At 39.5% G+C, this 57,671-nt stretch carries 49 protein-coding genes and 1 riboswitch (2 of these 50 cut by a window edge); of the genes, 10 read left to right on the top strand and 39 right to left on the bottom strand.

Going from position 1 to position 57,671, the window contains the following annotated elements:
* On the top strand, positions 1 to 64 hold the 3' portion of the coding sequence (locus LI954_RS05935; protein ID WP_229443951.1) for a hypothetical protein. It extends 524 nt beyond the left edge of the window; 64 of the gene's 588 nt are visible here — the last part of the coding sequence; its start codon lies off the left edge, out of view; the stop codon is at positions 62 to 64.
* Between the two features lie 115 nt (positions 65 to 179).
* Here LI954_RS05935 and metG read toward each other — a convergent pair whose 3' ends face one another.
* The 10 genes from metG to LI954_RS05885 all read right to left on the bottom strand — a co-directional run bounded on the left by metG (position 180) and on the right by LI954_RS05885 (position 10,788).
* On the bottom strand, positions 180 to 2,189 hold the full coding sequence (gene metG, locus LI954_RS05930) for a methionine--tRNA ligase (RefSeq protein WP_202064129.1): 2,010 nt from the start codon (positions 2,187 to 2,189) through the stop codon (positions 180 to 182).
* Positions 2,190 to 2,382: 193 nt separating this feature from the next.
* Entirely contained in the window at positions 2,383 to 3,771 is a 1,389-nt protein-coding gene (locus LI954_RS05925) for an amino acid permease (RefSeq protein ID WP_229441849.1), read from the bottom strand.
* A 22-nt stretch (positions 3,772 to 3,793) separates the two neighbouring features.
* Positions 3,794 to 4,657 carry a GRP family sugar transporter gene (locus tag LI954_RS05920; protein ID WP_229443950.1) on the bottom strand — a complete coding sequence of 288 codons (864 nt, stop codon included), beginning with the start codon at positions 4,655 to 4,657 and terminating at the stop codon, positions 3,794 to 3,796.
* A gap of 276 nt (positions 4,658 to 4,933) precedes the next feature.
* The gene (sapS, locus tag LI954_RS05915) at positions 4,934 to 5,959 is read right to left on the bottom strand and encodes a two-component system sensor histidine kinase SapS (protein WP_229443949.1); all 1,026 of its coding nucleotides are present in this window, start codon (positions 5,957 to 5,959) and stop codon (positions 4,934 to 4,936) included.
* An 18-nt stretch (positions 5,960 to 5,977) separates the two neighbouring features.
* Positions 5,978 to 6,652: a two-component system response regulator SapR gene (gene sapR, locus LI954_RS05910; RefSeq protein ID WP_202064120.1), complete on the bottom strand. Its 675-nt coding sequence runs from the start codon at positions 6,650 to 6,652 to the stop codon at positions 5,978 to 5,980.
* A gap of 217 nt (positions 6,653 to 6,869) precedes the next feature.
* Positions 6,870 to 7,352 carry a TrmO family methyltransferase domain-containing protein gene (locus tag LI954_RS05905; RefSeq protein ID WP_229443948.1) on the bottom strand — a complete coding sequence of 161 codons (483 nt, stop codon included), beginning with the start codon at positions 7,350 to 7,352 and terminating at the stop codon, positions 6,870 to 6,872.
* Between the two features lie 48 nt (positions 7,353 to 7,400).
* A complete protein-coding gene (locus LI954_RS05900; RefSeq protein ID WP_229443947.1) occupies positions 7,401 to 8,228 on the bottom strand; it encodes a MerR family transcriptional regulator in 828 nt (275 codons plus the stop codon).
* Between the two features lie 40 nt (positions 8,229 to 8,268).
* The gene (locus tag LI954_RS05895) at positions 8,269 to 8,460 is read right to left on the bottom strand and encodes a hypothetical protein (protein WP_229443946.1); all 192 of its coding nucleotides are present in this window, start codon (positions 8,458 to 8,460) and stop codon (positions 8,269 to 8,271) included.
* A gap of 165 nt (positions 8,461 to 8,625) precedes the next feature.
* The gene (locus LI954_RS05890; RefSeq protein WP_229441854.1) at positions 8,626 to 9,738 is read right to left on the bottom strand and encodes a 3D domain-containing protein; all 1,113 of its coding nucleotides are present in this window, start codon (positions 9,736 to 9,738) and stop codon (positions 8,626 to 8,628) included.
* Between the two features lie 210 nt (positions 9,739 to 9,948).
* Entirely contained in the window at positions 9,949 to 10,788 is an 840-nt protein-coding gene (locus LI954_RS05885; RefSeq protein ID WP_229443945.1) for a putative ABC transporter permease, read from the bottom strand.
* A 208-nt stretch (positions 10,789 to 10,996) separates the two neighbouring features.
* Here LI954_RS05885 and LI954_RS05880 point away from each other — a divergent pair, with 208 nt between their 5' ends.
* Entirely contained in the window at positions 10,997 to 12,733 is a 1,737-nt protein-coding gene (locus tag LI954_RS05880; RefSeq protein ID WP_229443944.1) for an ABC transporter ATP-binding protein, read from the top strand.
* Positions 12,723 to 14,489: an ABC transporter ATP-binding protein gene (locus LI954_RS05875; protein ID WP_202064109.1), complete on the top strand. Its 1,767-nt coding sequence runs from the start codon at positions 12,723 to 12,725 to the stop codon at positions 14,487 to 14,489. Before LI954_RS05880 ends, LI954_RS05875 begins: the two co-directional genes overlap by 11 nt.
* A 40-nt stretch (positions 14,490 to 14,529) precedes the next feature.
* Here LI954_RS05875 and LI954_RS05870 read toward each other — a convergent pair whose 3' ends face one another.
* From LI954_RS05870 to LI954_RS05845, 6 genes are all read right to left on the bottom strand, one after another.
* Positions 14,530 to 15,078, bottom strand: coding sequence for a folate family ECF transporter S component (locus tag LI954_RS05870; protein ID WP_202064107.1), 549 nt, complete (start codon positions 15,076 to 15,078; stop codon positions 14,530 to 14,532).
* 25 nt (positions 15,079 to 15,103) lie between these two features.
* A riboswitch (THF riboswitch) is annotated at positions 15,104 to 15,207 on the bottom strand.
* A gap of 468 nt (positions 15,208 to 15,675) precedes the next feature.
* Positions 15,676 to 16,098 (bottom strand): methylglyoxal synthase, encoded by a 423-nt coding sequence (gene mgsA, locus LI954_RS05865; protein ID WP_202064105.1) that lies wholly within the window; start codon positions 16,096 to 16,098, stop codon positions 15,676 to 15,678.
* 92 nt (positions 16,099 to 16,190) lie between these two features.
* Positions 16,191 to 16,919 carry an epoxyqueuosine reductase QueH gene (locus tag LI954_RS05860; RefSeq protein WP_229443943.1) on the bottom strand — a complete coding sequence of 243 codons (729 nt, stop codon included), beginning with the start codon at positions 16,917 to 16,919 and terminating at the stop codon, positions 16,191 to 16,193.
* A 2-nt stretch (positions 16,920 to 16,921) separates the two neighbouring features.
* On the bottom strand, positions 16,922 to 17,713 hold the full coding sequence (locus LI954_RS05855; protein ID WP_229441858.1) for a M15 family metallopeptidase: 792 nt from the start codon (positions 17,711 to 17,713) through the stop codon (positions 16,922 to 16,924).
* Positions 17,714 to 17,944: 231 nt separating this feature from the next.
* Positions 17,945 to 19,903 (bottom strand): KUP/HAK/KT family potassium transporter, encoded by a 1,959-nt coding sequence (locus LI954_RS05850; protein WP_229444004.1) that lies wholly within the window; start codon positions 19,901 to 19,903, stop codon positions 17,945 to 17,947.
* Positions 19,904 to 20,417: 514 nt separating this feature from the next.
* On the bottom strand, positions 20,418 to 23,057 hold the full coding sequence (locus LI954_RS05845; RefSeq protein ID WP_229441859.1) for a calcium-translocating P-type ATPase, PMCA-type: 2,640 nt from the start codon (positions 23,055 to 23,057) through the stop codon (positions 20,418 to 20,420).
* A gap of 765 nt (positions 23,058 to 23,822) precedes the next feature.
* Between LI954_RS05845 and LI954_RS05840 the strand changes: the two genes are divergently transcribed.
* A complete protein-coding gene (locus LI954_RS05840; RefSeq protein ID WP_202064099.1) occupies positions 23,823 to 24,065 on the top strand; it encodes a helix-turn-helix transcriptional regulator in 243 nt (80 codons plus the stop codon).
* Positions 24,066 to 24,383: 318 nt separating this feature from the next.
* Here the strand turns inward: LI954_RS05840 and queA are convergent, their stop codons facing one another.
* Positions 24,384 to 25,415 (bottom strand): tRNA preQ1(34) S-adenosylmethionine ribosyltransferase-isomerase QueA, encoded by a 1,032-nt coding sequence (queA, locus tag LI954_RS05835; protein WP_202064097.1) that lies wholly within the window; start codon positions 25,413 to 25,415, stop codon positions 24,384 to 24,386.
* A gap of 155 nt (positions 25,416 to 25,570) precedes the next feature.
* Between queA and LI954_RS05830 the strand changes: the two genes are divergently transcribed.
* From LI954_RS05830 to LI954_RS05810, 5 genes are all read left to right on the top strand, one after another.
* On the top strand, positions 25,571 to 26,461 hold the full coding sequence (locus tag LI954_RS05830; RefSeq protein WP_202064089.1) for a VOC family protein: 891 nt from the start codon (positions 25,571 to 25,573) through the stop codon (positions 26,459 to 26,461).
* Positions 26,462 to 26,977: 516 nt separating this feature from the next.
* The gene (locus LI954_RS05825; RefSeq protein ID WP_202064085.1) at positions 26,978 to 28,171 is read left to right on the top strand and encodes a betaine/proline/choline family ABC transporter ATP-binding protein; all 1,194 of its coding nucleotides are present in this window, start codon (positions 26,978 to 26,980) and stop codon (positions 28,169 to 28,171) included.
* Between the two features lie 4 nt (positions 28,172 to 28,175).
* Entirely contained in the window at positions 28,176 to 28,814 is a 639-nt protein-coding gene (locus LI954_RS05820) for an ABC transporter permease (protein WP_202064084.1), read from the top strand.
* Complete coding sequence (locus LI954_RS05815) at positions 28,811 to 29,749, top strand: osmoprotectant ABC transporter substrate-binding protein (RefSeq protein WP_229443942.1); 939 nt, start codon at positions 28,811 to 28,813, stop codon at positions 29,747 to 29,749. The genes LI954_RS05820 and LI954_RS05815 overlap by 4 nt, the downstream gene beginning before the upstream one ends.
* Entirely contained in the window at positions 29,749 to 30,423 is a 675-nt protein-coding gene (locus LI954_RS05810) for an ABC transporter permease (RefSeq protein WP_324254749.1), read from the top strand. Before LI954_RS05815 ends, LI954_RS05810 begins: the two co-directional genes overlap by 1 nt.
* A 150-nt stretch (positions 30,424 to 30,573) precedes the next feature.
* Here LI954_RS05810 and LI954_RS05805 read toward each other — a convergent pair whose 3' ends face one another.
* The 5 genes from LI954_RS05805 to LI954_RS05785 all read right to left on the bottom strand — a co-directional run bounded on the left by LI954_RS05805 (position 30,574) and on the right by LI954_RS05785 (position 38,863).
* On the bottom strand, positions 30,574 to 30,972 hold the full coding sequence (locus tag LI954_RS05805; RefSeq protein ID WP_202064081.1) for a hypothetical protein: 399 nt from the start codon (positions 30,970 to 30,972) through the stop codon (positions 30,574 to 30,576).
* Positions 30,973 to 31,077: 105 nt separating this feature from the next.
* Complete coding sequence (locus LI954_RS05800) at positions 31,078 to 32,241, bottom strand: cation diffusion facilitator family transporter (RefSeq protein WP_229443941.1); 1,164 nt, start codon at positions 32,239 to 32,241, stop codon at positions 31,078 to 31,080.
* A gap of 1,128 nt (positions 32,242 to 33,369) precedes the next feature.
* Entirely contained in the window at positions 33,370 to 36,069 is a 2,700-nt protein-coding gene (locus tag LI954_RS05795) for a YhgE/Pip domain-containing protein (RefSeq protein WP_229443940.1), read from the bottom strand.
* Positions 36,070 to 36,167: 98 nt separating this feature from the next.
* Positions 36,168 to 36,350, bottom strand: a complete 183-nt coding sequence (locus LI954_RS05790) for a hypothetical protein (protein ID WP_229443939.1) — start codon at positions 36,348 to 36,350, stop codon at positions 36,168 to 36,170.
* 1,169 nt (positions 36,351 to 37,519) lie between these two features.
* A complete protein-coding gene (locus LI954_RS05785) occupies positions 37,520 to 38,863 on the bottom strand; it encodes an FAD-dependent oxidoreductase (RefSeq protein WP_229443938.1) in 1,344 nt (447 codons plus the stop codon).
* 189 nt (positions 38,864 to 39,052) lie between these two features.
* Between LI954_RS05785 and LI954_RS05780 the strand changes: the two genes are divergently transcribed.
* A complete protein-coding gene (locus tag LI954_RS05780; protein ID WP_229443937.1) occupies positions 39,053 to 40,531 on the top strand; it encodes a helix-turn-helix domain-containing protein in 1,479 nt (492 codons plus the stop codon).
* A gap of 258 nt (positions 40,532 to 40,789) precedes the next feature.
* On the opposite strand, the gene lepB is transcribed toward LI954_RS05780, so the two are convergent.
* The 17 genes from lepB to LI954_RS05695 all read right to left on the bottom strand — a co-directional run.
* Positions 40,790 to 41,668 carry a signal peptidase I gene (lepB, locus tag LI954_RS05775; protein ID WP_229443936.1) on the bottom strand — a complete coding sequence of 293 codons (879 nt, stop codon included), beginning with the start codon at positions 41,666 to 41,668 and terminating at the stop codon, positions 40,790 to 40,792.
* Positions 41,669 to 41,789: 121 nt separating this feature from the next.
* Positions 41,790 to 42,203 carry a LysM peptidoglycan-binding domain-containing protein gene (locus tag LI954_RS05770; protein WP_229441868.1) on the bottom strand — a complete coding sequence of 138 codons (414 nt, stop codon included), beginning with the start codon at positions 42,201 to 42,203 and terminating at the stop codon, positions 41,790 to 41,792.
* Between the two features lie 22 nt (positions 42,204 to 42,225).
* Positions 42,226 to 43,572, bottom strand: a complete 1,347-nt coding sequence (locus LI954_RS05765) for a hypothetical protein (RefSeq protein WP_202064073.1) — start codon at positions 43,570 to 43,572, stop codon at positions 42,226 to 42,228.
* Between the two features lie 26 nt (positions 43,573 to 43,598).
* On the bottom strand, positions 43,599 to 44,303 hold the full coding sequence (locus LI954_RS05760; RefSeq protein ID WP_229443935.1) for a hypothetical protein: 705 nt from the start codon (positions 44,301 to 44,303) through the stop codon (positions 43,599 to 43,601).
* A 255-nt stretch (positions 44,304 to 44,558) separates the two neighbouring features.
* A complete protein-coding gene (locus LI954_RS05755) occupies positions 44,559 to 44,939 on the bottom strand; it encodes a type II toxin-antitoxin system PemK/MazF family toxin (RefSeq protein ID WP_202064072.1) in 381 nt (126 codons plus the stop codon).
* A gap of 10 nt (positions 44,940 to 44,949) precedes the next feature.
* The gene (gene alr / locus LI954_RS05750; protein WP_229444003.1) at positions 44,950 to 46,068 is read right to left on the bottom strand and encodes an alanine racemase; all 1,119 of its coding nucleotides are present in this window, start codon (positions 46,066 to 46,068) and stop codon (positions 44,950 to 44,952) included.
* 35 nt (positions 46,069 to 46,103) lie between these two features.
* The gene (gene acpS / locus LI954_RS05745; protein WP_202064071.1) at positions 46,104 to 46,454 is read right to left on the bottom strand and encodes a holo-ACP synthase; all 351 of its coding nucleotides are present in this window, start codon (positions 46,452 to 46,454) and stop codon (positions 46,104 to 46,106) included.
* A 167-nt stretch (positions 46,455 to 46,621) separates the two neighbouring features.
* Entirely contained in the window at positions 46,622 to 48,166 is a 1,545-nt protein-coding gene (gene cshA, locus LI954_RS05740; protein WP_229443934.1) for a degradosome RNA helicase CshA, read from the bottom strand.
* A gap of 362 nt (positions 48,167 to 48,528) precedes the next feature.
* The gene (locus tag LI954_RS05735; RefSeq protein WP_202064069.1) at positions 48,529 to 49,905 is read right to left on the bottom strand and encodes a UDP-N-acetylmuramoyl-tripeptide--D-alanyl-D-alanine ligase; all 1,377 of its coding nucleotides are present in this window, start codon (positions 49,903 to 49,905) and stop codon (positions 48,529 to 48,531) included.
* Positions 49,906 to 50,430: 525 nt separating this feature from the next.
* Positions 50,431 to 51,507, bottom strand: a complete 1,077-nt coding sequence (locus LI954_RS05730; protein ID WP_202064068.1) for a D-alanine--D-alanine ligase — start codon at positions 51,505 to 51,507, stop codon at positions 50,431 to 50,433.
* Positions 51,508 to 51,655: 148 nt separating this feature from the next.
* Entirely contained in the window at positions 51,656 to 52,108 is a 453-nt protein-coding gene (locus tag LI954_RS05725; protein ID WP_229443933.1) for a YaiI/YqxD family protein, read from the bottom strand.
* A gap of 33 nt (positions 52,109 to 52,141) precedes the next feature.
* Positions 52,142 to 53,149, bottom strand: a complete 1,008-nt coding sequence (locus tag LI954_RS05720; protein ID WP_202064065.1) for a hypothetical protein — start codon at positions 53,147 to 53,149, stop codon at positions 52,142 to 52,144.
* A gap of 111 nt (positions 53,150 to 53,260) precedes the next feature.
* Positions 53,261 to 54,271 carry a sugar kinase gene (locus LI954_RS05715; protein WP_229443932.1) on the bottom strand — a complete coding sequence of 337 codons (1,011 nt, stop codon included), beginning with the start codon at positions 54,269 to 54,271 and terminating at the stop codon, positions 53,261 to 53,263.
* Between the two features lie 44 nt (positions 54,272 to 54,315).
* Positions 54,316 to 55,056: a 2-dehydro-3-deoxy-phosphogluconate aldolase gene (gene dagF / locus LI954_RS05710; RefSeq protein ID WP_202064063.1), complete on the bottom strand. Its 741-nt coding sequence runs from the start codon at positions 55,054 to 55,056 to the stop codon at positions 54,316 to 54,318.
* 66 nt (positions 55,057 to 55,122) lie between these two features.
* Positions 55,123 to 56,217: a DgaE family pyridoxal phosphate-dependent ammonia lyase gene (locus tag LI954_RS05705; RefSeq protein WP_202064062.1), complete on the bottom strand. Its 1,095-nt coding sequence runs from the start codon at positions 56,215 to 56,217 to the stop codon at positions 55,123 to 55,125.
* Positions 56,201 to 57,316, bottom strand: a complete 1,116-nt coding sequence (locus tag LI954_RS05700; RefSeq protein ID WP_202064061.1) for an amidohydrolase/deacetylase family metallohydrolase — start codon at positions 57,314 to 57,316, stop codon at positions 56,201 to 56,203. Before LI954_RS05700 ends, LI954_RS05705 begins: the two co-directional genes overlap by 17 nt.
* Positions 57,317 to 57,325: 9 nt before the next feature.
* Positions 57,326 to 57,671: the 3' end of a DUF871 domain-containing protein gene (locus LI954_RS05695; protein ID WP_202064060.1), read on the bottom strand. Its footprint extends 743 nt past the window's final position; 346 of the gene's 1,089 nt are visible here — the last part of the coding sequence; its start codon lies off the right edge, out of view — the gene reads right to left on this strand; it ends in the stop codon at positions 57,326 to 57,328.

Raw genomic sequence — 57,671 nt, 5'->3', positions numbered from 1 at the left:
CTTTGTTCTCTTCCTTCCAAGCAAAATCCCTGGTTTGAAGAAAACAAGGAAAACAAACTATTAATACACTGCTGTTCGTACGATCAAATCGTAAATGAGTAATTTCATTACGGTTTGATCCTTTTTGTATGTTATGAAAATAGGACAACCATCAAAACAGATGATTGTCCCAGTCTACTTTATGCAATAATTGACCCATTCGGCATATCTTTTGGTGCTTCAATCACTTGAAGCTTACCATCTTTATCTTCAGCAGAAAGAATCATTCCCTGACTGATCTGACCTCTCATTTTTCTGGGTTTCAGGTTGGCAATAACAGCGACCTTAGTCCCAATTAAAACACTTGGATCAGGATAGAACTCAGCGATGCCTGAAAGAATCTGACGATCCTGTTCATCTCCGGCAGCCAGACGAAACTGCAGCAGCTTGTCAGCACCTTTTACTTTTTTGCAGTCAATAACCTCTGCCACTTTTATTTCTATTTTATCGAAATCTTCGTATTTAATTTCCTTCTCTTTCGTAGAAACCAGTGTTGTCTCTTCTGGATCCCATTTAATCTCTTCTTCTTGGTTTGGTGCTTTTCGAGACATTTTCTTTTGAATATACGTTACTTCAGTCTCCAAGTCCAGACGAGGAAAAATAGGTGTTCCCTTTGTGACAACTTTTGCACCTTCAGGAAACTCGCCAAAATGAATGGCTTCCATGCTCATTTTTTCAGAATCAAGTCCCAGCTGATCAAAAACTTTCTTCGGTGTTTCAGTTAAAAACGGCTGTAAAAGAATGGCAACGATTCTCAATGACTCAGCCAGATGAATCATCACGCTGTTCAATTCATTTTTCTTCTCTTCATCTTTAGCCAGAATCCACGGCTGTGTTTCATCAATATATTTGTTGGCACGTGAAATGAGTGCCCAAAGCTCTGCAATAGCTGTATTGAACTCCATCTTTTCCATTGCTTCGTGATATTTGCCGATCACATTTGCAGCTGTAGTGGAAAGCTCACTGTCAAACGGTGTTACTTTAGATGCATATTCTGGAACATATCCGTCACAGTATTTATTAATCATTGCAATTGTACGATTCAACAGGTTCCCTAAATCATTGGCAAGATCATAGTTCATACGTGAAACAAAATCTTCCGGCGTGAATACACCGTCACTGCCAAAAGGAATCGAACGCAGAAGGTAGTAGCGCAACGCATCCAAGCCATAGCGATCAACCAGCATATCCGGATAGACAACATTTCCTTTTGATTTGGACATTTTGCCGTCCTTCATCAACAGCCAGCCATGGCCAAAAATCTTTTTAGGCAAAGGCAAATCCAGAGCCATCAGCATAATCGGCCAGTAAATGGTATGGAATCGAACAATCTCTTTTCCAACCATATGCACATCTGCAGGCCAGTATTTTTGGAACAGACTGTCATCATCAGAGCCATAACCCAAGGCAGTTATATAATTGGATAATGCATCAATCCACACATAAACTACATGCTTTGGATCATTTTTCAATGGAATTCCCCAAGAGAATGTTGCTCTGGAAACTGCTAAATCTTCCAAACCGGGTTTGATAAAGTTATTGATCATTTCGTTTTTACGTGATTCAGGCTGAATAAACTCGGGATGCTCGTTATAATACTCAAGAAGACGATCCGCATATTTACTCATACGGAAGAAATAAGATTCTTCTTTTACAAGCTCTACTTCATGACCGCTTGGCGCTTTCCCGCCAATAACATTTCCTTCTTCGTCACGGTACACTTCAGCCAGTTGAGTTTCAGTGAAATATTCTTCATCAGAAATTGAATACCAGCCTTCATATTCGCCTAAATAAATATCGCCCTGTTGCAGCAGCTGATTGAATATTTGCTGAACAGCCTTCACGTGGTAGCTGTCAGTAGTACGAATAAACTTGTCGTAACTGATATCCAGTGTCTTCCATAGCTTCTGGACATCTGCGGCCATTTTATCAACATACTCTTTGGGCGTTACACCAAGTTCGTTTGTTTTTTGTTCAATCTTCTGTCCATGTTCATCCACACCTGTTAAATAAAAAACGTCAAACCCCATTAAACGTTTATAGCGAGCTAAAGCATCACAGGCGATTGTTGTATAAGAATTACCGATATGTAATTGTCCGCTTGGATAGTATATAGGTGTTGTAATATAAAATGTTTCTTTTTGCGTCATTTAGAAACATCCTCCTTTTTTAGTTTTCAGAAGTACCTTCTTTTTACTCCTAAACAGTATAACATAATTCGTTGAATTTTCACTATAAATACTGGTTTTTCTCAAGCCTTTTCATTATAGAAACAAACAGATTTTGTCCTTGAAAAGGAACAGAGAGAGAGAAAGCATTGCTGCTTTCTCCCACTTAATTTCTCTATATTTTCTTATTATGAAGATTACTGTGCTTATACCCATAGGCAAAATAAATCACAATTCCCAGAACCAGCGCTACAGCAAAAACCTTCCACGTAGCTGCCTGCAGCTGAAGCATCAGTCCGCCGCTCACAATGATTAATACGATTGGAATAACGGGAACAAATGGAATGCGGAACTCGTCTTCTTTCGGCTCTCCCATCATACTTCTCAAGCGAATGATACCAAATCCCATAACAATAAGGTACATTAGCGTAACAATATTTGTCAGCTCAGCCAGCAGGTTTAAAGGAAAGATTCCTGCAAAAATCATCGTTGCAGCTCCGGCAACATAGGTTGCATTTTTCGGTGTATGTCTTTTCTCATCAATTTTTCCCAAGAATTTTGGCAGCAGCCCATCTTTACTAATTGCATAAATGATCCGGGCAAGGCTGTACATCATGGCAATCGTTACTGTCAGCAGAGTCAAAATAGCACCCACAGAAATAATCCCTGCAACTGCATCCATTTCAACAAAACGCATGGCAAATGCCACCGGATCTTTTACCCCCAAAGAAGTGTAGGGTACAATACCAGTCAAAATCAGTGTAACAACGATATATAAAACAGTCGTAATAATGATGGAGCCAATAATCCCTTTTGGAATATCCTTTTGAGGATTTTCAACTTCTTCAGCTGCCATACTGACTGCATCAAAGCCAAGGAAAGCAAAGAAAACGACTGCTGCTCCGCTCAATACACCGGAAAAACCAAACGGCATAAACGGCTGCCAATTATCAGGCTTCACATAAAAAATACCCACTAGAACAAATAGCGCAATAATGCCGAATTTTACAAAAACCATCAGATTATTTAGACGCAACGCAGTTTTCGCTTCTAGAGAAACCCAAAACGTTACAAAAATCAACACAACTACAGCAATTAGGTCAACATAACTTCCCTCAGCTGCGTTATAGGCACCGCTCAAAGCCTGCGGCAATTCAATTCCCATACTGCTTAAAAAGCCCTGTACATATCCTGACCAGCCAGAAGCAACAGAAGAGACTGCCAAAAAGAATTCACAGATAACCAGCCACCCGGTCATCCATGCAACAACCTCACCAAAAACAACATACATGTATGCATAAGGTCCGCCAAGTACCGGTATTCTGGACGCAAATTCTGCATAACACAACCCGGAAAGAATAATTGCTACTGCAGCAACTAAAAAGGACAGAACCAGAGCAGGTCCTGCATTTTCTTTTGCGGCAACACCGGTCACGACGAAAATACCTGTACCAACAATTGCTCCAATCCCCAGCATAATCAAATCGATCGTTTTTAAATTTCTTTTCATTCCATTGCTTTCTGCTGAAGGAGCAGTCAGAGCTTTTTTTCTAAAAATTGACATTGTTATCCTCCTAAAAATCAAATTAAGCTTTCATATACCCCAATAATACACCGCCTGCAATAATCAGCAGACAGCCGAAAATGACGAAGCGGATTTCTTTTTTCGTCTTTGCTTCTTTTAAAATAAAAATACCGCCAATTGTAGAGATAATAATTCCCATCTGGGAAAGAGAGAAACTGACAGCCAGACCAATTTGCTGCATGGTCAGAAGCATACAAATATTCCCCAGACCCCATAAAAGTCCGCTGACTGTATTTTTCCAGACAAACGAATCCACCTTTGTTTTCTTAAAGGCGAAAAAGCCGGCACCTGCAAGCATTCCGATACTCTGTGGAAAAATAATTGCCAAGGGGTCCAAGCCGGCAGCATTAATCATAATGGTATATGCGCAATATCCAGCTGTTGAAATAACAACTGCTCTTAAGCCCTTTCCAAAGGCAGGCAGGCCGTCAGTAACAGGTCTGTCATCAGACTGATCTCTTCTTACAGTCAGATAAGCACCGCTGATTAACATCCCTAAAGCAGTTAAGCCTAAAACGAAATCCTTATTGGTTTTCCATTCTCGAAAAAAGACAGCACCTGCAATTGTATTAACAATCAGCTGCAAGCCTGTTGATATAGGAAGACCAACTGAGACTCCAAGAAATTTCATCGCATGAAATTGCTGGTTTTGTCCAACACTCCACAATAAACCGGATAGAAGTCCCACAACAATTACCGGCAACATAATGACAGGCCGCATGAGAATAAAAATGATGACTGAAAGCACCCCTGCACCTATTGTCATACCCAGCGTCTGCTGGTTTGCATCACCGCCGATTCTCCCGCTGATCAGCCCAATACTGCCCCAAGCAAACATTGGTACAAGTGCTAATAATATATCCATCCCTTTCTCCTAACTTAAGTATTCCTCCAACAGTCTAACAAGAAAAAAGGAGCGTGTAAAATGAGAATATGGTGAAAAAAGAGAGCGCCGAAGAATGCAGAGATATTTTCCCTTCAAGTTGCTGAGAAATATGGCATTTCTGATTACCTTGTCAAACATACTTTTTAATAACTTAGAATAAAAATTACTCAACAGTAAACAAAAAAATTCCCTCTTAAAAAAGAGAAGGCGGTAATGACCTCCACTTGGACTGCATTTTCTATTTATCATTCAACCTCAGCGAATTTCATCATAATAATTGATAAAAGGAAAAAAGAGCAGCATAGTGGTTCCTTCCTGTTCAACTGATTCTGCAGATAGTTCGAGACCCAGTTTGTCTGCAAGCTGTTTGGCCAGATATAATCCCAGACCAGTAGAATGCTGTGCTGACTGTCTGCCGTTTTCTCCCGTAAACCCTTTGTCAAAAATCCTGTTGATATCTTTTGCGGGAATACCAATCCCTGAATCTTTTAATTCCAGACTAATCCCTTCCTTGTTCCGAGAAAAAACAACCGTAATTTTTCCTCTAGATGGTGTATATTTCACTGCATTGCTGATTAATTGTCTGAAAATAAACTCCAGCCACTTCCCATCTGTTAAAACCTTTTGATCCTCTCCCTCCAGAGAGAAACGTAGATTTTTCTGAATAAAAGAGTATGCCTGAGATTTTATGACAGACTGAACTACCTGTTTTAATGAGTATTCCTGAATCAGATAATCCTTTGAAAAGCTGTCAAGCCGGGAATAATAGAGGACCTGTTCCACATATTCATCCATCTTAGCCAGCTCATTCTCCGCCAAAGAATAGATGTCCTCAGAAAGATCATCCTCTGCAGAATCCAACAATAGTTTCAAAGCAGCTAACGGAACCTTAATTTCATGCACCCATGAGTCAATATATTCTTTATGCTCCTGCTGATTATCAATGATTTTCTCCATTACTTTCTGATGCTCATTCAGCAGGCTGTTCACATACTCCTGAGTCAGTATCTCCTCTGTCTTTGCTGCTCCTTTAAGATATTCCTCAAGAGGAGCCGGCTGTTTAGACAAGTCCAACTTCTGCCACCAGCGCCTTTTCAATAAAAAATCCGTGACCAGCAGTGCTATTAAACACAGCAGCTCCAGTATAATTAAATAACTGATCGTTGAAAAACTTAGCCTTGTATCAGGAGAAAGCCATACAACCAGGCAGGTCAAACCAATCAAAAAGAACCAGCCGAATAAAACGATCCGTTGATCTTTTAAATATTTCCAGAATGTCATCCTATCCTCCTGTCCGGACTATGGTACAATATAGCCCTGACCAACCTTGGTTTCAATGTATCCTTCAATACCGGCTTCTTCAATTTTTTTCCTTAAACGATTGATGTTCACTGTCAATGTGTTGTCATCTACAAACCGTTCATCTTCCCATAAAGCTCTCAGAAGCTTTTCTCTGGTCATTATTTTCCCGTGCTTCTTCATTAGTATATACAGAAGGCGATATTCATTTTTGCTTAAGTCAACAGATTCTCCGTTGATTTTCATATTGCCGTTATCCAAATTCAGCGTAATGCCATTGTGTTCCAGTACTTCGTTTCCCGGCTCAGAATAGTTGTAGGAACGTCTCAGCAGCGCGTTGATTTTTGCCACCAGTACATCTAGCTGAAAAGGTTTTGTAACAAAATCATCTGCACCCATATTCATTGCCATAATCATATCCATATTGGTATTGCGGCTGGAAATAAAGATAATTGGGAGCTTCGATACTTCCCGGATTTTCTGGCACCAGTAGTAGCCGTCATAGACAGGCAGATTGATATCCAAAAGAATCAGCTGAGGGTCTTCTCTTTCAAAATCATCAAACACTTGGTGGAAATCTGTCGTACCGAACACAGACAGCTGCCATTTTTCCAGTTCTTTCATAATCAGGCTGCGGATTGTTGCTTCATCTTCTACAATCATGATTTTAATCATCACTAATTCCTCCATCATGTTATTCACTACTATCTTACCTTATATAGAATATTTCGTCATGAATTCTGGGTCTCTCTTCTTCATTTTCATTTTTCTTCGTCATTTGTTTTTAAACTTGTGAAAAAAGAAACATTGAGTGCATCATATACACCCAATGTTTCTTCAATTTCAACTCTGCTTTTCAGCTTTTAGTTATAAACAGCAACAGACTCCAACATTAAAAATTAAATTCATTTTCCCAGTCAAAATCACCCGATGTCTCAACATTTTTAGGCCAGTGAGCACTCCATTCTGGAACCAGTGGCGTTTCGACACGATCTTCACTTGGTGTGTAAGGTTTGATATCCAACAGAGGACTATTATTTTCCGCATCAATATAATCCAGCTGAATTCTGCCGTTCTCCTTATCCAGATGAATCACACCAGAAGTAGAAACCGCCAGCGGATTGGGTCGAATCGGAGAGCGTGTTGCAAAGATTCCCAAAATATCCGGTGCCTGTTTGTACGGGCTAGCAACTTGGAAAATCTCTCTCATCTCCGGCTGATCCATCTTATCTAGCCAGTAAATTACTTTTAAATGGCTAAACCCTTCCAGTCCTTCCAACGCCTCTGTATACTTTGGCAGCAGTTGGATAAAGCTACTCTTTTCATTGTTCTCAATATGACCGATTGCCTGTACTGTAAATGCTTTTTGCTCCATATTTATCCCTCCTGTAATCACAGGATAAACCCTGCCATCATGTGAGGGTCAAGAGATTTTTTTAATTGGAATTTGAATTTCAATTAAATAATCTTCTGGCTTACTTCCCGTCTCGGGTCCCCTGTGACTTACTTGTCTGGTCGGCTTCAGCATTTCGTACTCTTCATTTTCTGAAAGCCAGTTGGCAAAATAAAAATAGGCTTCTTTAATATTCTCGTAAGGACCTAAAATAAAAATCGATGCTGCTAACGGGATTTTCTCTATCTGATAACAGGTCAATGGTTCTTTAACTTCTGCTGTCTCTTTTAGCTTCAAACAAATTTCTATCTCCACATCTTCTTCACGGTAGCCCTCATCATGAAAAATCGTAAAATTATCTGGTGCCTGCTTTTGATATTCCAGCGTTTCGCTTTCCAGAAGCTCTATAAATTCCTGCCATAAAGGACCTTCATGATAATAAGAGTGAATACGTTTTCGCAAGCTGACAATCGGTTCACTTGGCAGCTCTCGAAAAATCACATGGAAATCTTTCTCATCAGGATTTTCCATTTTTTCAAGAGTCTTCGACAAATAAAACAGACGCCGTTGTTCCTCGGCAATTTCTTGCTCAATCTGTGCGTATTTTTCCTTCAGCCTTTGCTGGAAATGTTCATCTGTCACTTCTTCAGCAATAAGTTCTTTAATCTCAGCTGTTGAAAATTTCATATTTCTTAATAAAATAATTTTTTGAACTTTTAGAAGCTGATTAACATGGTATATCCGATAGCCAGCCTCCTGATCTACTTTATGCGGATGCAACAGTCCTTGCTCATCATAATATCTCAACATTCGAATCGATACTTGAGACAGTTTTGAAAATTCCCCTATTCTAAACATAGCGGCTCCAATCTTTTTGTTTCTATACATGAAATCATTGTTACTGTACTAGCAGCGTAAAAACAATAACACTACCTGAAAACAGCAGAATCAACATATTAATACCAAAAAATATTGCCAGTTTTTCCAGTCCCTCAATCTGCGTTTTTTTCTGGAGACTTCTGTAAAGGAAATAATTTCCTCCATAAACAACCGCCATCAGCAGCCCTATGATTTCTATGCCAATTAACATAAAATAACTCCTTATCTGTCACTTCTCTTCTATTTATTGTAGTCTAAGACGGTTATTCTTAAAATCCTTTTTTACGATTTTGATATAAACAAATAGATGGGAAAGTCCACAATCAGAAAAATATAAAAAGGCTAAGCCCGCAAGCCCAACCTTTTACTTTGGTTCCTATTGTATTTCCACTCTCACATTATGACGTCGTCCCCAGCTAATACATTCAGAAACTGAGTTAAAGTGAACATCAATGATATGTCCCTTAATAGCGCCGCCTGTATCCCCGGCAACTGCATAACCGTAGCCTTGAACTATTACAAGTGATCCTAATGGAATGACACGCGGATCAACTGCAATGACATTGCTCTGTACTCGAAGGTCTATTCCCAAGGCAGTGATAAAACCTGATCCTGCTTCTGTATATGAATAAGCTGTAGATTCCATATACATGACCTGACCGCTTCCAGCACTCTCTCCAGTATTAGTATTGCCGCCTGAAACGGGCGTTTCAGTGGATGGCGATGTCTGTGATTCGTCTGATGCAGATAAATCGGAGTTTGCTGATGCAGTCTCAGCCAGTCTAGCTTCCTCTGCCGCCGCTCTCTCAGCTGCTGCCTGTTCTTCAGACAGACGATTTTGCTCAGCAATCTTCTTAGTATTAATTAATTGAATTGTTTCTTCATTACTTGCCAACTGTTCTTTTAAAGCAGCAACTTCTATGTCCATAGCATTTGCTTCTTCCTGCAGTTTTGCTTCATTTGTCTGTAATTCTTCTTGACTTACTCTCACAGTTTCCTGCAGTTCTGATAATTTTTCTTTTTCAGCGGCAAGGCTTTCGATCTTTTCTCTCTCTGCATTCTGCAAAACAGTCATTGCATACGCTCTGTTAAAAAAATCTGTTAGACTTTCAGATTCAAGAAGAACCTGCCAAGTCCGGGTTTCCCCATTTAACTGAATGGCTTTCATGCGATCCCCAATTGCAGTTTTTCGGCGATCAATATTTTGTTCTGTTACAATAATTTCTGCTTCAGAGTTTTTGATCGTCTCTTCTGCACTGGCAATATCTTCTTTAAGTTTTTCAATCTCAGCATACTTTTCATTAACATTTGTTAATGTCGTATCTATCTCTGCATTAAGAATTTGTCCCAACTCCGTTGCTTGCTGCTCCTCTTGTTCAAGGGAATCCAACGATTCCGCAGCAGCAATAACAGAAGGGAAGGCCAGATTTAATAAGATGATTGCCGATAAAAACGGCATCAGCCTTTTAATTCGCACTGAATCCAACACCTTTCCTATAATAAATCCTAACTCTATTTATTATACTAATCTTAAGAGATTATATTGTTTCAACTGTGTTACAAATTATTACATTTTAAAGATTTCTTAAGAATTTCTGTAACATTGATCTCTACCCATTAGTGTTTTTTTTTAATCAATTAGAAATAAATAAGCGGTTATTCTCTTAAAAATCACTTGTAATACACTTTTTTACATCTGTTACATTTTTTCTTTTTTGTTCTTAACAGAGCGAACCAATCCCTTCACTGTTTCAGAGTTGTTCAACGTATTCAATTTCAATTTTGGATAATTCTTAATCCAACGACGTTGACTGAAGTTCAAGCGTTTCAAACGCTGATCAATTGCTGTATTTTTTCTTAGCTCATCAAAAAATATCTGATGTTTTGTTATTTTTACAGATAATTCTTTTTCAACCGACTGCCTTAGCTCATTCAGTTCAGCAGCAAAAGCTTCTCCTCTTTCCAACATCGCTGCAGACAGTTCTTTCGCTCTCTTTTCAAGCACTTCATTCAGTTCATCTGTAATTTTCCTGAACTGCTGCATGTTCGTTACGGTATAAATCATGTCGGCGGCCAAAATTACAAGTAACACAACTGGGAGTCCCCACCGGAATCGTTCCTCTAAAAAATTTGCCAGAATCATTACTCTGGGATGAATGCTTTGCACAACCACAACACAGGCAATCCCCCAAAAAGCAGAAACAGGCAGCGCCACACGACCGTTAATGTTCAATGGTACATCTTTATAATCCCACCAGGATGCATGAAACATCTTTTCAAGAAAATAACTGGTAAGGTATTCCAACACACTGACCAGTATAGCAGAAAGGAAATATAGCAGAATAAGATTATTCTTAAATGGTTCCAGAAAATAGAGTACGCCTAAAATACCAAACCCATAAATCGGACAATATGGTCCTGCCAGGAATCCTCTGTAAACAAATCGGTCTGCTTTCAATGAGCAGTACACAGTCTCCCAAAGCCAGCCGATAAAAGAATAAATAAAGAAAAGTAAAATAAGTTCTACCCATTGATGCAATGAAATCGCTCCTCTTTTTTGCAGAAAACAGAGTTGGTTATTGATTTTCTCCTTAATCCATCAACTATCCTGTCCGTACTTGCCGGTGGACAGCTGTCGTAAAAATTACAAACCTCTCTTTATTGTAGCAAATACCTAACTGAAAAAGCGAGCACCTTTATTTGAAAGGAAAGTTAAGATACAATAAATAGACAAAGGTGGGAAAAAGATGGTTCAATTACTAACATATGCAAAAAACTATAAAAAACAAATAATTTTAGGTCCTTTCTTCAAATTTTTAGAAGCTTGTTTCGAACTGGTTCTTCCTCTCATGATGGCTCGCCTGGTAGATTCGGGAATACAGGAAAATAATTCTGCTTATGTCCTCAAAACAGCAGGCTGGATGATTTTGATGTCGGTACTTGGCCTGTTCTGTGTGATGATTTGTCAATATTACTCTTCTATTGCCTCACAGGGATTTGGAACAGAGCTCCGTAATCAGCTGATGAAGAAAATCAACACTCTTTCACATACCGAATTGAATGACTTGGGAACAGATACCCTGATCACCCGTATGACCAGCGATATCAATCAACTTCAGCTGGCTCTGGCCATGCTGATCCGCTTAGTCATACGTGCACCATTCCTAAGCATCGGCTCTGTAATTATGGCCTTCTACATTGATTGGCAGGCGGGATTGATTTTTTTGCTGCTGCTGCCTGTTTTTTGTCTTATTCTTTTTGTTATCATCAGAATAACCGTGCCATTATACAAAAAGGTACAGCAAATACTTGATCAGTTAAATCAAAGGATCAGCCAAAATCTAAGCGGTGTCCGTGTTATTCGCGCTTTCTCCCGCCAACAAACAGAGATTCAGCATGTGGATGAAACAACCGATAAACTTGCAGCTGTCTATTTGAGAGTTTCAAAAATATCTGCTTTTCTCACTCCTGCAACGACTTTGATTATGAACCTGGGTATTATCTTCCTCTTATACATCAGCGGGATTAAAGTATCTATCGGCTCACTTCAGCAAGGAGAAGTTTTGGCATTAATTAACTATATGAATCAAATGCTCCTAGCATTGATTGTCGTCTCAAATCTAGTCATCATTTTCACCCGGGCTTCTGCTTCTGCTTCGAGAGTTAATGAAGTATTGGCACTAATACCAAGTATTACTGACTCTGCTGATGCACTGGACAATAGCACTGCAAATCAGGCAGATACTGACATTGTCTTTGATTCGGTCTCTTTTCGTTACCAGCCTGCTGCCGGATTGGCCCTGACAGATATCAACATTACCATTCCGAAAGCAAGTACACTTGGAATTACCGGAGCTACCGGAAGCGGGAAAAGTACGTTTATCCAACTAATTCCGCGGTTCTACGATGTCAGTGAAGGGGCAGTTTCTGTTGATGGAATAAATGTAAAAGGCTGGTCACTAGACCGGCTGCGGCAAAAAATCGCCACTGTTCCTCAGACTTCTGTCCTTTTTACCGGAACCATTCGGGAAAATCTTCAATGGGGAAAAACAGATGCTTCAGACAAAGAGTGCTGGGATGCTTTGGCTACTGCCCAATGCAGTGAATTTGTTGAACAGCTGGATCTCGGACTGGACACGCCTATTAATGAAGGCGGCAGAAACTTTTCCGGAGGACAGCGGCAGCGGCTGGCCATTGCCAGGGCATTGATTGGCAAGCCGGAAATTCTAATTCTTGATGATTCACTGAGCGCGCTGGACTATCAAACAGATTTAAATCTGCGGACAGCACTTGCCAGTGATTTAAAAGAAACAACACTCATTGTTATTTCTCAGCGAATCAGCTCCATTCGAAATGCCGATCAGATTCTTGTATTGGCAGAAGGAAAATCAGTTGGGCTTGGCAATCATGAAGCATTAATGCATACATCCAGACACTATCAGGAAATCGTTACTTCGCAGGAGGACTCAGATCATGCTGAATAAAAAAGCTTCAACAAGGTCATTCAGAAAGTTCCTGCCCTATCTTCTTCGTTATCGATTGGAGCTTCTTCTCTCTCTGCTTCTTGGATTGGTCAGCGGGTGGGCAGCAGTGGCAATAACAGAGTATCTTGGTAAAGCTGTAGATACAATGATTGGAAAAGGAAATGTAGTTTCTTCTTCTCTCTATACAATCCTTGGTCTTTTAGCAGGTATCCTGTCTGTTACAGTGATCAGTCAGTGGCTGATTCAGCTTTTAGGAAATCGCGTATCGTACCTTTCTGTCGCTGAACTTCGTAAAGATACTTTTAGAAAATTAAATACTTTGCCTCTTAATTACTATGACCAGCATTCTCACGGAGACATCGTCAGCCGTTTTACCAACGATATGGACAATATTTCGATAGCCTCTTCCGCTGTGTTCAACCAGCTGTTTTCAGGTGCTGCAGTAGTTATTATTGCTTTTGTATACATGATACGAATGAGCGTCAGCTTAACAATGGTTGTATTGATAACAACCCCGATTATTTTTATCGTCAACTGGCTGGTCGCTGCTGCTTCACAGAAAAATTTTGCTGCACAACAGAAAATTGTAGGCTCCATTTCAGGCTTTGTTTCAGAAATGGTGGCAAATCAAAAAATTGTCAAGAGCTTTCAACAGGAATCTATAGTTCAAACCAGGTTTGAAGCACTGAATCAGGATTTATATGTACAGGGGCAAAAGGCGCAGTTCTCTTCTTCTCTGACAAATCCTTTATCCCGATTTATTGATCATCTTTCCTATATTGCGATTGGACTAGTTGGCGGATTGCTTTTGTTATCTGGAAATATGACTGTCACAGTGGGGGTTATTTCGAGTTTTACTATTTATGCCACTCAATTTTCCAAGCCTTTTATAGAGCTCTCAGGTGTAATTACCCAAATTCAGACTGCTTTAGCCGGGATTGACCGAACCTTTAATCTTTTGGAACAGCCCGCAGAGAAGTCAGACGATCTAAATGCGATCACTCTTACCAATGTTAAAGGAAATGTTCTCTTCAATCACGTCAATTTTTCATACATTCCTTCAAAGCCACTGATTGAAGACTTCACGCTTTCTGTAAGTGAAGGGGAAACCATCGCCATTGTAGGAAAAACCGGAGCTGGAAAGTCTACATTGGTAAATCTGTTAATGCGCTTCTATGATGCAGACAGCGGAACAATCACAATTGATGGTCATTCCATCTCTTCTATTACCAGAAACAGCCTGAGAAAAAGTTTTGGGATGGTTTTACAGGATACCTGGCTGTTTGACGGAACCATCCGAGACAATCTAACCTATGGAAATCCAGCTGCAACCGATCAGGAGATTACGACCGCACTGAACAAAACACACACATTGGAATTTATTCAACGACTTCCACAGGGGCTGGATACAAAAATAGGAAGCCATGGGATCAAAATCTCTGAGGGACAAAGACAGCTGTTGACCATCGCGCGAACAATGATCAGTAATCCCCCTATGCTGATTTTAGATGAAGCAACAAGCTCTGTGGATACATTGACTGAAAAGCAAATTCAAGCCGCCTTTTTGGAAATTATGAAAGGACGAACTAGTTTTGTCATTGCCCATCGTTTGTCAACGATAAAAAATGCAGATAAAATCTTAGTAATGGAGTCAGGAAAAATTGTTGAAATCGGCAGTCATGACAATCTGATTGCACGTTCTGACAGCTATTATCGTGCTCTCTATGAAGCACAATTTAATGATCAGACACAGTAATAAGAAAAGGCCTTTCCGGGGATGACGGAAAAGCCTTTTCTTATTTATATGAGGTAGTTAATTTGCTCAAAAATTGTTTATATGGAAGTTTTGTTCCTATCAGATAGGTTCCGACAACTTGAACAGGGAAAAATATACTATTTTTAATGATTCTTGGAATCCACCAGGCAATATTTGCCAGATCTACGCCATACATCAATCCCAGCCACAGCGGCGTTAGAAACAGATGAACAATGCCCGTAACCAGCAAAGTTGCTATAAAAACTCTCAGCCAAGTCAGTTCTTTCCTGTAATAGAAAAAACCATAAATCCCGCCTGTAATAATAGCATTCAGTGTAAACCCCGGGAAATACGCCCCTGTTTTAGGAAACAGAATTACACCGACTGCATCTGCAATCGCACTGCCGATTCCAGTCCATAGAGGACCAAAAAGAACCCCCATCACCGATTCAGGTATAAACGTAAAACTGATTCTCAGAAACTGATCTTCATACGACAGAAAGCGCGTAAAAACGACTACCAAAGCAATTAATAATGCCAACAGTGTCAGCTTTCTTGTTTCCAGAACTCTTTTTTTCATCCTTAGCATCTCCTCTAAGAGCTGCTACAATTAATGCAGCGAATGCGAAAATAAAACCGCGGATTTCGATTGCAATCCTTCGTCCACAGGGCGACATCCCATCCCCGCAGCACTTAACGCTTTACTTTCTACTCTGATTTATTTTAGGCCTGCGCCTAAAAGGACTATAGCATATCCCATTCACAAAGGCAATGAAATGGGACACTGTCTCCACTATAAAAGTACAAAAACACCTTTCAAGATTATATATACTTTGTCAAGATCAAGCAAAAGTTCAGAATCCGCAACAATGAATTGAGGCAGCCAACCGGAAGCACCTTGATATAGTACCGACATTCCTTCCTCAGTTCCCCTGCCTTTTCAATGGGTATCACGACTTGTCCTATCATCTGCAATCCTGTCCAACTCCTTTTTTCCGCAGCATAAGACAGATCATACTAAGAGAAGGGCATTTTTATTTATTTTTTCACTTTCTATCTTCTTCATGCTTTTGTCATGACACTGTCTGGTATGAGGAGTACAGCTCCTGTCCTCTTTTCCAGTTTCAACATGGATTTACACATATTAATCTTTTTTCTCTTATTTTAAAACAAGCTGCTCTATTATCTATAAAGAAAGCGGGCGGTTATCAGTTTCATGTACAATTTCCCGAAAATCTGCAAACCCTGCCTGAAGTCCTCTTAACAAAATTTCTGCTGTTCCAATATTGGTTGCCAGTGGAATTTCATAGACATCACTTAAACGAATCAGTGCATTAACATCCGGCTCATGGGGTTGAGAAGCCAAAGGGTCCCTCAAAAAAATAACCATATCCAGATTATCTTCAGAAATCATTGCACCAATCTGCTGATCTCCTCCAAGCGGACCGGATTTAAAGCGATGAACAGGAAGTCCTGTTGCTTCGGCAATTTTCCCGCCAGTTGTTCCTGTTGCAAACAGTTCATGTTCAGCTAAAATATTTCTGTATGCCAGGGAAAATTTAACAATTAAATCCTTTTTTCGATCGTGAGCGATCATTGCTATTTTCATTTTATTATCCTCCTTTTTTTACAAACCTGCTGCCAATGAATAGACAGTTAGTGTCAGTCCAATAAATACAGAAGTAAATTTGAAACAATTATTCAGTCCTCTGGCTGATTCTTTAGGAATTCCTGTGCGCCTTTGCTGATTTGCTTCAAGTCAACTCCTTGTTTCTGTGCTGCAAAAAGACAGCCGCAGTAACATTGCCGATAGATTTCATACTCTCTGCAAAGCTCAATTGATCGTTTATACCCGTTATTCTTTTTAAAATCACTCGGCAGATAGTTTGTTTGATAGAACTTTTGAATCTCTATTCCGATTTCATTAATCAGCTGACTGTTTTTCTTTGGTGACAAAGTTAACGCACTACCAAAGTAGTCATAATTTAGTTCCTGAGCTTTTTCAGCTGCAATATCAAGACGCAGCTGAAAACAGGAAGAACAACGTTTCCCGCCTTCCGGCTCTTCTGCAAGATGTCTCTTTTTCACCATTTGTATAAACTGGTTTGGTTCATACGGAGCAGATAAAAACCCTACCTGATTTCCGGTTTGCTTATTAAATTCCTCTACAAATTGCTGTTGAACAGCCTCTCTTCTAAGATATTCCAATCGTGGATGAATATTGGGATTCGCAAAGTAAACAGTTATATCTGCATATTGAGTTAAATACTCCAGTGCTGTTGTGCTGCAAGGCGCACAGCAGCTGTGGAGCAGTATAGTTGGTCGTGACTCTGCTGCTCTCCACTGCTTAATTAATTTCTGCAAAACGCGATCATAATTGATCTTCTGATTAGCGTTCATCTTTTCAGTTATTTCAGTTACATCAAACATGCTTATTCCCCGCTGACATAATCTCCGCCTTCAACATTTAGATATTCTTCCAGTGTAGTATTTCTTTCTTTTATCTCCTGAGCTGCTTTCTCACCGACATAACGAACATGCCATGCTTCTGCTACGTATCCGGTTATCTCTTCCTGTCCAGGTTTATAGCGAACAATAAAGCCATACAGATGTGCATTTTCATCAATCCAATCCGCTTCTTCTTCAGATCTGACCAATTCTCCGGCACTGTTGATAAAATCAAATGCCAGCCCGGTCTGATGCTCGGAATACCCTGGTCGTGACGAGTAGCGGTCTGCTTCTTCCTTTCCATCACTTTTCACATAGTTTTGATAAAGAGCCTCCTGATCTTTGTAGCTTCTGTAGCCGCTGTATTCAGAAGAAATATTCATCCCTAAATTTCTCATTTCCGCATTCATTTTATTAAAAGCTTCCAATGCCTCCTGGTTCTCCCCTGGATCATAGGATTCGGGTAATGGATAGCGCTTATTAACAATCACAATATCATTAACAATCAGCGGCTCCTTCATCGTTTGAGGTGTATGATTTATTTCTGATTCAGCTGACGATGCAGTTTTCCCGATCTCTTCTTCAGATGACTCAGTCAGTAACTCCTGATTAACTTCCACCGCAGAACTTTCAGCAGTCCCTTCCTCTGAACGAATAAGTTTATCAAATTTTTCCGTCATCTTTTTCTGGTTGTTTTCATAATAAAAAAATGAACCTATCAGCAGTACAATTGCAAGTATGCTTAATTTAAAAAAATATTTATTTCCTTTGTCCATTCATGCTCACCTGTCCAGTCTAAAAATTCACTGCCAAGAACAGTCCCTTTTTATTGTCTCTATTATACTGATAAAAAGCAAATCTGGCGAATGTAAAAATAAAAAAGCAGCCTTCTTTCAAACCAGCCCTCAAGCATTAAATTTTTAGTTTGATGGTTTGAGGGCTGATTCATTCTTCTAAGGTTGCTTTTTTTCTGTTTAGCATTCTATTCACTTCATAAATTTTAACAATTATTTAAGTTCAGTCAATCCTTGTTTCCGTTCAACCAAATGTGTTTTTCTGGTCGTCCCTATAATCAGCGGAACTGATTCATAACGTACATCACTATATTCCAAACCAAACCAGTTTTCCGGAAGAATAGTCATACGTTTAATCGCAAGCTTCATCTGCATAATCTGACGATCCCACTTCTTCAGCTCTGTTACTTTGGACAGCTCTTCCCGAATAAGAACAAATTGGAAATCGCCAACCTCCCGTCCCGGTGTGATAGTGTATTTCTGCGGCTGTTTGGCCAAACGACCTTCTTTCATCAAGTCATGGACAATCTGGTGCAGGTAAACATTTACTTCCTGAGACACCCTGAAACCAAGATAAAGCTGTACTTGTACAATATAGTCAGTTCCCATCATATCCACAGTATATTCTTTCGTGAACGGCTCATCTGTTACAGCTACATTGACAAACCAGTAGACCTTTGCACGTTTTGGACGTTTATCCAAAATAGAGTACATGATTGCCCGTCCGATTTCGTCACTGATTAAATCAGGTGTCATGAAGACAACATTTGTCTGGTACATTTCCAGACTTTTATCTTCTTTCAGCTCTGCCAGCTGATCCATATAGTCCCGGATTGGTACTGTATCTGAAGTTTTTTCTTTAATGATATTCCCCCATTCCCAAATGGTCATGACTGCCAAAATCAGCAATGCAATTCCAACAGCAACGTAACCGCCATGGAAGAATTTTACAATACTGGAAATAAAGAAAACTATTTCAATACTGCCGAAGAACAACGTAACCAAATAAACAAAGGCTGCCGGTACTCCTTTTTGTCTCAGGAAAAACATCAGCAGAATAGTAGTCATAAGCATCGTTACAGTGATAGAAAGTCCATAGGCTGCTTCCATACGAGTGGAGGTTCTGAAGAACACAACAACTGCTGAACAAGCCAGCCAAAGCAGCAGATTCAGCGATGGAATATACATTTGCCCAATCGTCGAGCCGGGATAGATGATTCTCATTCTTGGCAGCAGTTTCAATTTGATTGCTTCTGAAACTAATGTAAAGGAACCGGAAATCAGCGCCTGTGAAGCAATGATTGCAGCGATTGTTGCGAAAATAACACCAAATAAGGTCAGTGAATCTGGTATCATTTGGAAAAACGGATTTAGATTTTCAATCCTGGTAATTTTAGGATCATTCTGTGATGCTAAAATCCAGGCTGCCTGTCCAAAATAATTTAACAATAGACAAATCTTAATATACGGCCAGCTGAAGCGGATATTCTTCTTACCCACGTGTCCTAAGTCTGAATAAAGAGCTTCTGCTCCAGTGGTTGCCAGAAAGACATTACCCAAAATAAAAATACCCAGATGATTTTCAGAGCTGAATAACAATTTCACAGCATAATAAGGACTTAATGCTCTGATCACTGTCAAATCCTGAGTAAAATTGCCTAAACCAACCAGCCCTAAAAAAGTAAACCATAGAAACATAATTGGACCGAAAGCTTTTCCTACCGCATCTGTGCCAAAACGCTGAACGGAGAATAAAATCAATACAATCAACAGAGTAATAACGACGATAACATTCTGATCCATGCCAAACCGGTCAAAAAATATCGGGATTCCTCTAAGCCCTTCAATCGCTGTGGTAACTGTTACTGCCGGAGTCAAAATACCATCTGCCAACAATGCAGCCCCGCCAATCATTGCAGGAATAATCAGATATTTCCCGCTTTTTCTAACCAGCGTATATAGTGAAAAAATCCCACCTTCTCCGTGGTTGTCTGCATTCAGCGCAATCATGACATATTTCACTGTCGTCAAGATTGTCAGCGTCCAGAAAATTAAAGATACCGCACCAAGAATAAAATTTTCGGATACTTCTGTGATACCGCCGTTGTCTCCAACAATCGCCTTCATCACATACAAAGGACTTGTTCCAATATCTCCGTAAACAACACCCATCGCTACCAACACACCTGCAGCTGTCAACTTGCGATGACTGTTTGCAGTTTTCCCTTGCTTTGTCACTGTGTTCTCCTCCTACAGCATTTGCCATAATATATTTTAATAAAAAAGACCTAAATGAACAAACATAGCTGGTTTGCCCATTCAGATCCTCTCATCTGTTTTTACAGCTGATTATCTGCGGACAGATTGCCTGTCCTCTGTCCTGAACACCTTTACTACATCCACGTCTGTTTGGTCCTCAGACTGGCTACATTAAGCTATTCATTTGATAATCACTATAATACTCTTATTCAATTTTATCAACCTATATATGTGGAATGAATGAAACTTTTTTTGATTCTTCCATAAAATTCACCTGCACCTGAAAAATGCTTTTTTCAGTCAGCCGAAAAATATCCATAAAGTATCAGATAAAATGAATTTTTAAACTACCGTACAGCAGAAAAATCATTTAGCCATTTCAAAGTCTAAAGATTCAGACGTATTCTGCTGATTACACTTCTTTATCTTATATTTCCTCTTCTTCCTCAGGAGAAAAATGGAATTTAATCAACTCATTCACAAAAATCGGAACTACCGACAACGCAACAACCAATGCCCAATGTGTCAGCCCAATTGGAACCAAATTAAACAGTTCCTGAGTAAAAGGCAACAATGCAATCGTTGTTGTAATCACCACAGCCAACACTGCCATTTCAAATAATGATTTATTTGAAGACAGTCTGACTCTAAAGATGGAATTACGGCTTCTTACATTAAATACATGAATAATAGATGAATAAGCCAAAACCAGAAAAGCAACCGTCTGTCCTACTTCATGACTGGCACTTACCCAATGAGACACGCCATCTACAAACGCCCCTAAATAAAAACCAAGCAACGTCACTACCGTAAAAACAGAGGCATTAACAGCAATCTTTTTCCAGAGCCCTCTGGAAAAAATTCCTTCATCTCTCGGAATTGGCCTCTCAGTCATAATCCCATTTTCTGCGGGTTCTCTTCCTAATGCAAATCCTGGAAGTCCATCTGCCACAACATTGACAAACAGCAGCTGAACCGCAGTAAACGGTGCCCCCCAGCCTAAAAGCATGGCGATCAGCACAATGAAAATCTCAGAAATATTACAACTCAATAAGAAATTAATAGCTTTACGAATATTCTGATAAACAGTTCTCCCCTGAGCTACAGCATCAACAATCGTTGCAAAATTATCATCTGTCAGAATCATATCTGATGCACTTTGAGCAACATCAGTTCCTGTAATTCCCATTGCACAGCCGACATCACTGGCTTTTAATGCCGGCGCATCATTTACACCGTCACCGGTCATTGCCACGACGGCTCCGGTACGCTGCCAAGACTTAACAATACGAATTTTATCCTCAGGAGTTACACGTGCATAAACAGACAGCTCTTTTACTCTGGCATCTAATTCTTCGTCACTCAATTTGCGCAGCTCCGCCCCTGTCAAGGCTTCACTTTTGTTGCTTAATATGCCCAGCTCTTTTGCAATAGCCCCAGCAGTCACCACATGGTCTCCGGTGATCATAACCGTCTTAATTCCTGCTTTCCGTGCTTTTTCAATGGCACCTTTACTTTCAGGTCTCGGCGGATCAATCATTCCAACCAGTCCAAGCAGTCGCAGATTCTTCTCCAGCGCTTCTGAGGTAATATCCTGAGGCTCCTCATCGTGAATCGCATAACCGACTGCAATAACCCGTAACGCCCGTTTACCAAAACGGTCATTGACAACAGCTGCCTGATCCACATCCCCATAACGGAAACGAGTGAGCAGCACATCAAAAGCACCCTTTGTGACAGAGATATACTTTTTGCCCATTCGATGAACAGTCGTCATCATTTTTCGTTCTGAGTCAAAAGGAATCTCTCCAATTCGAGGATATTTTTCCTCAAGTTCTTCTTTTGTATGATAATTTTCTTCAACGGCGCGAACAATTGCAGCTTCTGTTGGATTCCCTTTGATAATCAAATCATCGTTTTCTTTTTCAACCGTGACATCCGTACATAGGGCTGCCATTTTCAGTACTTCCATCGCTTCACTTGTCATGGCATCTTCTGTATCGGTCACTTCATCCCCACGGGACCATACACGTCGTACCCGCATGTTGTTCTGGGTCAATGTTCCTGTCTTATCTGAACAAATTACACTGGCTGTTCCCAAAGTTTCAACAGCCGGCAGCTGACGAATAATTGCATGCTTCTTCGCCATTTTCTGAACACCGTAAGCCAATGTCAACGTCACGATTACTGTTAGTGTTTCCGGAACTGCCGCAACAGCAAGTGAAACAGCGGTCATAAACATTTCCAGCATTGGTTCTCCCTGAAGTTCTCCGATCGCAAAGACTAAAGCAGCAGCTACCAGTGCAATGATACTAATTCGTTTCCCCAATTGGTTTAACCGAATTTGAAGAGGGGTTTTCTGCCTTGTATCATTTCCTAAAAGGCCTGCAATTTTCCCCATCTCCGTATCCATTCCAGTTGCGGTAACCACGGCTCTTCCACGACCGTTCGAAACTGTACAGCCCTTAAATACCATATTAATCTGATCCCCTAACGAATCCTCTTCATCCGCTATGTACATAGGATCCTTTTCCACTGGTTCACTTTCTCCAGTTAAGGCTGACTCTTCCACCCGCATTTGAGAGGACTCTATTAAACGGGCATCCGCGGTAATCATTGAGCCGGACTCTAAAATTAGAATATCGCCGACAACTATATTTTCTGCGTTGACTGTTTCAACTTTTCCATCTCTTAATACAGTACTCGTTTGTTTGTTCATATCTTTTAAAGCATCCAGCGATTTTTCTGCATTCCCTTCTTGAACAATCGCCAACACTGAGTTGATAATAACAATTGCAATAATCAGAATTCCTTCAAAATACTCATCATGCTCTGTCACAACCGCTGTATAAAATGAAATAGCTGCAGCTACTAATAAAATAATTGTTGTAAAATCAGTTAAGCTGTGGAGAAATTTCTTTAAAATTGACTCCTTTTTAGCGTCAGCAAATTTATTCGCACCGTTTTCTTTTAAACGTTGCTCTGCTTCCTGTTGTGACAACCCTGTTTCTTCGTTTGCTTTTGTTTCTTTCAATACTTCTTCCAGCTCTTTTTGTTGAATTTCCATCCTATCCCCCATTTAGTTATTTCCTATTTAATAGTAGTACTCTACAATATACTATAACATGAATTTTTTTATGATTTCAATAAATACCTCTGATAATCGGCTCTAACCCCTGCTATATCAAGCTTTAAAAAATTTCACGAACAAACATAAAAAAAAGATTAACACATCAGAAAGAGCTTTCAAAGGAACAGATTTTAGCTGGCAGAGAGCGCTGTGTATGGTTTAATGATACACTGACGAAAATGATAGTTGCTTATATATAAATTTAATTTTCGTTAAAAAAATAAGTGCTTTTTCTTGAAAACGCTTTCTTTCCGTGGTATTATACTTATGTAGGAAGGAGGAAAATCAGTTATATTGAGGAATTTCTCGAGTTTCAATAGATTAAGTTTCAAATAAGTTAAAGTTTGTTGGAAGTAAATTATTCACCTTTAATCTGTTATATGTGTAGAGAAAATGGTTAAAGATACATCTAAAAATGTACGTTTATTTATTAAGGTAAACTTGATATTCGGAGAATTCTCGGATATCTAACTAAAAAGTTTCATTGGATCAAACAGAAATTCAAGTCGTACTTTACATGTATAAAAGTAAAACAATTCAATATAACTGATACCTTCCAGAAAAAAGGCCAGGCTATTCGAGAAGCTTGGCTTTTTGCTATACTTTTTTTGCTATATTATTTGTAACAAAAGCAAAGATATGGTATATTGACTATGCACTTTCTATTATTTAACTACAATTCAGTCATTGGAGGGATTTACATTGCCAAAAAAGAAGAACTCATCCTTTGAGAGTTCCATTCACGTCTATAGAGCTATGAAGCGTATGACCCAACAGGAATTAGCTGACAAAGTAGGCGTATCAAGACAAACCATTATTCAACTTGAGCGTAATAGATACAACCCATCTCTATTATTAGCTCATGATATCGCAGAGGTCTTCGAAGTGCCTATCGAGAAAATCTTCACTTTCAAAAGAATAGACCACTCAGAAGAAACAGACTAGTAACAGAGCAATAAAAGAGAAGACATGTATAACACCTTCTTTAAATTCTTGTTCAACATTTTATCAGTAAATCATTAGTCTGGCTAATCCGCTTTATCAATTTCACAGTGACGATATACGCTTATCTGCCGTCCAACATAATTTCTATAAGCTAGCTACTTGTAGACTGATGATTATGACTGGGTATCTGATATAATATATTTCATCGCTTCTGCTGCACGGAAGCATGATGCTCGTTGCTTTGAAAAAATAAGCTGCTAAAGAAGCGCAATGAACACATTGCGCTTCTTTTTTATTGGTTCTATATCAAATCACCGTTTACTTTATAAACATGGCATCGCCAAAGCTGAAAAATCGGTACTGTTCATTAATAGCGTGCTGATAGGCACTTAATGTTAATGTCCTGCCTGCAAAGGCGCTGACCAGCATCACCAGAGTAGACTTAGGCAAATGGAAATTCGTGGAGAACGCCTGAACGACCTTAAATTCGTAGCCAGGTGTAATAAAAATATTCGTCCAACCGCTGTCTGCTTTGATTTCTCCCCCAAATTTAGTCCCAATGGTTTCCAGTGTGCGAATAGATGTTGTCCCCACAGCAACAATTTTTCCGCCAGCTGCTCTAACCTCATTCAATACTGCTGCAGATTCCTCTGTTAGTCTGTAAAATTCGCTGTGCATTTCATGTTCTTCAATATTTTCCACCGATACCGGACGAAACGTTCCCAGACCTACATGAAGAGTCAGATAAACAAGTCGAACACCTTTTGCTTCAATTTTTTCCAGCAGTTCTTTTGTAAAATGAAGTCCTGCAGTCGGTGCTGCTGCTGATCCGCTTTCTTTAGCATAAACTGTCTGATAGCGATCGGGATCCTCTAGTCGTTCTTTTATATATGGCGGCAAAGGCATTTCTCCAAGAGATTCAATAATTTCCAAAAAGATCCCCTGATAATCGAAGCTGATTATTCTTCCTCCATGATCCAATTCTTTCACAACTGTCGCTTTCAAACGACCGTCGCCAAAGCTGATCTGTGTGCCGACTTTTGCCCGTCGAGCGGGTTTAATCAATGTTTCCCACGTATCTCCCTCAGTATTAGTCAGCAAAAGAACTTCCAAATGTCCTCCGGTTTCAGGTTTTTCACCGTATAAACGGGCCGGCAGTACTCGGGTATCATTCATCACCAACGCATCTCCGGCTTCCAGCTCATCAATAATTTCACTGAAATGTTTATCTTCAATCTCTCCAGTTTCTTTATCCAATACCAGCAGACGTGAACTAGTTCTATCTACTAGCGGAGTCTGAGCGATCAGCTCTTCCGGCAGGTCAAAATCAAAATTTTCTGTGCTAAGCATTTTTCCACCTTCATTCTCTATTCATATACCTTGGCTATTTTAACACTATTTCAAGGAAGTTGCGAGAAACGGAGTAAAACAGATTGATTGGAAATAAACTAAAAACGAGTTATACTTATTTTTAGTAAGTCCAATTAAATAGAGGAGGTCCTTTTATGATTCCATTTATTCATCATGTATCTTTACTCACTCGTAACAGCTCAGCAAATCAGTCATTTTACATTGAGTTGCTGGGATTGCGTTTTGTTAAACATACAGTAAATCAGGATAATCACAGAATGATTCACGACTACTATGGCAATTATTATGGTGCACCAGGCTCTGTTATTACGTTTTTTATTGTTCCGCTATTGGGACAGCGTTATGACAACGACCATTTTCTAAGCACTATCGGATTAAAAATTCCAAAGGACAGTCTGCCATTTTGGAAAACCAGATTAACAGAAGCACAAATTTCTTTTGAACAGCGAGAAAACAAACTGTACTTTTTTGATCCCGACCAGATAGAAATTCATCTGATTGAAACTGATCTTCCTTTTTTAGAAGAAAAATATCAGGTGGAAAACGATATTCCGGGAGACAAACAAATTCTTGGACTGCTGTCAACTGAATTTCATGTGGTAGAACCGAAAAAGACACTGGCATTTTTTAATAGACTGCTGGATTGGAATAGCTCAGACCAGCGAATTTACTTGAACGACACAGATTTTATTGATATCCTCCCTTCTGTCAGTCAGGAAAAATCAAGAATGGGCAGAGGCAGTATGGACCATGTTGCTTTTGCGGCAGCAGATGACCAGGCTCTTGATGCACTTTACGAAAAAGCTAAATCACTAGATTTAGTAATAGAAAAAATTGTTAACCGCGGTTACTTCAGAAGTCTCTATCTACGGGAACCCGGTGGCAACCGGGTAGAATTTGCCACTGTCTCACCGGGATTTACTATAGATGAGACCTTGGAAGATCTTGGAAAAAGTCTTGCTCTCCCTCCTTTTTTAGAGGAACAGAGGAAAGAAATCGAGAAAAAGATTTATCAGGAAAAATAATAAGTTAATATATACATCGATCAGCAGTTATTAGCATATTCTCTAATGGTTGTCGCTATTTTTTAACTACTGATTGGCTTCCATAATCATCTTTAATTATTCTATAAATGGGCCTTTCACTCTAAATTAGTCATTACTCTCCAACATACGCTCTGTTCAGCAGAATAATCTATACTTGTTCCGAACTCTTACTTCAAGTCAATATATATAAGCGACTTTCTCACCTTTTATGTTATGCTGTTAGTAGAGGTTGTTGCTATTTTACCTAAAATATTGGTTTTCTTCACGTATGTTTCATTTTATTTCAGCAACCAGCTACAATGAAACGGCAGCTGCTTTTCGTTCATTACTTGAGGAAGCGCAGAGTGCTCGATGAATTGTTCTTGACTAAAAATAGTCATTATATACTTCTTTTAGGAAAGCCAGTCCTTTCAGAAAAAAGGCCTTCTTATTAGTTTTCAAGAACTGTTTAAAACATACTGATATTGCAGGAATTATAAGAAAGAGGTGACTGTTTTGATTGAGTTTCAACATGTGTACAAAATTTATAAGGGTGGCAAAGTGGCTGTCGAAGATGTCAATCTGCATTTTGACAAAGGCGAGTTCATCTGTTTTATCGGAACAAGCGGAAGCGGAAAAACAACAACGATGCGTATGATTAATCGAATGACAGATCCCACCAAAGGAAAAATTTTGATTAATGGAAAAGATATTCTAACAATGAACCCTGTGGAGCTTCGCCGCAAAATCGGGTATGTAATTCAAAGTATCGGATTAATGCCGCATATGACAATTCGTGAGAATATTACGCTGGTTCCAAAACTGTTAAAAGCAGATCAGGAAGAGCGTGAAAAGATCGCTGAAAAAATGATTGATCTGGTTGAGCTGCCAAGAGAAATGCTGGATCGTTATCCCCATGAATTATCCGGCGGCCAGCAGCAGCGGATTGGGGTTGTACGGGCTCTGGCGGCAGATCAGGACATTATCCTGATGGATGAGCCTTTTGGTGCTTTGGATCCTATTACCAGAGATTCTCTTCAGGATTTGGTAAAGGACTTGCAGGAACGACTTGGGAAAACGATTATCTTTGTTACGCATGATATGGATGAAGCACTGAAGCTGGCGAATCGGATTGTTATCATGAGTGAAGGAAAAGTCATTCAATTTGATACACCTGATAATATTTTGAATGCTCCGGCGACAGAATTTGTTGAAGAGCTGATTGGGGAAGACCGCCTGATTCAGGCAAAATCAAACACAACAACTGTTGGTGAAGTTATGTCACACAACGCAATTACTATTACATCGGAAAAATCTCTGTCCGAAGCAATTAAAGTCATGAGAGAAAAACGGGTGGATACTTTACTGGTTGTAGATGGGCAGGGGATCTTAAAAGGATTTATTGATATTGAAACCCTGGACAGAAAAAGAACCAAAGCAACCAGTGTCAGTGATATCCTAAATACAGATGTCTTCTTCGTAAAAGAATCTTCTCTTCTGCGGGATACTCTTCAGAAAATTCTGAAGCGCGGGGTTAAGTATGTTCCTGTTGTTAATGAAAAACAGAAGGTTACCGGAATTCTGACAAGGGCTTCGTTAGTTGATATTGTCTATGATGTAATTTGGGGCGAGGAAGAGCTAGCCACCATCGCTTCTGAAAATTCTACGAGTGAAGATGTTGAACCACAAGCCTCTCAAACGGAGGTGTAGTCAAATGTATGAATTTTTTATGGAAAAAGGCGGAGAACTCATTACCAGAACAGGAGAGCATATCTTTATTTCAGCTGTTTCTCTTGGTTTAGGTATTCTGTTTGCTGTTCCATTAGGTATCTTGCTGACCAGAACAAAGCGTACTGCGGCAATCGTTATTGGCTTGACCAGTGCACTTCAGACGGTTCCTTCACTGGCTTTGCTGGCACTGATGATTCCTATTTTCGGTGTGGGAAGATTTCCGGCAATTGTTGCATTATTCATTTATTCGCTGCTGCCGATTTTGAGAAATACCTATATTGGGATCAAGGAGGTCAGTTCTGATTACAAAGATGCTGCTAAAGGAATGGGTATGACAAATATTCAATCTATTTTTATGGTGGAACTGCCGATAGCCACGCCAACTATTATGGCTGGGATTCGTCTGGCAGCTGTATACGTAGTCGCATGGGCGACTTTAGCTTCTTACATTGGAGCCGGCGGTCTGGGCGACTTTATCTTCAGCGGGCTGAATTTGTATCGTGCAGATTTAATTTTCGGCGGAACAATCCCTGTTGCACTTATTGCTTTAACTGCTGATTTCCTGTTGGGGTGGCTGGAAAACAAACTGACTCCGGCAGCATTACGAGGTGAATCAGAATGAGAAAACTAAAAAATATCTTATTAAGCATACTTCTTCTTTCTACTGTCGGATTTCTGGGGAGCTGTTCATTGCCGGGGCTGGCAAGCGGAAATAATAAAGATACCATCAGTATTGCCGGCGGCTCTACTTCCGAGATTCAGATACTTGCCAACATAGTTAGTGGAATGATCGAACATTACACGGATAAGAATACCGTCATTATCAATAATTTGGCAACGACAACCGTGATACATCAGTCCATGCTGAACGGGGATACCAGTATCTCGGCTGCCCGCTACACTGGAACTGATTTAACGGGAACCCTGCAACTGCCTCCTGAAAAGGAACCTGAGAAAGCCTTTGATATTGTAAAAAAAGAATTCCAGTCACGCTATCAGCAGACCTGGTTCCCTTCTTACGGATTTGCCAACACCTATGCGTTTATGGTAACTCAGGAAACTGCAGAAAAATATAACTTGAAAACAGTCAGCGACTTGAAAGCCGTTGCTGATCAATTGACAGCCGGAGCTGATACATCATGGATTGACCGTCAGGGGGATGGCTATAAAGGCTTCGTTCAGGAGTATGGATTCGACTTCAAGCGAGTTTTTCCGATGCAGATTGGGCTGGTTTATGACGCTGTAGCTGTCGGAAAAATGGACGTTGTTCTAGGATATTCTACAGATGGTCGGATTGGAAGCTACAATCTGGTTATGCTGGAAGATGACCGAAAATTTTTCCCGCCTTACGATGCAAGTATTGTGACAACGGATGCTATTTTAAAAGAAAATCCAGAGCTAAAGGATATTTTAAGCAAGCTCTCTGGAAAAATTTCCACGGAACAAATGCAGGAACTGAACTTTCAAGCTGACAATGACTTAATGGAGCCGGCCACAGTTGCAGAAAATTTTTTAAGAGACAATCACTATTTTGAAACAGATCAGGGGGAAAACTAATGGAAAATTTGCAGGATATGAATCTTTTCGAGCAGTTCTTTTATTACTTTGCCCAAAACGGCAGCTATGTATTCAGTCAAGTTGTGCGTCACTTTCTGATTTCAGTATATGGTGTATTGTTTGCAGCCATTATCGGGATTCCAATCGGGATTTTTATTTCCCGCAGAGTTAAACTGGCTGGCTGGATTATCAGTCTTGCTAATCTGATTCAGACGGTTCCATCATTGGCTATGCTTTCCATTTTAATGCTTGGACTTGGATTAGGTGTAAATACGGTTATCGTAACTGTCTTTCTTTACTCTCTGCTTCCCATTATCAAAAATACGTACACTGGCATGCGTCAGGTCGACAACAATATTCTGGATGTCGGAAAAGGAATGGGAATGACTAAAATTCAGCGCCTGTTCATGGTTGAACTGCCTCTGTCCATCTCTGTCATCATGGCAGGGATTAGAAATGCACTGGTTGTTGCCATTGGTATTACGGCTATCGGCGCCTTTGTGGGTGCCGGGGGACTGGGTGATATTATCATCCGGGGAACAAATGCCACAAATGGTACTTCAATTATTCTAGTTGGTGCACTACCGACTGCTCTGATGGCAATTCTGACAGACTGGATTCTTGGCATGATTGAACATCGGCTGGATCCGGTAAGCAAGCAGTCATCACATTAAAAAGGAGGTTATGACAGCAGCACCAAGCTTCAAGCAGTTTCTGAAGCACAACTAGCTGCCAGACCTATGACAAAATAAAAAGATCGGGACAAACACGTGAATTTCGTTGTGTTTGTCCCGATCCTTTTATAATTTTTCAAACAGCACTAACTACTGTTCTCTATTTTGATAATACTCATCTTCATATCTGGAAAATGTTCCGTTATTCAGAATGATAAATGGCTCTTCATTCAGCTCTTCTTCCAGCTCATCGCTTACCACTCGTTGTTCAATCTCAGTTCTTTCGGAAAGCTCTTCCTCCGGTTCATCTAAATAAGTCCCTTCCTGCAATTCCGGCTCATCCATTAAATGGACAATACTCTCATCCTGCATTTTCAACATATGATTCATACGGACTCTTTCCACTTTCATCTCAGATAAATCTTCCTGCAGTTGATCTTTTTCATCCAGTAATTTATACATCAGCTGTTTTTCTTTAAATAATAAAAAACCTAAAATAATAATAATGACAACAAAGAAATACATCACTGCAAGAAATGCCAGATTCATAATCATCAGCTCCTTAAAGCTATGTTAACACGAGAATATCCTTTCAACTTCTCAGGTTTTTTTCAAAAAAGAAAATTCTTTGAGAAAAAAAGAAATAATAGAATTCTAAAGAAGATAATTGTGATCAAATGTAATCTCAACTTCACAACCCTCTAATTTATCATAAGCTTTTATCTGAATCATTCGCAATATTTCTTCATCACTTATCAAATATTTACTTGGAACAACTAAATCAAACAGAACAGTACTTTTTCCTTCATGATCAACCAGACGAATATCATGAGCTTTAAAATTTGTATCAATTTCTTTGACAATCATTTTGACCTGTTGATGGACAAACTGCTGCTTTTCATCATAAAGATTGACAGGATCAACGTGGCAGACCAGTTCTACTTCCAATTGTTCTTTAAAAGCAACCTCAATCTGATCAATAAGCTGATGCGCGCGATTCAAATCCCAGCGATCATCTATTTCAATATGAACTGTCGCAAAAATTTTATTTGGTCCATATTGATGAAGCATTAAATCATGGTAGCCGACGATCCCCTGAACAGCAGACAAAAACTTTTTCATTTCATCTATCTTTTCCTGATCCGGTCTTACCCCTATCAACTCATTTATAAACTCACGAATCAGCTGCAGACCGCTGTAAATAATATAGCCAGCAATCAATAACCCTATATAGCCATCAATTCGCCAACCGGTAATTCCCTCGACAACAGTAGAAATCAGAACAGTGACTGTTGTAAATACATCATTCAAACTATCTTTGGACGCCGCTATTAATGCATTGGAATCAATTTCCCCGGCAATGTTTTTGTAGACTAGTCCCTGCCAAACCTTCAAAAAGATAGACACTAAAAGAACAACCAGCATAATCCAGTTAAAATTAATACTTTGCGGTTCTCTGATACGGTCAATAGATGTCAGTAAAAACTGAAAGCCGACAAATGTAATTAGAAGTGAGACAAACGTACCGCTGATGTATTCAAAGCGTTCGTGTCCATATGGATGTTCTCTGTCTGCCGGCTTTCCTGCAATGTAAAAACCCAGTAGTGTTACAACTGAAGAAATCGTGTCAGAAAGATTATTTACTGCATCTGCCATGATTGAAACACTCCCAGAGAAAAAACCGATAGACAGCTTCCCTGCCACCAGCAAAAGATTGGAAGTTAAACCAATAATACCTGCAAAAATGCCGTAGCTGGTTCTGCGATCCTTTCCTTCTCCATATTTCTTTTCAAACAAATGAAGTATCCCTTTTATCATAGAATCAAATCCCTGCCTTATTTTAGAATCTCTGGTTTGTATCTTAAAATGTCCTTTGACATGCGTATGTCTGAGACCCCTAAAACCGAATAAACGGTATTCCAGTATTTGTATGATCCGAGTATTCGTAAGAAGCATAGGAGTACGTTCTTACTTGCCCCTCAGACATACGACGAGCATTCGTAAGAAGCGTAGGAGCACGGGAGCACGGTCTTACTTGACCCTCAGATATGCGACGAGCATTCGAAGAAGCGTAGGAGCACGGTCCCCTATTCTTCGAGGATCGAAATGAAGTCCTTCAATTCTTAGTGGCTTTGCCATTTAGAAATTGATGGGATCGAAACGACATGTAGTGTAGTGAGAACCGTAGATGCAGAAAAACGGATACCGCGTAATGTTTTGTCTCAAAAATCGTTAGACTCGTAGAGACAGCAGTTCTTCTATGCTCCGCTACGCATACCATTCTGCCAAAGTACGAATATAAGCAGAAGTGGCAAAGTAGAACTAGCACTTGTCGGTCCTAATCTGTGCCGAGTAATTGCAGGCAACATCTCGGAAATAAGTCAAACAATCTTCAAAATATAAGCAGCTCCAGGTCCTTCACCGAGTAAGTAACAGGACTTCGTCTACTCTACTAAAGCAATCCTAGTGAAGACTGTCAACTCTAGTATGTTTCCTACGTAGAAGTTGAGGTGGTTACTCGTCGCACAAAAAGCTTTGGCACAACCGTATCATTGCTCTTAAGTACATTCTAAAGAATATACCCCGTTATTAATGATTTGTACATTGAAACATTAGATTTTTTATCAGCTTTTTACTATTTAGAAAACCCCTATTTCCAACACCGGTGACCCATTATTTCATTATTAGGAGTACCTAGTTTCCAAATTCAGCGACCTTGGAAATTTAACGAACGGATCAACCTACGCATAACAGAAACAGAGACCAAGATTCATTCGATCTCAGTCCCTGTCCCTATTCATTAGATGTCAATTGTTTTTTACCACAATTCTGCACTTATGATTATCTATATCTGCTCAAAATACTGCAAATTTCGAAAGTGGAAACCATGTACTGCGACACCTCCTATTTTACCTGAATTTATACAGTTCGGAAAATAATAAGTCATTAATGAAAAATATGACTCTTGTGTGACAATTCCCCAAGTTTTTTCATTTTTGGCTCCAGAAGAGGGTAAAATATCGTCCCCAGTATCCCTACCACCAGCATAATCCCCGCTAAAATAACAATCGCTTTCCAGGCATTCGGCCAGTAAATACCGCCTGCTGATTCTCTTAATAGATCAACTGCATGAGTAAACGGCAGAAACGGGTTGATAAACTGAAAGAATTTACCCGAAACCTGAATTGGATAGTTTCCACCCCCACCGGAGATAGAGAGAACCAGAATAATGATCGCAATTCCTTTTCCGACATTTCCAAACAATGCCACGAGAACATAAACTATCGTCATGAAGCTCAATGCGATAAATAATGCAAATAGAATACTGAAGACCGGGGCTTTAACCTCCACCCCCAGTAAAAAGTAATTTCCAAGAGTAACGATCAATGCCTGAGCCAGACCCATTACAATAAATGTCAGCATTCTGGCAGAAAACTGTTCCCGTTTTGAAAACTTTCCTTTATCGGTTCCTTCCAGATAATAATCTGTCGTCGCAATACTGGAGAACAACACTGCACCTACCCATAAGCAAAGTGCGGTATAGAATGGTGTACTGGCAGAGCCATTATTTGCAATCGGATAGATAGAGTTTTGTTTAACCACAACGGGTTCAGTAAAAAATTCGCTTTCTGAGGCTGCATCAAGTTTTAACAGTTTAATAATCTCTCCAAGCTCTACTTCACTTTCACCTTTGCGGATTGTTTCAGCAGCCTTGTGAAGTCCTGCTTTAATATGGGACCAGTCATTTTCAATCAGATCATTGGCTTCATTCAACACAGCTTCCACTTCTGGAAGTTTTTGATCCACCATCGCCAATGTATCTGTGATTTCTGCTTTAATACCTGGGTAATCATTTTGAATGAAATCCGCAGCCAGATCCAGTTTCTCCTCAATTACGGGCAGTTCATTATTATAAAGAGCTGCTCCCTCATTAATTCCGTTGACAATTGCAGCCAAATGACCATTCAACAGAACATTGGCATCATGGACTTCCTTTTTAATAGCAGGCAGCTCTCCCTGATATTTTTCTAAAATACCAATTGCATTGGACACTGTCTTCTCCGTAGAATTCAGCAAAGAAGCAAAATCAATTTGCTGTGCCTGAGACAGTAATCCCTGAGCTGTTGTAATTGTTTCAATCAGTTTTGACAGCATCGTACCAACAGTCGTTGTAATGCCATTTACATCTACGCTGGCGGCTTCTGAAGAAATTCTGTCGGCTGCTGTCGTAATTTCGTTAAGAATAGTTTGAAGTTCAGCAGTTGTAATGTTGTCTGCATTTATTCCCTCCACTCGATTTTTCAGTCCCTGAACCAGTGTTTGTATACTATTCAGCTGTCCGATAATTCCCTGCAGGTCCTGATTGCCGGCTGACTCCTGAATATCTGTCAATAATTTCGACAGCTGCTGAATTCCTGTTACCTGTCCGTTCAGACTGCTGGAAAACTGTTGAAGCAGCTGCTTCAAGGTGATCCGTTCTTCCGGTGTCAATTCATTATCAGCCAACATTTGCTGAATCTGGCTGGTAATTGCAGAAACATTGCTGCTGATCGTCTGAATTGATTCTAAAGTAACCTGAACGCTGCTTGCAATACTTGGCAGAGCCTCCTGCAACTTTTGAGCTCCTTCCAAGGTAACCGTCCCTAACTGGTTTACCTGTTCGCCTAATTTTCGAATATCAGGCAGCGACTGCTGAACAGTTTGGATAATTGTCAGTCCTTGTTTGGCTTCTGTTATTCCTTCATTCATCACCTGCTCTACAGAAGTAAAATCTTCATCAATCATTGCCAGCTGCTTCCCTGCATTTTGAATTTCAGGGATTTTGTCTTGCAGCGTCAAAATAACTTTTGCCTGCTCTTTAATCACAGGAAGATTGGTATTCAGCTCCACTACCTTATCAGCCAACGCATCAATCTTCGGTATATAGGTTATAAATTCATCTGCTTTAGTAATTTTCTTCTTTATCTCAGGTATTTTCCCATGGAGCTCCGCCACTTGCTGAACATAGCCGTCAATTGTATCAATATTATTATCAGCAGACAGGATAAGATTCTTCACTTTGTTGATGCTGACCAGATTCGCATCTATATCATAACCAATCTCATTAAATACTTTCAGTAATGTACTGGCGGCCGTACTGATAAATTCTGAAGATATTTGAGATTGCAATGAAGCCGCTCCTTTATCTGTAATTTTAGGTGCGATAGCATTAATTTTTTCATTTACAGAATAGACAATCTCAGGCTTTGTTATCTCTCCAGTTGTAAAACTTAGTAAATCTTCTGAAAAATCTTCCGGTAAATAAATACCTGCATAATATTTTCCTGACTTTACCCCTTCATCCAGCGCCTTCTTCGATCTAACAAAACGCCAGCCCAGCTGTTTATTCTCCTGAAGATTCTCCAAAACCTCATCTCCAATATTAATTTTCTTCCCTTGAAATGAAGCTGTTTGGTCATCACTGTAAACAGCAATCGGCAATTCTCCTGTATTTGAATAAGGATCCCACAATGCCTTGATGTTAAACCATGCATAAAGGGAAGGGATAAGCATCAAGGCTGCAATTAATAATGCAGCAATCGGATTCTTCCAGATCCTCTTCCAGTCTAAAATAAATAAGTTTAATGTATTTTTCAAATATTTCATATTCCACCTGCTTCCTTACGACGGACTTACTTTAGCACATATTTTTACTGGCAAACAACTTGAAAACCTCGTAATTGGTGAATTTTTAGACAACTATTTTAATCTGTCGTAATTTTCCCCAGCACTTCTGAAGAATCTTTTAAGCCTATTTGACAAAAACTAAAGTAATCCTCTTTCAGCTCAAAAAAGAACCAGACAGAATTACTTGTTTTCCTTAAAAAGTAATCAAAAATCTGTTTTATTCCACTCACTATCTTTTTATGCTGAAAGGTACTTTTCAATATGGTGCCTCCTGCTCCTGGTACATTGATTATAGATATTCTCCATATGCTGATTCTAAAGGATTTTCTACTGATGTAGAAACCTTTGATAGACTTGTCAGCCCCACTGTTTCAGGAACAGCTAGTGAGATGGTATGCGAACCGACAATCTGATGGGGTAGCAATAATTCATTCCTGTATTAAAAGCTTGCTCCTACGCTTCTTCGAATGCTCGTCGCATGTCTTAAGGTCATGCAAGAACTTGCTCCTACGCTTCTTCGAATGCTCGTCGCATGTCTTAAGGTCATGCAAGAACTTGCTCCTACGCTTCTACGAATGCTCATCGCATATCTGAGGGTCAAGTAAGAACGTGCTCCTACGCTTCTTCGAATGCTCGTCGTATGTCTTAAGGTCGTGCAAGAACTTGCTTCTGCGCTTCTTCGAATGCTCGTCGCATGTCTTAAGGTCGTGCAAGAACTTGCTTCTGCGCTTCTTCGAATGCTCGTCGTATGTCTTAAGGTCGTGCAAGAACTTGCTCCTACGCTTCTTCGAATGCTCGTCGCATATCTGAGGGTCAAGTAAGAACTTGCTCCTACGCTTCTTCGAATGCTCGTCGCATGTCTTAAGGTCGTGCAAGAACTTGCTCCTACGCTTCTTCGAATGCTCGTCGCATGTCTTAAGGTCATGCAAGAACTTGCTCCTACGCTTCTTCGAATGCTCGTCGCATGTCTTAAGGTCGTGCAAGAACTTGCTTCTGTGCTTCTTCAACTCCTCGTCGCATGTCTTATGCTCATCCAAGATATACCAATACTTTTCCAAGGAGATACAAGATTTTCCCGTAGTAGAAAATCAGTTCTCAGAATTTCCAATCTCACTAAGATAATCGTACTAGTAAAATAGTATGCAACACTCTGATAGGGATAAATTTGTCAGAATCTATTCCGTCTACAAAGAGATAGCCGTATACGAAATGATAATCTCATGAATATGCAGACATCTAATCTTAAATAGGAGATAACTGACCGTAGTGGTATACAAAGACTGGAACACTGTTTATTCAATTTTAGGGAGCTAAAACATACTGATGTCCCAGCTCCTGAATAAATAAAAAAGCCTAGAACAGTTTACTCAAAGCTTCATCTCTATTGATGAAACAAAGAATAAATGCTCTAACCTTTGTTTATTAATCGTTAGTTTTTGTATTTTCTAAGCATAAACTCATAAGCAGCCTGACTGATGACACCCATTGGCTGATTAAGAATTGGATTGAAATAGAAATCCATTGTAACCAGTTCTTCCCAATCGACTTCCTTATCTATTGCTAAAGAAATAATATTGATAATTTGGGTAACATCCTTTTTCGACATCAGCTGACCACCAATAAGGCAATTTGTTTCTTTTGAAAACACCATTTTTATATAAATACTATCCTGCTCTTTCAAGTAAGGCAATTGGTAGGGAAGCTTCAGAAAAATACTTTCAACATCAATCCCCTCAAACATTGCTTCAGTCTCTGTCAAACCTGAACTGGCAATATAATAACCAAAAACATGAGTAGCCGTTGTCTTCTTTGTTGTATTAAAACTCATTTTATTTCCCATAACATTCATTGCTGCAACTGTGGCACTTCTCACAACATTATTAACCAACGGGATAAACGATTGCCGATAACTGTTATGAACAGGATAAGAAACAATATCCCCCAGAGCATAAATATTCGGATCACTAGTCTGCATATGCTTATTCACACGCACTGTGCCATTGGGATTCAAATCAAGAAAATCGTGAACGAGCTCCGTATCCGGACGTGCATTGACCGCAATCACTACATAATCATTTTTAATTTCTTTTTTTGTTGTGACTGTAGAAAATATCTCTTCTTCTTTAGCATTAAAGCTCAGCACCGTTTCATTCAGATGAAGATGTATCCCAGATTCAACGATTTCTTTTTTCAAAATCTCCCCCAGCTCTTTATCAATATAACGAAACAGAACTGTATCAGCACTTTCAATAAGATGAACTTCTTTTCCCTTATCCTTCAAAGCATCTGAAAGTTCCACGCCAATATAGCCGCCGCCAATAATTGAAATACTGTTCGCAGCTTCAATTTTGTGCAGTGCTTCCAGCGAGCTGTCATAACTTTTAAAGTGTGTGATTTGATTATTACCAGGTAGTTTCATGTTCAAAGAAAACTGGTTGGAACCCATCGCAAGGATTAGTTTATCATAGTTCTCCTCTGCTTGGCTGCCATCCGGCTTCTCATACATCACTATTTTTCCTTCCGGTTCTATATGAGTAACTTTTGATTCCAGACACAGTCTTATTCCAAGTTTGTGTAAATCCTCTGCAGTAGTATAACGTACATCATCAAGATCATCTACCATATGATTCAATTTTATAGTGATACCACTGGAGACGTAGCTGATATCATTTCTTTTTTCAATCAGAATAACGTCTGTTCCAGGGTTTAATCGCTTTATAGTGAAAGCTGCCTGAAGTCCGCCGTGTGAGGCTCCGATAATTATTATCTTCAAAAACCTATCTCCCTTCAAGTAATCTCTGCTGAATGAATTACTTTGTTTAATATAACTGCATATTCCGTGTTTTCATTATATATAACTTCCTAAAAAAAAGAAATCCACCTTCCAACAATAACATACTTTTCTCAGATTAATATTGCCATTTTATCATGAATAAAGTATGCTTAAAGTGAGGTGTCGATTATGCTAAAACGAGATTTTTTAGAAAAACCATATGATTATATGAATGATATTCTTTTATTTCTGTACAATAATCAAGGAAAATCAACAAAGAGTAAGCTGATTGAAGAGTTTCAAATCAGTTTACCTACATTGAATGAATATCTTTCTTTTTTACAAAGTTTTCTTGAAGAAAACGGAATTAGTGACCAAGTGAGAATAACCACTAGCGGAGATCACCTTTCTTTAACCAAAGAACTTAATTTCCCGCTAAAAAAAGTTGTTCTTCTTTTTCTTGATAAATCGATAAAATTTCAAATGGTCAATCAACTGTTTCAAAAAAACGAGGTAAGTTGCGATTATTTTCAATTATCCTATGCAATCAGCTCTGCAACGTATTATCGAAAAGTCACAGAATTGAATGAGCTTCTGAAAGAATTTCATTTACAAATAAAAAGAGGAAAAATAGTAGGAGAAGAAAAGCAAATCAGATATTTCTTTTTTAATTTTTTCTGGTATCTTTTTGAAGATAAAACTGAACTGGAAAAAGAAACGTCCAATCAATATCTTGGTTTTATTGAAACGTTAAAAGAATCTCTGAATGTGACCTTTGATCCCACTGAAATATTCCAAATTAAATTATGGATGAAGATTTCACTGCGCCGAATGACTGTCGAATTAAATCCGGTTATCAGCCCAAATTATGATCATCCAGACCGTCCGCTGTTTGAAGAGATAAATCTGGCTTTCCATACATACATGAAAAAAATCGATCGTCCATACACTATCTACGAAGCCTATATGTTTTATGATTTCTTCTGCTCCATGAACAATTTTTCTGCGAATTCTTCTTTTGCCTTTCGACTGGCAGAAGCACAGAGAAAAGAGAGTTCTTATTTAAACTATATGAATAAGGTCATTTTAAAATACTTGAAGCAGCAGGGTTATCTAACTACGCACGCCTCAGATGACCGCTTGTCCTATATTGAAAATTTACTGTTTCAACTGCATTCAAGACTTTACTATTTCGACGGTTTCATCCTACCTTTCGACTATTGGACAATCACTTCCATAATCAATGCACACAGGCATCCTTTCACAGGAAATGAGGTGGATGAAACTATGAGAATTGCTTCTGAAAAATTTGATTCGAGCGAAGAGAAAAATCGTTTCATCAATCGCTTTACTCAAATACATTACACAATTATTTTAAATCATATAGCAGAGCTCAATGAAGAAAAAATTACCATTGGTGTGTATCATTCTCTGAATCCTTCCATAGGTGAACTGGTCATGCAGCATTTAACAAATGTGCTTGGACATAAGTTTCCTATCAAAGCTGAATTATATCAGGAAGATTCTTATTATGATATATTACTGTCTAATATTTATAACGAAGCAATTGCAGAAAATCAAAAAACAACGTATGTCTTCTCTGATGTAGGAAACAATTATGATATGAATGAGGTCAAAAAAATTATTCTCAATTTACTTGATAAATAAGTAAGAAATCCTTACTTCTGTAGCTCCATTATAGCAAAGAAACGTGCTAAAATTTCTCTATTTTATATAAAAAACCAGAATTTACTGAGAATTCTAACAAAATGATCGTTATTGCTGATTGAATGAATCAGATTTTAAAAGAGGCATTGTCGTTTATTCCTGCTGATAATCGACAATGCCTCTTTTGATTTTATTCTGTTCCCTAATATTTCGATTCAAGCTCTCAATCAGCCAAGTACAGAAAATATGCTGTTCCTTCTATCTAACCCAGCCAATTGAGCTGAGCGGTTTATAGCGGAACGTAACCACACCTTCTATTGAAAACTTGCTGACTAACCCAAACTCTCTGCTATCACTTGAGTTATTTCTGTTATCGCCCAGTACAAAGTAGAATTCATCTGGAATTTTATCAAATTTAGACAACTGTACCACCGTTTCCGGAGAAATGGATACTTTTATAGTACCATCTGGAAGCTCGTTGGCAGCATTTAAAACAACCCCTTCAGGAACCCCTTCCGTCTGATTAATAAACAAGTCGGAGCCTTCAATCCAGATTGCATCTCCCGGCATCCCAATTACGCGTTTTACGTATTGAAAATTACTGTCAACCGGCGGATCAAATGTAATAATCTCATAGCGGTTTGGCGTTTTCGTTCGTTTCGCAATCACCTTGTCTCCACTCTGTAAAGTCGGATTCATTGAATCACCATCAACTATATGCGGAGAAGTATTAAAAATAAAAATAAAAACAATGGTTGCCATGATAATGACCGGAACAACAAACTTAATGATTTCAATAATCTGTTCCTTCTGTTTTTTCTTTTTCCTAAACTCAATTTCTTGTTTTGTAAGCTTTCTTTTTCGTTTCCTTTTGGGAGGCGTTTTGCGCTCAATATCTGTCGGTCTTCTCTTCTTACTATTTTTTGAAACAACGGGTTGTTGTTCTTTTAACTCTTTCTGCTCAACCGCTGGTTTTCTCTTTTTCAATGCTGCAGTTTCTCTCTGAACAGTTGGTCTCTCTTTAATTGTTTCTATATTCTGATTTTTTTTGATCAGCGGGCGTTTCAATTTGGGCATATTCTCAGTTGATTCTTCCTTGCCCCTCATCTTTTTTAGGTTTTCTATAAACTCGTCCATGTAGCACCTCAATTTACACTCTTATCTTAATAAGAATAACAAAACGCAGCGCAATTTACCATAAGAAAAGCTGAAAAAGAGTTTTCGGATTTTACCAAACCGAAAACTCTTTTTATTCTTATTATTTTGACAGTACTAATTCCTGGCCTTCAATAATTACAGCACTACTCAGCTGATTGGTAATCATCAAATCCTGTACAGATACTCCAGTAGTCTGGCTGATCTCCCAAAGTGTTTCACCTGACTGAACCGTATAAATATTTGCCGGATCCACTGGTATATTTTCTACTTCTGGTTCAGGCTCTACAACTACCGGTATCTGTTCAACAGGTGCACTGCTTTCATTTGAAGTTTCATCAGTTGATGTCACAGAAGTCATTGTAACTTCTCCTTTGGGCTCTTCTGTAGAAGATGCCGCTGTTTCATCAGGTGTTGAGCCCTCAATAAGAGTTGAATTCATTAAATAGGCAGAAACTCCAATGATTCCAGCTGAAAGGAGTGACAGCAACATCATTCTATTTCTATTCTTCCCCATATCGAACTCTCCTTATCTTTTATTAGTTTCCTGTTTTATCCAAACGGGAAAGTTTGCTCAGGCGCTCTTCCAGTTCACGATAAACGCTCATAATTTCATTTTTGGATTCTTCTACTTCATTAGAAATATTTTTCGCACGATTTCCAATGTTCAGCATTTCCAATTCAGCTGAATTAATCATATGTTTTGCTTCAACTTGAGCTTCGCTAATAATTCTGTTTGCTTCTTTCTTCGCTGAAACCATTACTTCCCCGATTTCCTGTTGAGATTTCAGTGCATCTTCCTGTAATGACTGATTTTTCAGCAGTAAATCATTGATTTGTTGTTTCGCCTGCAGCAATTCAGCAAGCTGCTCACCTTTTGCTTCTCCAGCTGCTCCACCGCTTTGAAGAACATTCAATTCTGATTTAACAGATTCAAGTTCTTCTTCTTTTTGTTTATAACTTTCTCTCAAGGTTGCAACTTCTGCTTCAAAAACATTCTTTTGAATTGCATGTTTGTCGTTTAATGCCTGAATGCGTCCAAGAGTTACTTCTAATTCACTTTTCTCTTTAAGAACAGCTTCAAGTTCTTTCTTCAATTCTTCAATATGCCCGTTTGTTCCTACAGATGTGCTGTCAGCAGACAAAGAAATTGCTTTGTCATTTAAGCGACTGTTTTCTTCCTGTAATTGAGCAAGCTGCTGTTGAAGATCGGCAATTTTTTGTGTAAGCGCCTGTTTCTCGTCTTCACTTTTATGAAGTTTTTTATTTAATTCTTCTAATTCCATTTTTACCGTCTCCAATGCTTCTTGTTTTTCTGTTGTACTTCCACGGGATAATAAATCAGCATTCAGCTGCTTGATCTCCTGTTCTTTTTCAGTAATTCGTGTATCTAGTTCTTTATTTTTAACCAACAGTTCTGCTTCCAGACTGCTGATCTGCTGCTGCGCTTCTTCATTGTCGCGCTGAAGCTGCTGAACCTGATTTCTCAATGTTTGAACTTCTTCTGAAGCCCCTTGTGTCTGAGCATCTTTTAGCTCGCTGATCTCAGCTTCTTTCTGATTCAGAAGCATCTCCAGTTCATCATTTCTGTCAGTGAGTTTTTCAAGTTCCTTCTGATCATTTTCAACTTTGAATGTCAACTGTTTATTCTGTTGGGACAGACGGAAATTCTCGTCTCTTTCCTGCTCAAATTCCGCTTCCTGTAAGCGATACTCTTCCAACAATTCTCTTAAATGTTTAATTTCCTGATCTTGCTTTTCCAACTGTTCATTGGAAGCTGCGGAATATCTGCTCTCTGTACCTTCATTTTCTGTTTCAAACGTTTCCTGTGCCAATTCTTCATCAGACACTTCGTTAATTTTTTTAATTAACCGTCTTTTTGCCATGTATTACACCTCATCTAAATATTTCGTTATTTACTAAGCTCTATCCTTTTTAGTCCCTGATCCTCTGAGTCATCTTGAGCATACACGATTGATTGTTTCGTTAATGTATTTGTTTCGTCACGATATGTAAAATTAAAATCTATCATCTTTATTTCAGGTACTGCTCCCAGTTCCTCCACAAACTTCTCCACATTTTTCTTAACAGTCTGGAAATCTGTATTCGCCAGCGAAGAGGAGAAAACTGAGATAGTAAGTGTTTTAGTTGTCTGACTTCTAACGATCGTTACACTTACCTCACCCAAAAAGGGTTTCCAGTCTCTTGACAGTTGCAGCTCATAATTTGTCAGAGCTGCAGCATCACGACTTTCTACAACTGTTCCCCAAGGAAATTCAGCCAGCTTCAAGCTGCCTGCCTTATAATCTTCCACCAGACCGCCTGCACTGCCTGTCTCCTTTTCCAATACTGCCACATCTGATTTTAGGGATTCATTGTCCTGCTGTAAAAGATACTGCTGATACAATATTCCCAGTAAAACAAATGAAATGAAAATCATTGCAATAACAAGAGAAACAACCAGACGACTGTTTTCCTGTTGTCTGTACACATTAATTTTTTTCTGCATTTTTGAATTTTCTGAATTCAGCTGATTTAAGTTCACTCTCTTGTACAACTCATAACTGAAGAAAGCCAACATAGCGATTACCAAAATTCCTATAACAATTATGACCAAATAAAAAACCCCTTTATACCGTAATAAAAACACTGATGAATAATTTCTTGAAGTTATCTATTTTCTACCCAATTATACATAATCCATTGTAACATTACCTTTTGCTCTTGCCAACTTTTTTTTGTGCTCCTGTAAAACTGTTTTAGAGAGCTGTAATTATGTGTTATTGCAGCAATTTATCAAAAAGAAAAAACATGTGTTTTGTTTGGCTTTTTAACTATGTATCACAATAAATTGGTATGTCATTCATATTTGTTATATTTGGTATGTTCCTACCGATTCTTCCGGTTCTGATTCAATGATGCCTACACTAATTCCCAAAGCTCTGTCTACAGCAGACATTAATTGCGAATTCAAGTGGCAGACTTTTTCCTTCAGTCTTGCCTTATCGATTGTTCTAATCTGTTCCAGTAAAATTACTGAGTCTCTTTCAATGCCGGTCTCTTCTGAATTGATTCCTATGTGTGTAGGTAATTTGGGCTTAGCCATTTTCGCTGTTACAGCTGCCACAATAATGGTTGGGCTAAAATGATTTCCCAGATTATTCTGAATAACCAAGACGGGACGTATACCGCCTTGTTCAGAACCAACAACAGGAGAGAGGTCAGCAAAATAAATATCCCCACGTTTGACCATGTTGTCCTCCCTATTTATATTCCCTTGGTATGCGTTGAGAAAATGTACAGGCTACTTCATAATGAATTGTCGAAAGATGTTCGGCAACCATCTGCAACGTAACCGTTTCCCCGCTATTTTCACCTACCAATGTTACTTTTGTGCCCTCCGGTACCCATTCTTTCAGAAGCAGCATACACTGATCCATGCACACTCTTCCTACGATTTCACACTTTTTCCCATTCACTAAAACACTAAACCCCTGCATATGTCTCAGCCAGCCATCCGCATAACCAATTGGAATCGTTCCGATCCATTCATTTTCCGCAGCTGTATATGTTTTGCCATATCCTATCCCTGTACCAGCTTCAACTTCCTTGACTTGAATCAACGATGTTTCCAAACTTAGTGCCGGTTTTAAAAAATAGGTATCTTCCAGTTTGCCCCCTGATGGATTCAAACCATACATGGCGATCCCAAAGCGGATCATGTTTCCTGGGCTTTCCGGATGCCACAATGCAGCTGCACTGTTTTCGCTGTGAATATATCGCGGCTGTTCAGGCAGCTTCTCTATAAGCTCCCGAAATTTTGTTTCCTGCTCCTTAAAATAGGATACATCTGCTTCATCTGCAGTGGAAAAATGAGTAAAAATGCCCTCCCACTCCATTAAAGGATTCTCTCTGACTATTTCAACAGCCTCCAGAGTTTCTTCAAGAGAAGTGAAGCCTATTCTGCCCATCCCTGTATCCGATTTTATATGTATCTTCAAGGAAACTCCTGCATTAAGCTTATTAAGTTGCGCTGCAGCTTCTACCAACCATTTTTTTGTAGCAGCTGTTACGGATAAATCATATTTTAACAATAAATCTATGTACATTGGATCTACAGTTCCCAAAATCAAAATAGGTTCTGTCAATCCGGCTTCCCGGAGCTCCAGTCCTTCATCCAGCAACGCAACACAAAAGCCGGAAGCACCACCTTTTTTTGCACTGTATGCAGTCTCTACAGCTCCATGCCCGTATCCATCAGCCTTAACAACAGCAAAAAGCTCTCTCCCTTTAGGAAGTCTTGCCACTTCGTTTGCTACATTTTCTATAATTGACTGTGTATCAATCAGTAATCTGGTGGGGCGATGATGCCCAGTAACCATTGCGTCTCCTCCTTTTAAATCAATTGTTCCCATTGTCATTCTTCCAGAATGATTTGTGCAATTGCCAGTGAGTCCGTATGGGAAATGGATACAAAAACTTTTCCCATGTGAGGCGATTTTGTCACCTCCGGAGCCCCGCTGCTGTTGCTCAGTATTTCTATTTCCTGAAAACCAACGCCGCTGATTCCAGTCCCCCAAGCTTTTGAAAAAGCTTCCTTACAGCAAAAGCGGCCACCCAAAAATTCTATCTGACGATTTTGTGAAAGTTGTTGAAACATCAAACGTTCATTTTCAGTCAGGACTCGTTTGATAAATGAAGATTGCTTTTGAATAATCCGCTCAATCCTGGAAAGCTCAACAATATCAATTCCTATCCCCTTTATCATAATCTGCCTCGCATTTCAAATCAATAAATTATATTTATTCTATCAAATTTCAGTCATTTTTCCTACTAGTAAGAACAAAGAAAAAGATCTGTCTTAATAAAAAAATATCAGGCTGTGAACAACACCTTAAATGGTCGTTGTCTGCAGCCTGATATGTATCTTTACATTTAGTTATTTCCTTTTTCGCGAATCACAAAGCCTCTGCTCTTGTCATTACTGCGCTTGGAAGAATAATTTTTCTTTCCTTTGTTATAACTTCCGTTACCGCTGCTGCTGCCGCCGCTGTTTTTATTATTCTTTCCGCGATATTGAGAAGAACGTCCATCTTTACGCTGACGATTACCTCCGCTGCTGTGTCGTTTATTTTTATTAAAGCCGCCGCTTTTCGGTGAAGGAAGCGGACGCTCAGGTGTTATTTTCACCGGCACAGCATCTTCCGGATCTTTAGAGATTGTTTTAAGCAGCAACGCTGCCAAATCCTGCGCAGAATATTTTTCCAGCAGTACTTCAGCAGAAGCCAGATACTTGTCCAGCCCATTTTGCTCTAACTTTTCTCCTACAGATTCCATTGCAAGTCCTAATTTACCATGAAACGCTTCTTTTTCTGTGGGCGGTCTCAATGGAGACATTCTCTTTTTCGTCAAAGATTCAATGACATGCAGATAGCCCATTTCATTTGGTGTAACAAATGTTACTGACATCCCGCCTTTACCCGCACGACCGGTTCTGCCGATACGGTGTACGTAGCTCTCAGGGTCCTGAGGAATATCGTAGTTGTAAACGTGAGTAACCCCGGAAATATCTAATCCGCGGGCTGCCACATCAGTAGCCACCAGAATATCCAAGTTGCCGTTTTTAAATGAACGTAAAACACTCATTCTTTTTTGCTGAGACAAATCCCCATGGATTCCTTCTGCTTTGTAGCCTCGTGCTTCCAAGCCTCGTGCAAGCTCATCCACTCTTCGTTTTGTCCGCCCGAAAACAATTGTAAGATCTGGAGACTGAACATCCAGCAGTCTTGTCATTACATCAAATTTCTCATAATCTTTTGATCGCACATAAAATTGATCAATCAGATCAGCAGTCATTTCTTTTGCTTTAATTTTCACATGTTCCGGATCTCTCATGAACTTCACGCCGATGTTCTTGATAGCCGGCGGCATTGTTGCTGAAAACAGCAAGGTCTGACGTTCACTTGGAACCTGCGAAATAATTTTTTCTATATCTTCCAAAAATCCCATATTGAGCATTTCATCTGCTTCATCCAGTACCAGTAATTCAACTGTACCTAATTTCAGTGTTCGACGATTGATATGATCAATAAGTCTTCCGGGGGTTCCTACCACAATATGCGGATTGTCTTTCAACCCTTTGATCTGACGACCAATATCTGCTCCTCCGTAAACAGCTTGAACACGAATCTTTTTATCCCGTCCAAGACGGAACAATTCTTCCTGAGTCTGGATAGCCAGTTCTCTTGTAGGTGCAACAACCAGTCCCTGCAGTATGCGTTTGCCTGCATCAATTTTTTCAAGCATTGGCAGACCAAAAGCCGCCGTTTTCCCTGTACCTGTTTGTGCCTGACCAATAACGTCTTTTCCTTGTAATCCCAAAGGAATTGTTTCTGCCTGGATCGGTGTTGCTTCTTCAAAGCCTGAACGCTCAATAGCAGATAATAGTGTAGATGATAAACCAAGTTCGTTAAATTTCAATGTGATCCTCCTAATTTCTTATTCTTTGAGGGCATTCCCTCTGTTACTAAACATTTCAATGAGTCAATAAACTCGGTCGCACAGTTTGCTCTGTTGAACAGGTACCGACCATTCACTGCTGAGGCATCCGCTCTGTTTATTCTGAAATAAACTATATGTTTTCATCAAACCATCTTATTAACTCTATCGAAAAATCCAATCGTATGAAGATTGACAACAGAAAAGCCAAACGGAAACGTTCAGCTCTTCAAGTTTTATATAGATAATACGGACAGTCTTTGTCTGTCACCTATTCCAATTCAAATCTTCTGACAACAGTTTATTTTAGCACAATTATTACTTTTCAGCAAGTTTTATGAAAACTAGTTTTCATTTAACAAAGCTGTCACCACTTCCGATAACCCCATCCCGTTACTTCCTTTTAATACAACCATATCCAGTGGAGTCAGAATAGATTTTAGCGATCGAATCATACTGTCCTTTTCATTTTTTGGATAGTAATGAATTTTTTTCCCGTATCTCGGTTCCAACGCTCTATACAGATCATACATTTCACTACCGTATAAAAAGACTTCTGCAATTTCTTCCGGATTTAAATACTCGCCGACAGAGCGATGCATTTCTTTTGATTCAGGTCCCAGCTCCAGCATATCCCCCAATACTGCTACACGCTTGCCGCCACTGTTGATCGGCATTTGTCTAAAATTATCAACGACCAGTTTCATCGCAGTTGGATTGGCATTGTAAACATCACTTAAGATTTCAAGTCCGTTCACACTTTTTAGCCATTCTGTTCGATTCTTCGTTAAATTAAAACTTTTTAGACCTGCTTGTATTTCTGAATAGGAAAGCCCAAACCAGCGCCCAATTCCAATAGCAATTAACGCATTGGTCACATTGTAATTACCCGGAAGCGGAATACTGAAAACCTCCTCAGAACCTGAAACTTTAAATATTGTCTGTTCTTTTCCTGTTTCTATTGTTTCCCCCTGATAGAAAGCATCGGCGGACCAGCCAAATTTTTCCACAGTCTGAGTCAGATTAGCAGTTAAATCCTCCAGCAGCGGTTCCTCATTAGGAACCATCAAAAGTCCATCAGTTTTCAAGCCTTCTACAATTTCCATTTTGGCTGCTGCAATTCCCTCCCTTGAACCTAAATGTTCAATGTGAGCCTCTCCAATCATCGTAATCGCTGCAACATCCGGTTGCGCCAATTTGGACAGAAAACGAACTTCTCCGGCATGATCCATACCCATTTCCAGAATAAGTTTCTCAGTATCATCAGGCATATGGAGAATTGTATAGGGCAGTCCAATCTCATTATTGTAGTTTCCTTGTGTTTTGTAAGTCTGAAATTTCTGAGACAAAACTGCCTCTGTCATGTCTTTTGTTGTCGTCTTCCCATTGCTGCCGGTAATGCCGATAACTGAAGGCGCAAGCTTCTTTAAATAATATATTGCCAACTGCTGCATTGCTTCCAGTGTATCCGAAACTTCGATAATTCCAAGACCCTCAGGTGCTTTTTCATTACTGCTCCAAAATGCAGCAACAGCTCCATTGGCAACTGCCTGATCTGCAAATAAATGTCCATCATTAGTTCCTGAAAGCGGCACGAAAAGATTCCCTTCCTTAATCAGACGACTGTCAAACTCAATACCTGTTATCGGAAGATCTTCCCATTGCTGCCAGTTATTTTCCCCATGCGTTGCTTCAGCTATTTCCCAAAAACTAAGTTTCATCGGTCATTCTCCTTTTCTTTTATAAGAGAGTCTGAAAATCTAAGCTTCATACTCCGGCACAGCATATGAATCATTCTAAAAATCAGCATTTGCAAATTGTTTTTTCAAAAAAATAATACAAGGAGCCGCTTCAGCTCCTTGTACAGCCTTACTTTATAGATGCCAAACAGTTGCTGAAAGAGATCTGAACAGAAGGATTCAGCTTCAAGCACCGTGTAGCGATCATGCATCATCTACTCTGACAAGTCAATCGTAGTGATTTATGACAAATAAGAAGGGATTCATGAAAATGACAAGAAAGCTCATAGGCACTAAATGCTCTTCGAGGCCTCGCAAAAGTACCTGTGTATGACCTAAGCTGTGATATGTGTCCTACGAGGAAACATCTATTTTATATAAAATAGTGATTCTCAACAATTTTGACCTGTTATCAAAGAATCTGCTTCTGTTCCGCCATCTATTCGGATTTTTTTGAATGTCATTTGAATGTTATAAGTTTGGAGCTTCGTTATGGACCATACTCAATCAGTTTCCGTACAAGCTTTGATGCTGCTTATAACGATTCAAGGCCAGTTGAATCAGCTCTTCTATCAGATCACTGTATTTTAGTCCCATATTTTCCCATAGTAAAGGGTACATACTGAACTGCGTAAAGCCCGGCATCGTGTTCAGCTCATTAAGGAATAATTCATTTTTACTTGTTAAAAAGAAGTCACATCGGCTCAAACCGCTGCCGTCTAAAATTTGATAGGCCTTTTTCGCATACTTTTGTGCTTCCTGATGAACCTCATCCGGAATCTCTGCCGGAATCTGCATAGTTATTTTATTATCAATATATTTAGAATTATAATCGTAAAAATCAACGTCTTTTACGATTTCTCCTGCCATGGTTGTCCGTACATCTTCATTTCCTAAAATAGCCACTTCGATTTCTCTTGCCTCAATTCCCTGTTCAACAATAGCCCGAGAATCATACTTATACGCCTCTTTCAACGCATTTTGAAGTTCTACTCGGTTCTCCGCTTTAGAAATTCCCACGCTGGAACCCATATTTGCCGGTTTAATGAACATTGGATAAATCAGTGATCCTTCGCATTGTTCAAAAATATGTTTTGGATTCTCTTTCCATTGATTAGCCAGAACAGGCACAAATGGTACTTGAGGAATTCCTGCTGTCTGAAGAAGATATTTAGTCATAATTTTATCCATGGCAGTGGCGCTGGCTAAAACACCGGCACCGACATAAGGAATATCCATTGTTTCCAAAAATCCCTGAATCGTTCCATCCTCGCCGTTCGGTCCATGAAGTACCGGAAAGACAATACTGTCCTCTTCTTTAATATCACAGGGCATAATCACTTCTCCGGTAAAATTATCCTCTTCTGAGACACCTCCATGTGGGTTCCAAGACAGATGCAAGACTGCTTCGTCTTCAGGAGCTTCTGTTAAAAGCGGACCTTTTACCCATTGACCTTCCTTACTGATATAGACCAGCTGAACTTGATAATAATTATAATAAACTGCATTTAAAACAGAAAAAGCGGATAAAATAGATACATCGTGCTCTTCACTTTTTCCTCCGTATAACAATACAATCTTCAAATGCTTTTCCTCCTATTTTCCCATCTATTACTATGTATTCCATTAGCCAAATTCTTTTTCATTATTTTAGCATAAAAATGATTTTTGTAATAGAATCAATTCAAATTCATTACGCCAGCATTACAATTGCCGGCTAGATTGGTTTGGACTATTTGTCCAACTCTCTTCGAATAACTTCCCTCAGCTTTTCTCTAAATTTTTCCCGATCCTGTGCTGTAAAAGGCTTTGGTCCTTTTGTTCGACCTCCGCTTTTTCTAACTTTTGCACTAAAATACCGCTGTTCCAACAGCTGATCAATGGAATCAAGGGTATACTCCTTACCCAGCTGATGCAGAACCGCTGCACCTTTGGGAAGAGCCAGTGAGGCAAGTCCATAATCCTGAGTAACCAAAAGATCGCCTTTTTTAATGAGTTCAAGGATGCGATAATCTGCGGAATCAACACCTTTATCCACATATATAAATGAAACGCCTTTCGGATATTCCTTTTGAGAATAATGATCAATACTTGTTACAACCACTATTTCCAATTCTTTCGAAAGTCCGATAGAGATTGTATCTTCTTTTACCGGCGATCCATCTCCGTCAATGAATATCTTCATACTTCAGCCTCCTGTCTTCTTTCCTGCCTGAAACTATCTTACATACCAGGAAGGATGTCGTCTCAAGAAAATAGACACCTCTTCTGAAATCGCTTCTCTGACAATTTTATACAGCTCTGGATTTCGTATCTTCTGTCTGACTGTCCCTGCATATCTGGGCCGCTGCTTTATTTTAATAGAAAGTACAAAATCAAAACGTTCAGGAAAATTTTCAACCGTCATGATTTTCATCCGGCTGGTTTCTCCTAAAAACTGATTCATTCCGTCTACTGCTCCCTGAATAAATCCATCCAAATGTGTTCCCCCATCTGCAGGCAGGTGACTGTTGACAAAACTGTCTCTGATGCTTGCTGACGGATTCTTTGAAATAACTGCCTGAATCAAAACATCTTCTCTTGAGGTCCTTATAATTAAAGGTTTTCGGCCTCTAGTCAGACTGTTGTCTTTTTGAAAAATATATTCAACAAGCCCCTGCTGATAATGGAGTATATTTTTCTGATCTTTTCCATCTGTCAATGTAATCATTAAACCGCTGTGAAGCATTGCCAGCTGCTGACAACGATTAAATAGAATAAAGTAAGAAAATTGCTGTGTACCAAAATACGCCGGATTCGGTGTAAATGCCAATTCAAGTCGATATTCTTCTCCTTTGGAAGAAAGAGACGCCTCTTTTACTACTGCAGCCTGTTGATAAATACGAATCTCCCGCTTTTTTGGCGTCTGCATACTGATCCCCACCTGCTCAGAGAGTGCCAGCATGATTTGCAGGAACAGATACGGAGAAGAAGACTGTTCGTTTTTTTGTCCAAACAGCCACTTCCGCTTGCTGGAAAATGACAAAAGAATCTGTTCACCAGAAAGCTCGATCGCCAATTGCGACACTTCCGGTGCTCCTGCCATCCCCAATAAATAATCAAGGAGCTGAATCATCATGCTTTCCAAGCCGGAAAGACCAAGTGCACCAATATACATCCCCGGACGCTTGCGGATGTTGTCTATAACTTTTTCATTTTGCAAAGCAATCCAAAAATCTTCGGGCATCTTATTTCCTCCTGTATTACACTTTGAATCTATCTCTCTCATTATAATGAAAAAAGAACTGAAACGAAAGTAACTTATCAACTTTCGTTTCAGTCTATCAGTCTATCTTACTTATCGAATCAAATCAACTGCAGGATATTCCATCATATGTTCGACTTGCTTTCGGGTTGTCAGCGGAACATCCCCCTGAATAGTGTGGGCAAGCACTCCATTTGCAGTAGCGAATTCTACCGTCTTTGCCAACGGCCATTTTTCTGCGTAGCCAAGAAGCACTCCTGCGGCGTAGCCGTCACCTGCACCAATTCGATCCAGATTGATGATCTCTCTTGCTTCTGCCTGCTGATACTCGCCCTCTGAAAATAAAAATCCGGAAAGGTAAGACTTCTCATCTTTTCTAGTTCTAAAAGTTCCTGCAAATTGTTCAACAGCATATCGTTTCATAAATCTTCTGACTAGTTCCGGAAACTGTTCTGGAGACGGCAAATCCAAATCTACAGTCATTCCCAGCAAATCAGTCAGATCTCTCTGACTTCCGAACACAATATCACAATAAGGCAGCATTCGTTCATATTGTTCTCTCATAAATGCATTCTCATTATTTTGGTTCAAACTGGGGCGAAAGTTAAAATCAAAACAGATTTTTTTCCCCTGCGCATGTGCTTTTTCTGCTAGAGAAAAAGCTGCAGCTCTTGTTTGATCCGTTAAGCTCAAAGAAATGCCGCAAATGTGAACCAAATCCGTATCTTCCAGAAACTCCTCAAACGGATAAGCGAAATCATCACTGACACCAAAAGAACTGCTGTGTCGATTTTGATAGGTCACTTGTGTTGCACGCGGTCCAAAGCCCATTTCTGCAAAATAGGAACCGATATGATTGCCGCATTGACCAATCCATCTATCACTGATTCCCAACTGACGCATACTTGCTTTTGCCGCTTCACCCAAACGGTTATCCGGAAGATTAGTAATCAGACTCGTTTTACAGCCAAAATGGGCAAGGTTGCTTAAAATATTTACACCGCTTCCTGTAAAGTCCATTCTCAGTTCTTTTGTCTGCTCCAGCATTAAATATTCGGGCGGAGTCAAACGCATCATCACTTCTCCAAAAGCTGAAATTTTCATTGTCTTGTCCTGCCTGTCCATTTATTTAAAATTAGATTTTATGTTTATTTTAAAGTATTCTTCATCATTTGCAGCAGTAAACGTACATCTTCCGGTTTTGTATCCCCGGTTTCCTTATCAATAATTGAGCTGTAAACATGCGGAATAATTTTCTTAACACCAGCATCTACTGCAATTTGGACGATTTCTTCAAAGTTTTTCAAGTCGATTCCTCCGGTTGGTTCCAGATAGAAATCATATTTTGCACAGGCTTCTGCAACTGCTTTATATTCTTCTTTATGTGCCAGCCCTTTCATAGGAAAATACTTGATTGAGCTGCCGCCCATATCCTGCAAAAGTTTGATGGCTGTTTCAATCTGAACTTCTCCTGCAGGCGCCTGTGAGCTTAGGGGACCTGTTGCGATATTAACATAGCCTACTTTTCCTGTGGGTGAAACCAATCCATTAATCACGGTATCATTTTGTCCAAGCAGTGCCCGGGAAGTCCCAACTCCGGTAAATACCTGATTGACATGCTGAGGCTGTAAATCTTTGGAAATACGTGAAACCATCTGACTTTGATTCGGGTCTCCTGCGCCAAGTCCCACAGAAAGCGCGTTATTTGTTGCATCTGCGTATTTTTTCATATCCTCAATTGCAGCTTCATCTGTTGCATAGTTTTTAGACAGTACACCAAGAATAACGTGTCCCTCGGCTGCTTCATAACAGGCCTTTGCATTTTCTACTGAGTTTGCTAAAACATTTAAACATAAACGATCTTCTAAATAATTTGGTGTTAATGACATTTTGTAAACCCCTTCTGTATATAATTTAATACGATATTCTTCATAATAACATAGCTAAAGCCGTTTTTATTTCATAATTTCTGTCAGGCGGACAGTGATCTTATCCATTTCTTCCTTATTAACAGAACGGATATCAAACTCAATGATTCCGTTATTTGCCTGATATTCTCTAGTGTAGATTGCCGGATTCTCTGTCTTCAGCTCACGAATCACTTCTTTGGCCGTTTTATTTCCAGAAACTTTTATGCTTGCTCGATAGATATCTCTCCCTGCACTGTCCTGTACAACTTTTGCATCTATATTGGAAATATTATTCAAATCAGTGATAAAAGGAGCCAGACGATCCTTCATCGAATCACCGGATTCACTGCCGTTCTTCAAATAGTCTTCCACAGCCTGAGTAAACCCTAGAATGTTGTCCTTGCCGATTTTCATTGCGCGGCCAATCCCTTTTCCTTGAAGACGAATCCATTCAATGTATTCTTTTTTTCCGACAACCATTCCGGCACTTGGACCTTCAATCGCTTTCGCCCCGCTGTAAATAACCAGATCAGCTCCTGCCTCGATATATTTAAACAAATCTTCTTCTGCAGCAGCATCAACAATCAGCGGCAATTGATGTTTATGGGCAATCTCTGCTGCTTCAGCCGGACTTAGCATGCTTTTTTGAACTGTATGGTGACTTTTAATATATAAGACAGCTGCCGTCTCTTCAGTAATCATCATTTCAATATGTTCCGGTGTACACATATTTGCATACCCAGCTTCAACCAGCTCACCGCCTCCCTGAGCAATCATCACTTCAACAGGTGTTCCATAATCGACATTATGCCCTTTCGGAATAATAATTTCCCGTCGGCTGATACGATCTGTATAAGGATGGTACGCATGATAAATGGAACCTTGACCAATCAGAGCCGACACACTTTGAGCAATCCCCGCAGAGGCAGAGGAAACAATTTGAGCATCTTCAACCTTCAGCAACTCAGCAAGATAGCTCCCTGTTTGAATACTTAATTCGCTCATTTCAAAGAAGTGCTCTCCGCCAAATTTCTGAGCTGCCAAAACATTTTCAGATACCTTTGAAACTCCAAGGACAGTCATTCGTCCGGAAGCATTGATCACTTCTTTTAGATTAAACTTTTCATAACTGATTGTCATAAACAACACCTCCGATAATTGTTTTTACAGGTTTAATCAGCTCTGCTGCTTCTCTGGTAAAGCCATTTGAGTCTGTCAGTAATTTGCTGCCTTCTTCTATAGTAAAAATGGTAAGATCAGCATCGTAACCAGTTACCAAATGACCTTTTCTTTTCAGATGGAAGCTCTCAGCTGGGGCTGCCGTCACTTTATTAATAATCTCCGACCACTCATAACCTGCAACACGCAGTTTTTCCATTGTTGTGGCCAGATCGTAAACCGGTCCGTTTTCCCTATTGCGGATGTAAATATCTGTACTGATAGTTTTTGCCTTTATTCCTTCTTTAAGTGCTGTTTCAGCAACAGTAAAATTAAAGCTGTCAGTTCCGTGACCAATATCAAAAACGATCCCTTTATTATACGCTGCTGTGGCAAAATCTTTTATCTTGCCCTTTTCTGAATCCAAAATACCGTTGGCTTTTCCATTAAAACAATGCGTTAGAATATCGCCGGCAGACATATGCTCCAGAATATCATCCAATTCAGGAGGGGCAGAACCGATATGAACCATTAACGGTACATTATTATTCTCTTTCTGGATTTCCTTTGCAAGCTCAAGCGGCTTGATTCCATTCTCACCAATCACCGTTTTGCTCATTCGAGCTTTTATACCAATCACAAAATCAGACAGATCAGTTAATGTTTTCTTTACCAGCTCTTTCTGAATCTTTGTAAGATCTGCCAGCTCATCCTGTTCGACAATTCCCCATTTGGATATGTTTACAAGTGCGTAAACATTGGTTTTTGCCTGAACAGCTAAATCATGAAATTCATGAATGTTTTCTGCACCGGTTGTTCCGGCATCGATCACAGTAGTTACACCCTTTTTCACTCCGATTTCATCTGGAAAGTCATAATACAGTGTCATTTTTTCAAAGCAATGGACATGATCATCGATCCAGCCGGGAGAAATAAAAGACTCTCCTTTTAAATCAATCTGTTCCTTACTTTTACCCTCAACAAAAACACCGGTTTCAGCGATCTTTCCGTCAAGTATTGCAATATCAATTGTTTGTCCACCAATTAATTTTCCATTTTTTATCAGTAAATCATAGACCATATAGTCCCCCTACTTTTCTTTTAATCTAAATTTTGTCCAAGGCTTTATATAGTCCAGCAAGACCTGTTCCTCGGCAATGATACTGCCGACCTTGTTCTTTCTTGTATCTTTATGCGGCTGCAATACAAGCTGCAGCTCATTCTTGTATTTTCCAAATGCATCATTTCCGATAACAATATCGCCAACGCTGAATTCCTGATTATTATCATGCGCAGAATTCTTTTCCTGACTGTATTTCTTACGAACTTCTGTCGAGCGAGCCATCAGCACTGTGATATCTCCTCGGCGAAAATGCTGTTCATCCAATACAATTGTTTTTTCTACAGGATTCACGGCATCTGTAAACTCAACACGT

It is taken from the genome of Enterococcus sp. CWB-B31 (genome assembly GCF_020567645.1).
Taxonomy (GTDB): domain Bacteria; phylum Bacillota; class Bacilli; order Lactobacillales; family Enterococcaceae; genus Enterococcus_L.
This window is presented reverse-complemented; position numbering and strand designations above follow the sequence as displayed.

Excerpts from the sequence above, each read along its gene's own strand:
- metG (WP_202064129.1), bottom strand. The coding sequence starts at position 2,189 with ATGACGCAAAAAGAAACATTTTATATTACAACACCTATATACTATCCA.
- LI954_RS05925 (WP_229441849.1), bottom strand. The coding sequence starts at position 3,771 with ATGTCAATTTTTAGAAAAAAAGCTCTGACTGCTCCTTCAGCAGAAAGC.
- LI954_RS05920 (WP_229443950.1), bottom strand. The coding sequence starts at position 4,657 with ATGGATATATTATTAGCACTTGTACCAATGTTTGCTTGGGGCAGTATT.
- sapS (WP_229443949.1), bottom strand. The coding sequence starts at position 5,959 with ATGACATTCTGGAAATATTTAAAAGATCAACGGATCGTTTTATTCGGC.
- sapR (WP_202064120.1), bottom strand. The coding sequence starts at position 6,652 with ATGATTAAAATCATGATTGTAGAAGATGAAGCAACAATCCGCAGCCTG.
- LI954_RS05905 (WP_229443948.1), bottom strand. The coding sequence starts at position 7,352 with ATGGAGCAAAAAGCATTTACAGTACAGGCAATCGGTCATATTGAGAAC.
- LI954_RS05900 (WP_229443947.1), bottom strand. The coding sequence starts at position 8,228 with ATGTTTAGAATAGGGGAATTTTCAAAACTGTCTCAAGTATCGATTCGA.
- LI954_RS05895 (WP_229443946.1), bottom strand. The coding sequence starts at position 8,460 with ATGTTAATTGGCATAGAAATCATAGGGCTGCTGATGGCGGTTGTTTAT.
- LI954_RS05880 (WP_229443944.1), top strand. The coding sequence starts at position 10,997 with ATGGTTCAATTACTAACATATGCAAAAAACTATAAAAAACAAATAATT.
- LI954_RS05875 (WP_202064109.1), top strand. The coding sequence starts at position 12,723 with ATGCTGAATAAAAAAGCTTCAACAAGGTCATTCAGAAAGTTCCTGCCC.
- LI954_RS05870 (WP_202064107.1), bottom strand. The coding sequence starts at position 15,078 with ATGCTAAGGATGAAAAAAAGAGTTCTGGAAACAAGAAAGCTGACACTG.
- mgsA (WP_202064105.1), bottom strand. The coding sequence starts at position 16,098 with ATGAAAATAGCAATGATCGCTCACGATCGAAAAAAGGATTTAATTGTT.
- LI954_RS05860 (WP_229443943.1), bottom strand. The coding sequence starts at position 16,919 with ATGTTTGATGTAACTGAAATAACTGAAAAGATGAACGCTAATCAGAAG.
- LI954_RS05855 (WP_229441858.1), bottom strand. The coding sequence starts at position 17,713 with ATGGACAAAGGAAATAAATATTTTTTTAAATTAAGCATACTTGCAATT.
- LI954_RS05850 (WP_229444004.1), bottom strand. The coding sequence starts at position 19,903 with ATGGGTGTTGTTTACGGAGATATTGGAACAAGTCCTTTGTATGTGATG.
- LI954_RS05845 (WP_229441859.1), bottom strand. The coding sequence starts at position 23,057 with ATGGAAATTCAACAAAAAGAGCTGGAAGAAGTATTGAAAGAAACAAAA.
- queA (WP_202064097.1), bottom strand. The coding sequence starts at position 25,415 with ATGCTTAGCACAGAAAATTTTGATTTTGACCTGCCGGAAGAGCTGATC.
- LI954_RS05830 (WP_202064089.1), top strand. The coding sequence starts at position 25,571 with ATGATTCCATTTATTCATCATGTATCTTTACTCACTCGTAACAGCTCA.
- LI954_RS05820 (WP_202064084.1), top strand. The coding sequence starts at position 28,176 with ATGTATGAATTTTTTATGGAAAAAGGCGGAGAACTCATTACCAGAACA.
- LI954_RS05815 (WP_229443942.1), top strand. The coding sequence starts at position 28,811 with ATGAGAAAACTAAAAAATATCTTATTAAGCATACTTCTTCTTTCTACT.
- LI954_RS05810 (WP_324254749.1), top strand. The coding sequence starts at position 29,749 with ATGGAAAATTTGCAGGATATGAATCTTTTCGAGCAGTTCTTTTATTAC.
- LI954_RS05805 (WP_202064081.1), bottom strand. The coding sequence starts at position 30,972 with ATGAATCTGGCATTTCTTGCAGTGATGTATTTCTTTGTTGTCATTATT.
- LI954_RS05800 (WP_229443941.1), bottom strand. The coding sequence starts at position 32,241 with ATGATAAAAGGGATACTTCATTTGTTTGAAAAGAAATATGGAGAAGGA.
- LI954_RS05795 (WP_229443940.1), bottom strand. The coding sequence starts at position 36,069 with ATGAAATATTTGAAAAATACATTAAACTTATTTATTTTAGACTGGAAG.
- LI954_RS05780 (WP_229443937.1), top strand. The coding sequence starts at position 39,053 with ATGCTAAAACGAGATTTTTTAGAAAAACCATATGATTATATGAATGAT.
- lepB (WP_229443936.1), bottom strand. The coding sequence starts at position 41,668 with ATGGACGAGTTTATAGAAAACCTAAAAAAGATGAGGGGCAAGGAAGAA.
- LI954_RS05770 (WP_229441868.1), bottom strand. The coding sequence starts at position 42,203 with ATGGGGAAGAATAGAAATAGAATGATGTTGCTGTCACTCCTTTCAGCT.
- LI954_RS05765 (WP_202064073.1), bottom strand. The coding sequence starts at position 43,572 with ATGGCAAAAAGACGGTTAATTAAAAAAATTAACGAAGTGTCTGATGAA.
- LI954_RS05755 (WP_202064072.1), bottom strand. The coding sequence starts at position 44,939 with ATGGTCAAACGTGGGGATATTTATTTTGCTGACCTCTCTCCTGTTGTT.
- alr (WP_229444003.1), bottom strand. The coding sequence starts at position 46,068 with ATGGTTACTGGGCATCATCGCCCCACCAGATTACTGATTGATACACAG.
- acpS (WP_202064071.1), bottom strand. The coding sequence starts at position 46,454 with ATGATAAAGGGGATAGGAATTGATATTGTTGAGCTTTCCAGGATTGAG.
- LI954_RS05735 (WP_202064069.1), bottom strand. The coding sequence starts at position 49,905 with ATGAAACTTAGTTTTTGGGAAATAGCTGAAGCAACGCATGGGGAAAAT.
- LI954_RS05725 (WP_229443933.1), bottom strand. The coding sequence starts at position 52,108 with ATGAAGATATTCATTGACGGAGATGGATCGCCGGTAAAAGAAGATACA.
- LI954_RS05720 (WP_202064065.1), bottom strand. The coding sequence starts at position 53,149 with ATGCCCGAAGATTTTTGGATTGCTTTGCAAAATGAAAAAGTTATAGAC.
- LI954_RS05715 (WP_229443932.1), bottom strand. The coding sequence starts at position 54,271 with ATGAAAATTTCAGCTTTTGGAGAAGTGATGATGCGTTTGACTCCGCCC.
- dagF (WP_202064063.1), bottom strand. The coding sequence starts at position 55,056 with ATGTCATTAACACCAAATTATTTAGAAGATCGTTTATGTTTAAATGTT.
- LI954_RS05705 (WP_202064062.1), bottom strand. The coding sequence starts at position 56,217 with ATGACAATCAGTTATGAAAAGTTTAATCTAAAAGAAGTGATCAATGCT.
- LI954_RS05700 (WP_202064061.1), bottom strand. The coding sequence starts at position 57,316 with ATGGTCTATGATTTACTGATAAAAAATGGAAAATTAATTGGTGGACAA.